This window comes from Amycolatopsis sp. NPDC059657 (assembly GCF_042734395.1).
In the GTDB taxonomy this organism is placed as follows: Bacteria; Actinomycetota; Actinomycetes; order Mycobacteriales; family Pseudonocardiaceae; genus Amycolatopsis.
On the sequence record NZ_JBHWEB010000022.1, the window covers coordinates 54933 to 110769 of the forward strand.

Here is a 55837-nt window from a genome sequence, read left to right on the forward strand (position 1 = left end):
TCGGCTCGGGCACGCAGGTCACGCACCGACACCTGTCCTCCGAGCCCGGCGTCGGCGAAGTCGACCGTCATCGACGCGGGCGCCTCGCCGCGGTTGAGCAGCGCGACCGCGCGCTTTCCCTTACCGGACAACACCTTGCTGTACACACCGTCCGCGACCCTGACACCCTGGATGGCCAGCGGGTCCTGGTTGACCGCGAGGATCTCGGGGTTCTTCAGCGTCTCGATCATCGACGCCGGGAGCGTGCGCGGGTCGGAGCCGATGATCAGCGGGGAGGCCATCTCCGACCACATCACGAACTGCGTGGTCGACTCCTCCTCGTTGAGTTCGTAGGTGCCCTTTTCGGTCTTGCGCATGGGAATCAGGTAGTCGGGGTCATTGTAGTGACCGGGACCGTTCGCCTCGGGATGCGCGGCGTTGTCGTCCATGTTGCGCAGCATGTCGCGCCAGATGCCCTCGTACGGTGTGCCGAACGCGACGTCGGTGTCCGTGCGCCAGGAGTCCGCGTTGGTCGGCCCGTAGGTGTACGCGATGCCCGCGACCTGGTCGGGACCGTGCGGGACACCCCACACGTCGGTGACCGGGTTGCACAGGTTCAGCAGCATCGGGCGGCCCGCCTTGCGCACGGCCTTGCTGAACTCGGCGAACGCCTGCGCGGGCTTGAGGTTCGCCGCGATACCGCACAGGAAGTCGATCTTGATGGCGTCGAACTTCCAGCGCGCGAACTGCTTCGCGTCCGTCTCGTAGTAGCCGCCGCCACTGCCCGCCGCGCAGTTCTTGCCGTCGGACGGTCCGGCGTCGGTGTAGATGCCCGCGCGCAGGCCACGGTCGTGCAGCCAGCCGACCAACGAGGACAGCCCGGACGGGAATTTCGCCGGGTCGGCGACCAGGTTCCCTTGCGCGTCACGGGGATTCGGCGCGTTCCAGCCGCCGTCGATCCAGATGTACTTGTAGCCCGCGTCCCTCAGGCCGGACGAAATGATGTGGTCCGCGATCGACTTGATCGACGCCTCACTGGGCGCCCCGATCGCGAAGTAGGTGTTCCAGCCCAGGTACGGGGTGGGCGCGAGGCCGCTGTCGTAGTACTCGGGCGCACCTTGGTCGTCACCGGCGCTCGCCGGAACGATCATGGTCGCTCCCAAGAGGACGGTCAGCAGCGCGACGAACATTCTTCGAGCCACGGCGTTGTAGCCTTTCGTCAAGAGACGGGATGCAGCACGGTGAAATCGGCGTCGAACTCAGGCGTCCAGCCGAACGGAAGCCCGACGTGAGCGAGATGGGAAGCGGAAAAACGACGGCCTGATTCATCCACATAGGACTGAGCTTCGAGACCGGTCAGCGGCACCCGTGACAAACGGCCTGGCACGAACGGCGCACCGGTCAGTTCGCCGGTGTTCCACGCCAGCACGACGACCTTGCCATCGGAGCCGATGTACTGCACGGCATCGCGCGACCGGTGGACCTCTCCACTGTGGATGATCTCGCGGATTTCCTTGTACTGGGCGATAAGCACCGAGGCTTCGGCGAGCTGCTCGTCGGTCCACCGCGACAGGTCGGCGCCGATCCCGAGCACTCCGGCCATGGCCAGCACGAACCGGAACCGCAGCGATCGCGGACGCGGGTCGAAGAAGCCGGGCGAGTCGGTCACCCATGAGCTCATCAGATGCGGCGCGTGCGCGAGCAGGAAGCCGTCCTGGATAGCGAGCCGGTCGAGCGGGCCGGTGTTGTCGCTGGGCCACACCACGTCCGCGCGGGCGATGGTCGCCAGATCGGTCCGGCCTCCGCCGCCTGCGCAGGCCTCGACCGTGACGTGCGGATACCGGTCCCGCACATGGTCGAGCAGCCGGTGATAGTTGGCCACGTGCGCGCCGTCGAGCACCGGCTCGCGTTCGGTCGCCGGCCGGTTCATGTCCCACTTCAGGTAGCTGATCGGGTAGGAACCCAGCAACCGGTCCAAAGTGGACCGCAGGAATTCGAACACGTCCTCGCGGCCGAGGTTGAGCAGCAGCTGGTTGCGGATCAGCGTCCGCTCGTGCCCGTCGCGGTGATAGACCCAGTCGGGATGCTCGGCGTACAGCCGGGATTTCGGGCTCACCGACTCCGGCTCGACCCACAGCCCGAAGTCGAGCCCGAGCGCGCGGACCTCCTCGGCGAACTCGCCGAACGACGGATCGGCCGGTTCCCAGTCACCCAGCCCCCCGGTGTCGTCGTCTCGCCCGACGAACCAGCCGTCGTCGACCACGAACAGCTCGACCCCGATCGCGGCCGCCCGTTTCGCGAGCGCCACCTGGCGGTCACGCTGAACGTCGAACCCTGTCGCTTCCCAAGAGTTGTAGAGCACCTTGCGCTGAACGGGCCTGCTCAGCGTCCGCTCGTACTCGTGCCAGACCCGCGCGAGTCCGTCCAGGCCGTCCACGCTGGACGCCAGCGCCAGCCGAGGGCTGGCGACCGTCTCACCGGGACCGACGACGACCGGCGCCAGCCTGCCCGCGCGGATCCTCGTGATCCCGGCGGGCTCGACACTCGCGTCGATCTCCCATGACCCCGACCAGGCGAGCGACACACCCCATGCCTGACCGCCCTCGGCGTCCTGCACGGCCAGCCAAGGCGCGTAGCCGTGGCCGGGCACGCCGAACCGGCTCTCCATCTGGAACCGGCCCGCGGGCAGAACCACCTGCCGCCGCTGGAATTCCTGCGCCCACTGCCCGGACAAAAAGGTCAGCAACGGCTTGCCGGTCGGCACGCAGACCCCGGCCGATCCGAACCGGTCGAGCACCACCTCCTCGTCACCGGTGTTCGTCACCTCGGCCCAGCGCAGCAGCACATCGGTGCCCGCCACCGGCTCGTACTTCAGCTCAACCCGCAAGCTGTCTGCCGAGGACACGAGATCGGCCCCGGAGAACGGGCGCTCCCAGCTCGTCGCGTATTCGATGGGTGCCGCGTCCGCTTCGGTGATGAAGTGGATCTCGCCCTGATTCACGAAGGGGGACGGTCCGTCTTCGACACCGTGCGGGCCCCAAGCGACCAGTTCGCGGGCCGCGACCGTGTAGGAGGTCGTCTTCAGACGGTACGTCGTCATTTCACCGCGCCAATCGCCAGTCCAGAGATGAAGTGTTTCTGGAATCGCAGGAATACTCCCACCGTCGGGATCGCGGCGATCACCGAACCGGCGGCGATGACGTTCCACGTCGACACGTACTGGCCCTGCAGTCCGAGCAATGCCGGGGTCACCGGCATGACGGTTTCGGTGCGCAGCACGGTGATCGCCCAGAGCAGGTCGTTGAACGTCCAGGTGAACGCCAGCGCGCCAAGCGCCGCCAGCGCGGGCCTGGTCAGCGGCAAGATCACCGAAAGGAAGATCCGCACCGGCCCGGCCCCGTCGATCACCGCCGCCTGCTGGATCTCACCGGGGATCGTGCGCATGAACCCCTGCAGCACGAAGGTGTAGAAGCCGAGCCCGAACCCGACCTGCACGATGACCAGCGCGGTCAGCGTGTCGTAGATCCCCAGCAACTCGGCCAGTTTCGACACCGGGACCAGCAGGATCTGCGGCGGCAGGAGGTTTCCGCCGAGCATCAGCAGCAGGATCGTCCGCCGGAACGGGATGTCGAACCGGCTCAGCGCGAACGCCGCGGCCGCGCTCAGCCCCAGCGCGAAGAACACCGTCGGCAGGGTGACCACGAGACTGTTCAGCATCGCGCGTGACTCGCCGCCCGCGTTCCACGCCTCGCCGAACGGCGCCAGCGTGAACGACCGCGGGAAGCTCCCGAGCCCGTTGGCCGCGACGTCTTCGAAGGACCGGATGCTCGTGAGCAGCACCAACGCGATCGGCAGCAGCCACAGCACCGAAAGCGTCCCGGCGCCCGCGTGGAACAGGAAGGTCCGCCGCTTGCTCATACGGTGTCCTCCTTGAAGGCGCGGATGAGGTACGTGACGATCACGCCGAACGCCAGCACGAAGATCACCACGGCCAGCGCGGAGGCGTAGCCGAGCCGCAAAGACTGGAACGCGGTCGCGTACATGTACGTGCTGAGCAGCTCCGACGAGTGGTACGGCCCACCCTTGGTCATCGCCCACACCACGTCGAACGAGCGCAGCGAGTCGATCACGATCACCGACAGGATCACCGAGTTGACGCCGCGCAGCTGCGGCCAGGTGACATACCGGAACTGCTGCCAGCGCGTCACGCCGTCGAGTTTCGCGGCTTCGTAAAGCGCGGGGTCGATGCCCTTGAGCCCGGCGAGATAGAGCACCATCACGTAACCGAGCTGCCGCCACAGCGCGGGCACGAGCACCGCGTACAGGGCGGTGTTCGAGTCGGCGAGCCACGCGTGTTGCCAAGATTCGAGTCCTAAGGCGCCCAGGAGCTTGTTGATCAATCCATCGGGTTGATAAAGCCCCTGCCAGATCAGCGACGTCGCGACCAGCGAGAACACCACCGGCGTGAACAGCGCGGCACGGTAGAACCCGACGCCGCGCCGTTCGCGCTGCAGGAACATCGCCAGCCCGAGGCCGCCGACCGCCGAGAGCCCGCCGAAGAGCACCAGCCAGATCAGCGTGTTCAGCGCCGCAGTCCGGAACGTCGGGTCGCCGAACATCTCGGCGTAGTTGCCGAATCCGGTCCACTCGGGCGCCGAGACGCCGTCCCAGCTGGTCAGCGAGAGGTAGAAACCCTGCAGAGCGGGCCAGAAGACCCAGAACCCCTCGACGACCAGCGGCACCAGCACGAAGGCGAGCAGCACGGGCGGCAAGCCGCGGCGGCGTTGCCGCTGGGACCGGGCGGCGGCTCGGACCGGCGTGGCCAGAGCCGTCACGCCGACCAGACCTTCTGCGCCGCCGCCTGCCATTCGGTGAGGATCGAGGGCAGTTCCTGCGGCTTCTGGATGAACCGGATCAACGCCGCGTCGGCCGTCGGCTGCAGCGCGTCGCTCGAGTCCCTGTTGAAGAACTGCGTGAGATCCTTGGCCTCCTGCAACATCTTCCGGCCCTTGGCGACCAGCGGCGTGCCCGCGTCCTTGGCGTCAGGATGCGTCGGCAGCGCGGTGCCCGAGGAGTTCTTGATGTAGAGCTCCTGCGCCTCGGCGGTGGCGACGTACTTCAGCCACTCCTTGGTCGCGTCGAGATGCGCCGTCTTCGAGCTGGCGAAGAACCCGTCGGCCGGGCCCTCTTCGACCACCGGCACGGCCGTGTCGAGCACCGGGAACTGGAAGAAGTCGAGGTCGTCGAGCACGTCCTTGGGCGCGGCGTCGGTGAAGAAGGTGCCGGTCAGCACCATGCCGGTGCGGCCCTGCAGCAACGACGTGGTCGCGTCCTGGAACGCGATCGCGGTGCCACGCGAGTCGAAGTACGGCAGCGCGGTCTTCCATTGCTCGAAGACCTTGACCACGCGCGGGTCGTCGAAGCGGCTTTTCCCTGCCAGCAGGTCGCGGTGGTACTGGGCGCCGTTGATCCGGATGTTGAGGTAGTCGAACCACGCCGACGCGGTCCAGGGCGTGTTGCCACCCGCGCCGATGCCGATCGGCTCGACGCCCTTGGCCTTGAGCGTTTCGCAAAGCGCGAGGAACTCGCTCCAGTTGGTCGGCGCCTGCACGCCCCACTTCGCGAAGTTCGACTTGCGGTAGAAGAAGCCCCACCAGTAGTAGGTGGTCGGCACGAAGACGAGCTTGCCGGTGCCGTCGCCGCTGAGGTTGCGGAACGTGTCGCTGTAGGAGCCCATGGTCTGCCAGACATCGCCGACGTCGAGCAGCAGGCCCTTGCGCGCGTAGCCGGCGAGGATCGAGCCGGGGTACCAGGTGTAGGTGTCGGGCGGGGTGGCCGAGGTGAGGTAGCTCGGCAGCTGCGTCCGGAAGGTCTCGGACGCGACGGTGTTGACCGTGGCCGACGCGCCGCCGCGGTCGCTGAAGGCCTTCGCGAGCGCCTCGATGGCCACCTTGGCCTGGGCGGAGGACAGGTTCGACTGGACGGTCACCGCGCCTGCCGCCTGCTTCACAGGCCCCGAGGTCGCCGAAGTCGCACAGCCGCTGAGCAGGGCGGTCGAGCCCACACCGAGCAGGAAACCCCGTCGAGTGAGGCCTGGACTACGCCGTTGGGTCAGGCCGGATTCGTTCATGCGGCCAGACTGCGACCCGGGTCACAGCCTGTCAAGATTAATTCGTAATTTATTAGCTAAACTCATGACCGGAGCCCGTACTATCGTGACGGTTCCCCTCACCCGAAAGGACGCGAGTGATCCCGAACCGGCCACGAGGCCTGCACGGCCAGACCGTCGAGCTGCTCGCCAGCCGGATCCTGTCCAACGAGTTCGCCGAGGGAACGGTCCTCGACCTCCCCGCGCTCCGCGCCGAACTGGACGTCAGCCTCACCGCGCTCCGCGAAGCACTGAAGGTCTTGACCGCCAAGGGAATGATCGACGCCCGCCAGAAACGCGGCACCTTCGTCCAGCCCCGCACCCGCTGGAACATGCTCGACGCCGACGTCATGCGCTGGCAGACCGCGGCAGCCGCGGCCACCGACCCCGACCTCTTCGACGAGCTCACCGAGGTCCGCGCGGTCGTCGAACCCGCGGCCGCCCGCATGGCCGCCGAGCGCGCCGACGCCGCGGACCTGCGCGCGCTGGCCGACGCGCTGCGCCGCATGGGCGAGGCCGGCTCGGACCTCGACGCGATGGTCGCCGCGGACCTCGAATTCCACCGGCTGCTGCTGGCCGCGACGCACAACAACTTCCTGCTGCAGATCGAGCGGGTGATCGCGATCGGGCTGGCCGAGCGGGACAAGCTCGTGCACGGCACCGCTCAGGCGGACGACCCGGTGCCCAGTCACCAGGCGGTCTACAACGCTATCGCGGCGCGCGACCCCGAGGGCGCCGAGACCGCCATGCGCGCGCTGGTCGACAAGTCGAGCGCGGACCTGAAGCAGGCCAAGCGCGGCCGGTGAACGAGACTCACGAGTCGAAGACCACGCGGCGCAGCTGCCAGAGCTGGAACCCGGCCAACGCGATCGCCGAAACCGCGCCCAGCACCATGGCCGCGACGAACTGCGCCGGCCCCGAAGTCGCCGTGCTCAGCACCGCGTACCCGGCGAGCACGAACAGCAGCGGCGCGACGGCCGCGACAATCGCGGGCGTCACCGCCACCCGTGCGAGATGCCGGCGTGAAAGCACCGCCGCGACCGCGAACCCGAAGGCCGCCACCAGCAGGCAGGCGCCGATCGTGTCGCTGAAGCGATGCCACCCGAGCGAAACCGTCGCTGCCGAAACCCAGGCGACCCCGAAACCACCCGCGATCAGCACGAACGACCGGAACCGGCGCGGCAGCACGATCGCCAGCGCGACCACCACCGCCATGGCCGCCGTCACATGGCCGCTGGGGAAACTGTTGTGCGAGGCCACGCGATGCTCACCCAGGTCAGGGCGTTCCAGCACGTAGAGCTTGAGGATCTGCGAAACCACCACCGGACCGGTCAGCGCGATCAGTCCGGCGACGCCGAGTGAGAAACGGCGGCGTACCAAGGAGATCAGCACGATCGACACGCCGGCCGCGCCGAGCAGCACGATCATGTCCACCTGGCGCAGCGGCTGCGACCAGTCCGATGTGGACTGTCCGAGCTGGGCGTTGCGGACCGCGCCGTTCTCCACCTGCTGGCCGCTCGCCGTGTGGACGAAGAGCAGATACGCCGCGACGAAGGCGAGTGCGAAACCGGCCGCGCCGCCGAGCAGCGCGAGTGAACGGGAGACCGAGGGGGCCGTGATGGCGTGTTTGGGTGCGGAAGCCGTGCTCCTGTTTTCCAAGGTGAGGACCATGACACCGACTCTGCAAGGCGGAGTTAGTGATCACGTCCGCGCATTGTCATGGTTTCGCTACAAGATCGGCCTGAGTCGCGAATTCGGCAAAACATCCGAATAATGGCCGCTGTGGCAGTGGTTTTGGTGATCGAAGACGACCCGGCGATCCGGGAAGGGCTGGAACTGGCCCTGCGCCGTCAGCAACACGTGGTCTATACCAGTGAATCCGGGGAACTCGGGCTGGAAACCCTCAAGAGCGCGCAGCCCGACATCGTCGTGCTCGACCTCATGCTGCCGGGCATCGACGGGTTCGAGACCTGCCGCCGGATCCGGGCCTCCGGCGAGGTGCCGATCATCATGCTCACCGCGCGCAGCGACGACTTCGACGTCGTCGCCGGGCTCGAAGCGGGCGCGGACGACTACGTGGTCAAGCCGATCGAGCCGCGGGTGCTCGACGCGCGCATCCGCGCGGTGCTCAGGCGCGCGGTCGCCGAACGGCCGCCCGCCGACCAGCCCGCCACGGAGAAGCACGGTGACCTGGAGATCGACCGGGCCGGGCTGCTGGTCACCAAGGCAGGCGAGCCGGTGCCGCTGACGCCGACCGAGCTGAAGCTGCTGCTGGAGCTGTCCCGCACGCCCGGCCAGGTCTACAGCCGCCAGCAGATACTGGCGGCCGTGTGGGATCACGACTACCTCGGCGACTCGCGGCTCGTCGACGCCTGCGTACAGCGGCTGCGCTCGAAGATCGAGGACGTGCCGTCGCACCCTGAGCACGTCCAGACCGTCCGGGGCTTCGGGTACCGGTTCGGCAAGTCGTGATCACGGTCAGGCAATGGGTCTCGGGACTGCGGCCCAGGCTGGTCGCCGCGTTCGCGATGATGACGATCGTCGGCGCGGTGGCGGCGTCCGGCGCGATGTACCTCTCCGCGCGCACCAGCATCCTCAAAGGGGCGCAGGACCCCGGGATGGAGCAGCTCAACGACCAGGTCAAGGCGTTCCTGCCCAGGCTGGAAGTGCCACCGTCGACCGAGACACTCCGGACCTTCGCCGGGACACTCAAGACCAACGCCGTGATCGTCTACAAGAACCAGCGCTACGGCTCCGGGCCCGCGATCCAGGAACTGCCGGGCGACCTGCGCACCCAGGTCGCGGCGAGCACCAGTACCCAGTTCCAGCGCGTGGTCGACTCGAGTGGCTCTGCCGTGGTCTTCCTCGGCATCCCCGTGCTGCAGCGGGCCGCGGACGGCACGGTCAAGCACACCGGGATCGAGGCCTACGCGCGCATGCCGCTCAGCACCCAGCAGGCCGCGATCGACGAGCTGGCCAGCCAGGCGTGGCAGACCGCCGCGCTGGCGCTCCCGCTGGCCGTCGCGCTCGCGCTGCTCGCCGCGCGCCAGGTGCTCCGGCCGGTGCGCGCGCTCAACACCGCCGCCCGCGAGCTCGGGCACGGCAACCTCGACGTCCGGCTGGAGCCGAAGGGGTCCGACGAGCTGGCCGAGCTGGTCAGCACGTTCAACACCACCGCGGCCGAGCTGGACAGGACGGTCGGCGAGCTGCGCGCGATGGAGGCCGACGCGCGGCGGTTCGTCGCCGATGTCTCGCACGAGCTGCGCACCCCGCTGGCCGCGATGAACGCGGTCACCGACGTGCTCGACGAGGACGCCGCGCAGCTGCCGCCGGACACCGCGGTCGCGGCCAGGCTCGTGTCCGAGGAGACCAAACGGCTCACCCGGCTGGTGCAGGACCTGGTCGAGATCTCCCGGTTCGACGCGGGCCGCGCCGAGCTCGTCGCCGACGAATGGGAACTGGCGACCGCGATCCGCGACACACTGGAGGCCCGCGGCTGGCGCTCCGGCACCGGCCTCGTGCTCGACCTGCCCGAGGGGATCACCGCCTGGGTCGACCGGCGGCGCCTCGACCTGATCGTGGCCAACCTGGTCGGCAACGCGCTGCGCCACGGCAGGCCGCCGGTCGAGATCGCGCTGCGCGGGGACGAGCGGGAGGTGCGGATCGAGGTGACCGACCACGGGCCCGGCATCGAGCCGTCGATCCTGCCGCATGTGTTCGACCGGTTCACCAAGGCCGACAGCGCACGCGCGCGGTCGGAGGGCAGCGGGCTCGGCCTGGCCATCGCGCAGGAGAATGCCCGGCTGCACGGCGGCGTGATCGAGCCGTCCAACACCGGGAGCGGCGCCAGGTTCGTGCTGCGGATTCCCAGGAGGCACCCATGAAACGGCTGGTCGTGGCGCTCGCCTTGCTGCTGTCCGGCTGCGGCGTCCAGGCGACCGGCGCGGTCCCGATGGGCCCGGCTCCGACCTTCGTCCCGCGCGGGGAGACCTCCGGGCTCGCCCCCGCCGACCTGGTGCTCTTCTTCGTGGTCGACGGCCACATCCAAGGGGTCGCGCGGCCCTCGAACGGCCGCAACTCGCTCTCGACCGCGCTCACGCTGCTGCTGAAGGGACCGGACGCCGAGGAGATGAAACGCGGGATGGTCACCTTCCTGCCCACCTCGAGTGGCTCCGTCGCCTACGAAGTCGCCGACATGCTGACCCTCAAGCTGCCGTTCGCGCTGAAAGGCCTGACCCCGCTGGCCACCAGCCAGCTCGCGTGCACGGCGCTGACCGCGCTCAACGTGAGTGGCATAGGGACCGCACGGCCCGATCTCGTCACGCTGAGCGGTGCGGACGGCGCGGTCACCCAACGCGGATGTGACGGATAAGCTCCGTCACCAGTACGTTTCCGCCAAGTACCGGTTGATCCTTCTCCTACGCCGTCGGGGGATCTCTGCCCGCGTAGTGACTTCTGAAGGAGAACCATGGCCGACACTGTGGACGCCGGCCTGCGGCGCACCATCACGCTGCCGCAGGCACTGAGCATCTCGTTCCACCAGATCGTCGGCGGTGGCGTGATCGCGCTGACCGGCGCGGCCATCGCGATCACCGGCACCGGCGCGCCGGTCGCGTACCTGATGGCGGCGCTGACGGTCATCCTCTGCTCGATCCCGTACGCGGCGGTCGGCAGCGCGCTCCCGGTGACCGGGGCACGCTACAGCTACGCGGCGCGGCTCATCGGCCCGTCGGCCGGGTACCTGACCATGCTGCTGGCGGTGATCGTCACGACCCAGCTGAGCCTGATGGCGCTCACCGCGGCCGAATACGTGCACGCGCTGTCGCCGTCGATCCCGGTCGCGCCGTTCGCGCTCGGCCTGCTGACCGTGTTCTTCGTGGCGAACCTGTTCCAGATCAGCTTTTCGAACCGGCTGGGCCTGGTGCTCGCCGGGATCATGCTGGTGGCGTTCGGCGCCTACGCGATCACCGGGATGAAGCAGGTCCGCTGGTCGGCGGTGACCGAGGTGGCGCCGAACGGCGTGGGCCAGCTGCTGGCCGCGGCGGCGCTGCTGACCTTCGCCACCAACGGCGGCACCTACGTCGCCGAGATGGGCCGTGAGATGAAACGGCCGGGCCGTGACATCCCGCTGGCGATCATCGGCGGCACGGCGGCGGCCGCGATCCTGTACTTCCTGATGGCGCTGCCGTCCGTGGCGATCCTGCCGGTTTCGGAGACCGCGGGGCAGCCGATGACGGTGGTGGCCAAGCACATCCTCTCGTCGGGCTGGTTCGCGTTCTTCGTGCTCGGCGGCGCGGTGGTCTCGGTGATCGGGCACATCAACGCGCTGATGATGGCCGCCACCAGGCCGGTGCTCGCGGCCATCGGCGACGGCTGGTTCCCGCGCCGGGCGGGCGCGCTGAACCGCTACGGGACCCCGCACTGGCTGCTGTTCGGGCTGTACCTGATCGGGATCGCGCCGGTCATCGGCGGGTTCAGCATCGAAGCGCTGGCCGGTGCGGCGTCGATCGCCGAGATCGTGGCACTCGCGGTGATCATCACGGCGTCCTTGCGGCTGCGCAAGCGTTTCCCCGCCGAGGAGGCCGCGGCCCCGTTCCGGCTCAAGCCGCTGGCGCACCGGGTGCTGGTCGGGATCGGGCTGTGCGTGCTGGCGGTGGAGGCCTGGGTGCTCGGCAAGCAGCTGACCACGTCGATCGCGGTCGCGCTGATCGCCTGGCTGGCCGGTGGCCTGGTGTGGTGGGCGGTGCGGCGCAAGCGGGTGTCCACGAGACATGCCCTAGGGTTCGAGGGTGAGACGCAAGCTCCAGCCGCCGTTACCGCAGCGGCACGGCCTGGACCCGGCCCGGCTGAAGATGCCGGCTGAGGGTCCCTGGCTGACCCTGCGCGAGCACCTGGTCGAGCGGCTGCCGCGGCTCGATCCGGCACGGCTCGACGAGATGCTGGAACTGGGCGGGATCGTCGGGCTCGACGGCCCGCTCGGCCCGGACGCGCCGTTCGTGCCGAACTCGTTCATCTGGTTCCACCGTGACCTGCCGGTCGAGGTGCCGGTGCCGTTCGACATCGGCATCGTGCACCGCGACGAGCACCTGCTGGTGGTCGACAAACCGCATTTCCTGGCGACCATCCCGCGCGGGCAGCACATTCTCGAAACCGCGCTCGTGCGCTTGCGTCGCTCGCTCGATCTGCCTGCGCTGAGCCCGGCGCATCGGCTGGACCGGGTCACCGCCGGTCTGGTGATGTTCGTGATCACGCCCGCGCATCGCGGCGCGTATCAAAACCTGTTCAAAGACCGCGTGGTGCGCAAGGAATACGAGGCGATCGCGGCATACGACCCCACGATCCCCTTGCCGACGACCGTGCGCAGCCGGATCGTCAAGGAGCGCGGCGTGATCACCGCGTACGAGGTGCCCGGCGAGCCCAACGCGGAAAGCCGCGTCGAACTCCTGGAGCACCGCGGTGACCTGGGGCGTTACCGGCTGACGCCGCACACCGGGCGCACCCATCAGCTGCGGCTGCACATGAGCGGGCTCGGGCTGCCGATCGTCAACGACGACTTCTATCCGGTGCTCCACGAGACGCCGCTCGACGATTTCTCCAGCCCGCTGCAATTGCTCGCGAAGACGCTGGAATTCACCGATCCGCTCACCGGGGAACCCCGCCGGTTCGAAAGCCGCTCGACACTTTCCGCGTGGCCCGTGTCAGCGCCACGTTGAGTGGGTACTTCGTTTCCATGGCACCGCACTGGAATGGACGAGTACAGGACCCGCGTCCGCCGGTCAGGCCGGGCAACGCCTTCGATGTGCGGCTGCCTGCCGAACCCCGGCAGCTGGCGCTGCTGAGGACGGTGACCGAAGGCGTGGCCGAGCGCGCGGGGTTCGCCCCCGACGGCATCGCCGACCTGAAGATGGCGGTGGACGAAGCCTGTTCGCTGCTCATCACGGTCGCCAGCCCGCTCGAGGCGCTGCGGTGTCGATTTCGGACACTCGGGGGCGAGGTGCGCGTGACCGTCACGGCGCCGACGCTGTGGGCGGCGGACACCACGTCGTTCGGCTGGCGCATGCTGAAGACGCTCGCGGGCTCGCTGTTCGCGAACCTGAGCCCGCCGCTCGCGCGGATCGAGTTCACGCAGCACGCGTCGTCGTGAGTGGGACACCACCTGAAACTGGGGGTTGGCCGTGCCCCACCCACGACTGATCGACGACCGGGCCGCGGGGTGCTCACGCAGGTCCTCGCCCGTCCGGGACTAATTTACTAACTATCACCACAGCCGGGCAAGAATTTTGATCTTTCCTGAAAAGACTTGTCATTTCACGCTGGGTGTGCGAGGCGGTCACAGGTCTACCATGTTCCAACTGTGGACTGGGCTGCCGTCGAAGCAGTGCGGGAGGCCCCGCTGGGCGACCCGGCCTTCGATGACGAAGCCGGCCACGGTGTCGTGCGGAAACTGCGCGGCGTGCGGTACTCGGTCGGCGACAACATCGACGTCGAAGGCCAGTGGACTCGCAGCGGCACACCGGGCCTCGGCCATCGCTTGCCGGTTGAAGACGCGAGCGTGGTGGCCAGGCTGCGCCGGGCGGGCGCCGTCCTCACGGGACGGACGCGTGTCGACGAACTCGCTTGGGGCGTCACGACTCCCGGCTGCGCCCATCCGCTCGACCCACGCCGGAACGCGGGCGGGGCCAGCGGCGGCGCGGCGGTCTCGGTCGCCGACGGCACGGCCGCACTGGCGCTGGGCACCGACACCGGCGGCTCGCTCCGCGTCCCGGCCGCACTCTGCGGGGTCGCAGGCCTGCGCCCGACGGCGGGCACGGTCTCGCGGCGCGGCGTCACCCCGCTCGCGCCCTCGCTGGACACCGTCGGCCCGCTCGCGCGCACGGCCGCCGAGTGCCTGGCCGCGTACCGCGTGCTCGGCGGGATCGTCACCCCGGCGCCCGAGAACGTCGACGGCCTGCGGGTCGGCTGGCCGGGTCACCTCTGGGAACACCACGTCAGCCCTGCCGTCGCGGCGGTGCTCGCGCACACCGCGGCCGGCTTGCGGGCGGCCGGGGTCGACCTCGTGACGATCGCGCTGCCGCTCGCCCGGTCACACGCGCAGGCGGCGGCCTCGGTGATCACGCTGGCCGAGGCCGCGGCACTGTGGTCCGGGCCGCTCGCCGGGCAGCCGGACGGCCTGACCGAGCCCATGTCCGCGCTGATCCGCGAGGGCGCCCTGGTGTCCACAACGGACTATCTGCGCGCGCTGCGAGTGACGGCCGCCGTCCGCCGTGAGCTTGAGGAAGTCCTTTCGCGGCAAGGGCTTTCGGCGTTGCTGGTGCCGACCGTCCCGGTCACCGCCACCTGGGAGGACGCGACGTCCGTCTCGGTGAACGGTCACGCCGAGCCACTCGAGTCGGCGTACACGCGGCTCACCGCGCTCGCCTCGGTCACCGGCCACCCGGCGCTCAGCGTGCCGGCGGGCACCGACGGCGACGGCCTCCCGATCGGCGCCCAGCTCATCGGCCCGCCACACGGCGAAGCGGCACTCTGCCTACTAGGCAGCGCCATCGAGCGCCCGTTGAGGTTCCCCCGATAGGTATCTCTTCTCAATACTTAAGAAGCACTCAGGTAGCTGCCCTAAGATCACGAATCGTGGCCAGGACAGGCGAAGACGAGCGGGTGACCGCACTGGCGATCGCGGCCGGCCGCGGCGACCGGAAAGCACTCGAAGCCTGGGTACGGGCCACGCAGGCGGACGTGTGGCGCTTCCTCGCCCATCTCACCGAACCCCGCTCGGCCGACGACCTCACCCAGGAGACGTACCTCCGCGCGTTCCAGAGCCTCCGCCGGTTCGCGGGCCGGTCCTCGTCGCGCACCTGGCTGCTGTCGATCGGCCGTCGCGTCGTCGTCGACCAATACCGCGCCGCGAGCGCCCGCCCGAAAATCTCCGGGCACACCGACTGGGAGACCGCCGCCGAGCGCCAGGCCCCGCGCGGCTCCGGCTTCGAGGACCTGGTCGAGCTCGGTCTCCTGCTCGACGCGCTCCCCCAGGACCGCCGCGAGGTGCTGGTGCTGACGCAGGTGCTCGGCCTCTCCTACGACGAAGCCGCCGAGGTCTGCGGCTGCCCGGTCGGCACCATCCGCTCTCGCGTGGCCAGGGCCCGCGAAGACCTGCTCTCCGCCACGACCGCACAGGCCAACGACGCGATGTGATATCTGAACATCTGATCATGTGTTGACCCTTGAAACGATGGCGGATGCGGCGTTCACTGAGTGACGTGCATATCCCCGACGGATACCTGAGCCCCGCGACCTGCGCCGTCGGCTACGCGGTGGCGGTGCCCGCGCTGGCGGTGGCCGTGCGCAAAGTGAAGACCGTCGTCAAGACGCGGCAGGTGCCGACGCTGGCGATGTTCTCCGCGGTCAGCTTCCTGGTGATGATGTTCAACATCCCGATCCCCGACGGGACCACCGCGCACGCGGTCGGCGCCGGGGTGATCGCGATCGTGCTCGGGCCGTGGGCGGCGATGATCGCGGTGGCGGTCGCGCTGCTCTTCCAGGCCTTGCTCTTCGGCGACGGCGGGGTGCTCGCGTACGGCGCCAACGTCGCGAACATGGCCGTGGCCATGCCTTTCGTGGCGTACGGCCTGTACAAGCTGATCTCCGGGAAGTCCGAGCTGACCAGCCCGCGCCGGGTGCTCGCCGCGGCGGTCGGCGGATACGTGGGCATCACCGTGGCCGCGCTGCTGACCGGCATCGAACTCGGCATCCAGCCGGACCTGTTCCACGACGCGGCGGGCGCGCCGCTGTACTCGCCGTATCACCTGTCGCAGACGATCCCCGCGATGCTGCTGGCGCATCTGCTGGTCGCCGGGTTCGCGGAGGCCGCCCTCAGCGGCGGGGTCGTCGCATACCTGCAGCGGGCGAACCTGCCGTTGCTGCGGACCAACGAATCCGAGCTGAAGCGGCCTTGGGTGGGATGGGCCGCGATCGGGACCCTGGTCGTGCTGACACCGCTGGGCTTGCTGGCCTCGGGCGAGGCGTTCGGGGAGGACGCGCCGGAAAGCGCCAGGGTCTGGACCACGATCCCGTTCGACGGCTACGACTTCGGCGGGCCGCCCTGGCTGGCGTACGTGGTGTGCGCGGTGATCGGGGTGGCCGTGGTCGGGGCGACGGTGTTCCTGATCGGCAAGGTCAGGACCAGGCGGTGACGACACCCGCCTGGCTGCTCGAACGCGAGCCCGCGCTGTGCCCATGCGGCTGTATCGGCAAGCGCGCCAAGGGTTCCTTCGTCGAGAAGACGTTGAAGGGTGGCGCGAACCTGTTACGGCAAATGCTGTTCTCGGAGGATTTGGCGCGGCACAACGGTTTCCTGCAACGCCTCGATCCCCGATCGAAGATCGCTGCCGTCTTCGGGCTGCTCATCGCGGTGGGCTTCACACACAAGCCGTGGCTGCTCGCCGCGTTCTACCTGGCGACGCTCGGGCTCGGCGCGCTGTCAGGGTTGCCGGTACTGTTCTTTCTGAAGCGGGTATGGCTGTTCGTGCCGATCTTCACCGGAATCATGGTCCTTCCGGCGACACTCAGTCTCGTCACGCCCGGCCGGATCGTGCTGACGCTGTGGCACTGGAACGGTCACCCGCAGGGTTTCACCGCGCAGGGCCTGAACTCGGCGCTGCTGATCGTGCTGCGGGTGGCGGTCTCGGTCTCACTGGTGATCTTGCTCAGTTCCACGACCTCGTGGCCGCGCCTGCTCGCCGGCTTGCGCGGCCTGGGCGTGCCGAGGATGTTCGTGCAGATCGTCGGGATGGCGTACCGGTATCTGTTCCACCTGCTCACGGCCGTCCTGGAAATGTACGAGGCACGCAAAGCACGCTCAGCGGGCAGGCAGCGGCACGATCGGGCGGCGCGCCGGTTCGTCGCGGCTTCGGCGGGGGCGATACTCGGGAAGGCGCACCACATGGCCGAAGAAGTCCACCAGGCCATGGTTTCGCGGGGTTACCGTGGCTGAACCGTTGCTGCGCTGCGAAAACCTGCGCTTCGCCTACCTCGACCGGTTCACCGCACTGGACGGCGTCTCCCTCGAAGTCCACGCGGGCGAGCGGCTGGCACTCCTCGGCGCGAACGGCTGCGGCAAGTCGACGCTGCTCAAGATCCTCGACGGACTGCTTTTCCCGGATTCGGGCCGCTACACGGCTTTCGGCCATGAGATCACCGAAGATCTGCTGGAGGACGAGCAGTTCTCGGCCGCGTTCCGCGGGCGGGTGGGCTTCGTGTTCCAGAACTCCGACGCCCAGGTCTTCTCCCCCACGGTCGCCGAGGAAGTCGCGTTCGGACCGTCACAACTCGGGCTGGCCTCGGTGGAGACCAGGGTCGCGGACGTGCTCGCGATGCTCGGGATCACCGACCTCGCCGACCGGACCCCCTTCCAGCTTTCGGGCGGCCAGAAGAAGAAGGTCGCCATCGCGAGCGTGCTCGCCATGAACCCCGAGATCCTCCTGTTCGACGAGCCGACGGCCGCACTCGACCCGCGCAGCCGCCGCTGGCTCATCGACCTCATCGAGCAACTCGCGGCCGCGGGCAAGACGATCGTGCACGCCACACACGACCTCGACATCCTCCCGCGCATCGCGGACCGCTGCGTGGTGTTCGGCGAGGACCACCGGATCGCGGGCTCGGGCTCCCCGCACGACCTGGACCCAGCGTTGCTGACCCAGGTGAACCTGGTCGGCTGAGGCTTGGGTCGTGAGTGGTATGGCCGGTTCTAACCGGCCTAAACACTCACGAGATGTTGTCGGCGAGCCAGTCGTGGATCCGGGCCGCGACGACCTGCCAGGCCGCGTGGTGCAGCAGCACGTCGTCATGCCCGGCCGACTCGAGCACGAAGTACTCCGACCCGAGCACCGTCGCGAGTTTCTCCTGCGAGGCGGGCGCGCACATCCGGTCCTTGCCGCCTGCGACCACCAGTGACGGCACGTCGAACGCGTCGAGGTCGACCTCGAGTGAGCTCGTCGCCGCCTGGCGGACCGCGACCGGTGACTCCGCGGTCAGCAGCCGGGTGTAGCGGCGTGCCGAGACCTCGTCGAGCGAGGTGAAGAAGAGCTCGCGCGCGCGGGCCAGCGGGAGCGGCGGGACCAGTTGCTTCATGTCGACGGGGAACTCGCCCGCTTCGGACGGCTCGCCTTCGCCGATGCCGGCGGGGAGGACGGGAGTCAGCAGTACGAGCCCGGCGACGGCGTTCGAGGTCGCGTAGGCCATGGACGCGGCCGCGCCCATGCTGTGGCCGACCAGCAGTGGCGGGCCGTCCGCCAGTGACGAGACGATGGCGATCTCGGTGGTGACGTCGCCGATGCCGCGCTTGAGAAAGGTTTCAGCGTCGGTCTTGCGGGAGCGGCCGTGGTTGAACCAGTCGAAGGCGAGGCACTCCCAGCCGCGGTCGGCGAAGAACGGCAGCAGATGGTCGAAGCTCCACGACGCGTGCTGGCCGCCGTGCACGAAGACGAGCGGCGGCCTGCCGGGGGTCTCCTCGTCCGGCCGCGCGTGGATCACCCACACGCCGTCCTGTTCGTATTCCTCGACCGCCATCTGCCATCCCCTCGGTACGCGCTTCGTGCGCTCCAAGCCTAGGGGTCGGATGCTACGTTCGGGTGGATTGTCGCGAGCGAGCTGCGGACCAAGCTCATGTCGGACGGCTCGATCGGCGTGTCGCAGTGCGCGCAGACGGTCTTGGGCTCGAGGATCTCGCCGCAGGCGTGCCGCCAGACCGTGGGCGGCGGCCCCTCGGTGACATGCCGGTCGCCCCAGTGCATCAGCTGCACCAGGACGAGGTTGAGCGAGCGGCCCGCCTCGGTGAGCACGTACTCGAAGCGCGGCGGGCGCAGCTCGTACTGCTTCTTCTCCAGCAGCCCGGCGTCGACGAGCTTGCGCAGGCGGGTGGCGAGGATGTCGCGGCTGGCGCCGGTGTTGTGCGCGATCTGGTCGAACCGGCGGACGCCGAAGAAGACCTCGCGCAGCGCGAGCAGGCTCCAGCGCTCACCGACGACCTCGAGCGCGTTCGCGATCGAGCATTCCCTGGCTTGTTTCGCCATCCCCCGACTCTAACCCGAGTCGGTCTTGATTTCCAACCGAGGTGGTGCGACCGTTAGTTGGACTTTCCAACTCACTTCTGGAGGCAGTCATGCGTGACGCGGTCATCGTGGACGCCGTCCGCACGCCGATGGGCAAGGGCAAACCGGGCGGCGCCCTGCACGGGGTGCACCCGGTGAACCTCTTCGCCCACGTGCTCGAGCGGCTCGTGCGCCGCACTGGTGTCGACCCGGCGCTGGTGGACGACGTCATCGGCGGCGCCGTCGACCAGGTCGGCGAGCAAGCGCAGAACACCACGCGCTGGGCGGTGCTCAGCGCGGGCTTCCCGGACACGGTGCCGGCCACCACCATCGACCGGCAGTGCGGCAGCAGCCAGCAGGCCGTCCACTTCGCCGCGCAGGGGGTCATGTCCGGGGCGTACGACGTGGTCATCGCGGGCGGCGTCGAGTCGATGAGCCGGGTGCCGATGTGGTCGAACGTGCCGCCCGGCAGCGACCCGTTCGGGCCAGGCATCGCCGAGCGCTACCCGGAAGGCCTTGTCCCGCAAGGGATCAGCGCCGAGCTAATCGCCGCCAAGTGGTCACTGCGCCGCGAGGCGATGGACGAGTTCGCCGCCCAGTCGCACCACAAGGCCGCGCTGGCACACGCCCATGGCCGGTTCGCGAGCCAGGTCGTGCCGATCAACGGTGTGACCATGGACGAGTCCGTGCGCCCGTTCACCACAGTGGACGTCCTCAGTGGACTCAAGCCCGCGTTCTACAGCCCTGAGATGGCGACCAGGTTCCCGCAGATCGACTGGTCGGTCACCGCGGGCAACAGCAGCCCGATCAACGACGGCGCGTCGGCCATGCTGATCACCTCCAGCGAGACCGCCGCGAGGCTCGGCCTGCGCCCGCGTGCGCGGCTGCACAGTTTCGCCGTCACCGGCTCGGACCCGCTGCTCATGCTGACCGGCGTCATCCCGGCGACCGAGCGCGTGCTGCGCAACGCGGGGCTCAAGCTGGCGGACATCGGCCTGTTCGAGGTCAACGAGGCGTTCGCGAGCGTCGTGCTGGCCTGGCTGCAGGAGACCGGCGCCGACCCGGCGAAGGTCAACGTCAACGGCGGCGCCATCGCGCTCGGCCACCCGCTCGGCGCGAGCGGAACGCGCCTGATGGGCACCCTGCTGGCCGCGATGCGGCAGCGCGGCGCGCGCTACGGCCTGCAGACCATGTGCGAAGGCGGCGGCCAGGCCAACGCGACCATCCTGGAACTGCTGTGACACTGCCCAAGAAGCTGGCCACCCACCCGTCGGTGCTCGCCGTCCAGGCCAAGCCTGCCGAGAAGCCGTCACCGGTGATCGACGCGGCCTGGCTGCGCGAGCTCTGCCTGGCGGCGGGCGCCGACGACGCGGCGGCCGTCTCACTCGACCACCCGGACCTGGCCGGCGAGCGGCCGCACGTGCTCGGCGCGCTGCCCGGCACGCGCTCGCTGATCTCGCTCGTGGTCAGGATGAACCGCGACAACGTCCGGACACCCGCGCGCAGCGTCGCGAACCAGGAGTTCCACCGCAGCGGCGAGATCATCAACGAGGCCGCGCACAAGATCGTGCGCGCGCTGCAGGACGCGGGTTACCGCGCGCTGAACCCGTCGGCGACCTTCCCGATGGAGATGGAACGCTTCCCAGGACGCATCTGGGTCGTCGCGCACAAGCCGGTCGCGGTGGCGGCGGGACTCGGCGCGATGGGCATCCACCGCAACGTGATCCACCCGAAGTTCGGCAACTTCATCCTGCTCGCGACCCTGCTGGTCGACGCGGAGGTCAGCTCGTACGGGGCCGAGCTGGACTACAACCCCTGCCTGGAATGCAAACTGTGCGTCGCCGCCTGCCCGATCGGCGCGATCTCGAAGGACGGCGCCTTCGACTTCAGTGCCTGCTCGACGCACAACTACCGCGAATTCATGGGCGGCTTCACCGACTGGGCCCAGACGATCGCCGACAGCTCCGACGCGGCCGAGTTCCGTGAACGTGTCACGGATTCGGAGAACGCCTCGATGTGGCAAAGCCTTTCGTTCAAGCCGAACTACAAGGCCGCGTACTGCATGGCCGTGTGCCCGGCGGGCGAGGACGTGCTGTCGCCGTATCTGGATGACCGCAAGGAATTCATGGCGACCGTGCTGAAACCCTTGCAGGACAAGGCGGAGACTCTCTACGTCACACCCGGATCGCCCGCGAAGGAGTACGCGGAACGCCGGTTCCCGCACAAGCCCGTGAAGGTGGTCGACTCCGGCATCCGGCGAAACCCGGGATGAAGCGAGCTGTCACTGACTCACAACGGGATCGTGTCGACGTAGCGCGAGCTGGATGAAGGGGAACCACGGCGTACCCGGATCCACCTGGAGATCGGCGAACACCCCGGCCTCTGATACACCGTGGATGCCCCAATGTGGCTTTCGTCAGCTCTGAGCTGACGAAAGCCACATTGGGATTTTTTCGACCGGGTCAGCTGTGCCAGTCGGCCGTGATCAGGCCGTGCTCGGACGCGACGTAGTGGAACCAGGGGCGGCCCAGGTCGTCGGTACCCACGAAACGGGTGCGCGAATGCCCGTCGGAGGCGGTCTGGGCGCCGTTGGTGCGCGCCGACATGCCCCACGAGTTCAGCCACTCGTCGGCGTGGCCGACCGTCCGCCATCCCCGTCCGTCGCCGACCTCGTCGGTCAGCCGCTGGGTCATGTCGACCGCGCCCGACAGCTCGAAGTTCTGGTCGTCGACGTAGTTCGCGGCCGAGGTGTCCACTGTGATCGGATACGACCACGAATGCCGCTCGGCCCGCGTTTTCCCGTGCGCGGTGACCGAAGTCGTCTGACGCCCGGAGTCGGTCTGGACGACGTGCTGGACGAGACCGTTGCCGGTGACGTCGTCACTGTTGCGATAGGACCGGGTCCGCTCGACCCGCGTCCACACCCGGCCGGCCGAGGTGTCGACGTACCCGGCGGTCACGTCGCGGCGGTCCGAGGTCACGGTCGCGTTGACGCCACCCGCGATGTCCTTCACGACCGTCTTCTGCGCGGCGACCGGCACGACGTCGGCCGAGGTCAGCTCGCCCTTGGTCTGCGCCGAACCCTTGTCGGTGTACAGGAACAGCGTCGGCACCACATGCCAGTTCCCGCCGATGTTGGCGACCGAGAACGACAGGTCGTGCGTCTCGCCGTCGACGAGCCGTCCCACGAACGGGGTCACATCGACGGTTTCCGGCTGCATGCTGAAGGTGTCGATGGCGACCAGCGGCCGCCACAGCGTCGGCACGATCCCGCCCGAATAGATGTGCGGGAACGTGTGCACCCCGGCGACCGGCGTCCCGTCCAGCGCCGCGGTCGCTTCACGGAATGGGCCGTGGCCGCACAAACCGGCCGACGGGTACTTCGCGGAGACCTCGTCGGGCACGTCGTCGAACCACTGCTCGTCGCACGCGCCGCCTTCGAGGGTGACCTCCAGCGAAGCGCGGACGATGTTGCGCGGCAGGTCCTTCAGCGCGAAGTGCACGGTGCCCTGCGCGGGCGTGGCCTCCTGGGAGACGAACCCGGCGACGTGGTCCGGCACCTCGGGCGCGGGGTGCTTCCGGTCGGCCTGGTAGTAGGTCAGCGTGACCGTCTGCAGGTAGTTGCCGGTGTAGACATCGGTCTGGTAGTTGATGATCCCGCCGCGGAACGGCTGTGGTGTGCGCAGCAGCGCGCTGTACCTGGTGAGGTCCTTGTCGAACTTGTAGGTGATCGCCCGCCTGCCCTCGCCGCTGGGCTCCTCGGTGGTGCCCCAGTAGACCTCGGTGTCACCGATCTTCAGGTCGCCGAACCGGTCGTACTGACGGCCTTTGACGGTGATCGTCTGGTCCAGCACGACCTTCGCCCACGGGCCGGGGCACGCGGGCGGCGGCGTGAGCGTCCCGGAGAACAGCTGGTTCGACCGGTCCGGCGCGTTGGACGGGAACCGGTCGGCGAGTGTGACCTTGCAGCTCGGCGTGTCCGGCCGGGAGACCGCGGGCGCCGGGGTCACCGGATCGTCGGTGTCGCCTTCGATGAACCCAGCGAAGGCGGGGGTGACCGCCACGAACAACGCCAGCAGAGCCGCGAAAAAGACCGACAAGACCCGCACGAAACGCCCCTTCGCCCTGGGTGATCACCGGTTTCGAGCCTAGTGCTCCCGGCATCCGACGAACGTAGGTCGTCGGAATTGTCGGACCGGTCTGGGAGTATTCGGACATGACCGGCGCACTGATCGGACGAGACCACCCCGCGGGCTTGCTACGCGGGGAGATCGGCCGCGCCACCGAAAGCCACGGCGGGCTCGTGCTGGTCACCGGCGAGGCGGGCATCGGCAAGACCACGCTGGTCACCGGCGCCGTCGAGGAGGCGCGCAGGCTGGGCGCGCTCGTGCTCGGCGGCACCTGCTGGGATTCCGGGAGCGCGCCGGGTTACTGGCCGTGGGTGCAGGTGATCCGCGCGCTGAAACGGGCCGCGACGCCGGAGGAATGGTCGGCGGCGGACACCGGCCCGCTGGCCGCGCTGCTCGGCGAGGGTGGCGAGGCGGTCGAGGGCTTCGAGCTCTACGACGCGGTGACCACGGCGCTGGTTGCGGTGTCGCAGAGCCGTCCGGTGGTGGTCGTGCTCGACGACCTGCACTGGGCCGACCAGGCCTCGCTCAAGCTGCTGGGGTTCGCCGCGCAGCACACCTGGTTCGAGCGGCTGCTGCTCATCGGGACGTACCGGGACGTCGAGGTCGAAGCGGCGGATCATCCATTGCGCGAGCTGATGCTGCCGCTGGTGGCCAAGGCGACCACGGTGACCTTGACCGGCCTCGGCCCCGAAGAGGTCGCCGCGCTGATGGAGCGCACGGCAGGCGCGCAGCCGGACGGCGAGCTGGCCGCCGAGGTGCACGCGCGCACCGGCGGAAACCCGTTCTTCGTCGAGCAGACGGCGCGGCTGTGGCACAGCGGCGGTTCGGTGAGCGCGATCGCGCCCGGCGTGCGCGACGCGTTGCGGCGACGGCTTTCCCTGCTGCCGGAGCCGGTCGTGCGACTGCTGGAGAGCGCGGCCGTGCTCGGGCGCGAGTTCCACCGGCAGGTGCTCGCGGCCACCGTCGCCGAGCCGGTGCCCCAGGTCGACAGGCTGCTCGACCAGGCGGTCACCGCGCGGCTGGTGACCGTGCGCGGCGCCGGGCTGTTCAGCTTCGCGCACGATCTGGTCCGCGAGTCGCTCTACGCCGAGCTCGCCGAAGACCGGCGAAGGCAACGGCACGCGGCGGTCGTCCGCGCACTCGACCGGTCCCCCGCGCTGGCCGAGCGGGTCTTTCCCGCCGACAGGGCGCGGCACGGCTTCCTCGCGGGCGCCGAAGTCGACAACACCCGTGCGGTCGACCTGCTGGTCGCCGCCGCCCGTGACGCGACAGCCAGGCTCGCCACCGAGGAGACGGCCGGTCATTTCCGCCGTGCGCTGGAGATCGTGGCCGACCCGGCGCGCCGCGCGAAACTCGCGCTGGACCTCGGCGGTGAGCTGCTGCGCTCGGGTGAGCGGGTCGAAAGCTGGCAGCGGTTCGACCAGGCGCTCGCGCTCGCCCGCGAGCTGGACGACGCCGACCTGCTGGCTCGTGTCGGCCTCACGCTGACGAAATGGGCAGGGCCGGGTGAACGCGAGCAGCTGAAGCTCGACGTGCTGGGCCACGCGCACCGGATGCTGTGCGGCGGCGAGGAAGGGCTGACCGTCGAGCAGATGACGCTGGAGCTCACCGCGCGCGTCGCGATGCTCGCGCGGAACGACGCGGACGACAACAAGCTGGCCTTCAGCCTCTGGGCCAGGCACGACGCGATCTGGGCGCCCGGCAACGCGCCCGAGCGCGAGAAGCTCACCGACGAGCTGGTGGTCATCGGCAACCGCACGGGCGATCTCGAGATGGAGCATTTCGCGGCGTCGCTGAAGTGGGTGGCGCTGCTGGAGCAGGGCGATCCCCGGTTCCTCGACCAGTTCCACGTCTTCGTCGGGCTGACCGAGCGCCAGGGTGTGCCCGCTTCGGAGTTCGCCGCCAAAGTCGACCAGAGCATCATCTCCACGCTCATGGGCCGCTTCGCCGAGGCCGAAACGCTGCTCGACCAGGTCATGAAGGGTTACGGCTACCACCATGCCTACTTCGGGCAGATGGTGGGTCACCTCACCTGGACCTCGTTGCTGGCGCAGGGCCGGTTCGACGAGCTGGCCGAGCTGCATCCCCAATTGCGCCAGGAGGGTTTTGTCGCGCCTTGGCTGCTGGAGACCATCACGGCCGCCCAACGTGGAGACGCCGCCGAGACGCGCGAGCTGTACAAGCAAGCCGCCGCCGGGGAGCCGTACCCGGTCGACCTCGGGCAGCTGTGGCTGCGCTGCCAGGCACAGGCGGCGGCGCTTTCCGGTGATCTCGAATGGTGCGCGCGGCTGCGGCCCCGGTTCGCCGAGTTCAGCGGGGCGTGGCTGGTTTCCCTGTACGGCTGCGACATCAGCGGCCCGATGGACCTGTGGGCCGGCGTGCTCGACCTCGCGCTCGGGCGCTGGGACGACGCCGTCGAGACACTCACGGCCGCTCATCGCTCCGCGGACCGGATGCGGATCCGCACCTGGTCCGTCGAAGCGCGGGCGTACCTGGCCGAGGCGTTGCGCGGCCGCGGTGACACCGAAGCGGCCACCGTGTTGTTCGACGAGGTCACCCGCGAGGCGGAGTCGCTCGGGATGCGGCACATCCCGGTGCGCGCCGGGCAGTCACGCACCGTCGTTCCCTTGTCCGCCAACGAGTTCCGGCGTGAAGAGGCGGTGTGGACACTGGGCTTCGAAGGTGTCACCGCGCGTCTGCCGGACGCGAAGGGCTTGCGGGACCTGCATTTCCTGCTCGGCAGCCCCGGTTCGGACGTTCCTGCCGTGCGGCTGCTCAACCCGGAGGGCGGTGAGGTCGTCGTCGCGGCCAGGCGGCTCGGCGGCGACGCCATGCTCGACGACGAGGCCAAGGCCCAGTACAAGCGGCGGCTCGACCAGCTCGACGCCGAGATCGACAGCGCCGCCGCGCGGGGCGACGACGCCCGAGCGTCCACATTGGACGCCGAGCGCGACGCGCTGCTGCACGAGCTGCGTGCCGCGGCCGGACTCGGCGGGCGCACGCGGCGCCTCGGCGACGAGGCCGAGCGCGCACGCAAGACGGTCACCGCCCGCATCCGGGACACCCTGCGCAAGATCGGCGAGGTCCACCCGCCACTGGCCGCGCACCTGCGCGAGTCGGTCACCACCGGCTCGACCTGCCGGTACGCCCCGGACACCCGGATCCCCTGGCGCCTATGACAGCACCAGGGGAACCGGATCGCGCTCACTTGCGGTTGTAGAGCCGCATCGTCAGCGTGCCGAAGACGGCGATCAGCACCGCGCCCGCGATGAGCACCCACAGGATCTCGCCGCCGTCGGTCTTGCCGTCCATCAGCGAGCGGACCGCGTCGACGATGTGCGTGACCGGGTTGACGTTCACGAAGGCCTGCAGCCAGCCGGGCATGGTGGCCGGGCTGACGTAGACGTTGCTGAGGAAGGTCAGCGGGAACAGCACCAGCATGCTGACGCCCATCACCGACTTCTCGGTGCGCAGCAGCAGCCCGAACATCGTCCAGATCCACGAGAACGCGAACGAGAACGCCAGCAGGAGCAGGACTCCGGCGCCGACACCGACGAAGCCGCCCGCCGGCCGGTAGCCGAGAACCAGCCCGACACCGAGGATCACCACGGACGCGATGAAGTAGCGCAGCAGGTCGCCGAGCAGGTAGCCGACCATCGCGGACGGGCGCCAGATCGGCAGTGTGCGGAACCGGTCGAACACGCCCTTGGCGATGTCGGTGTTCACCGCGACGCCGGTGTACATGGTGATCATCAGGATGCTGCTCGACATGATCCCCGGCAGCAGGTACTGCAGATACTCCGAGGTCGAGCCCGCCAGCGCGCCGCCGAAGAGATACGTGAACATCAGCGTCATCATCAGCGGGAACGCGGTGACGTCGAACAGCTGCTCCGGCACGTGCTTGATCTTCAGCACCGCGCGCCACCCGAAGGTGGCCGAGGTGGACAGCGCGCTCGGGCGCGGCGGCCGCTCCTTGGCGATCAGGACGGCGGCCAGGTCTTCCGGCTTGGGCGCGGAGAGTGCTTCGTTCTCCTGGACTGCGGTGGTCATGCTGCTGCCTCCACGTGACGGTCGGTGAGTGCCAGGAAGACCTCGTCGAGGCTCGGCTGGCCGAGTGAGAAGGTGTCGACGGTGATGCCGGCGTTCGCCAGTTCGGCGAGCGCGCGGGAGGACTGCTCGGCCGAGTTCAGCCCGCTCGAAAGCCGCGCGGTGAGCGCCAGCGGGTCGGCGTCGAGGATGATCTGAGCGTCGAGTGTCTTGGCCAGCAACACTTCCGCGTCGGCGCGATGCTCGGGATCGCGCAGTCGCAAGTGGACGGCGCCGACGCCGACCGAGGCCTTGAGCTCGCCCTTGGTGCCCTCCGCGATCACCTTGCCGCGGTCGATGACCGCGATCCGCGAGGCGAGCTGATCGGCCTCGTCGAGGTACTGCGTGGTGAGCAGGACGGTGGTGCCCTGCGCGACGACGGCGCGCACGATGTCCCACACCTGGTTGCGGCTGCGCGGGTCGAGGCCGGTGGTCGGCTCGTCGAGGAACAGCAGGTCCGGCGTGTTGAGGATGCTCGCCGCGATGTCGATGCGGCGCCGCATGCCACCCGAGTAGTTCTTGACCTGCCTGCCGGCGGCCTCGGTGAGCCCGAACGCGTCCAGCAGCTGCGCGGCCCGCTCCCGCGCGGCGGGCTTGCGGTGCCCGAGCAGCCTGGCGAGCAGCACCAGGTTCTCGGTGCCGGTCAGGTCCTCGTCGACCGAGGCGTACTGCCCGGTGAGGCTCACCCTGCCACGCACGGCGTCGGCTTCGCGGACGACGTCCTTGCCGAACACCAGCGCTTCACCGCCATCCGGCCGGAGCAAGGTGGCGAGCATCTTGACGGCGGTCGTCTTGCCCGCGCCGTTGGGCCCGAGCACCCCGTAGACGGTGCCCGCGGGCACCGCGAGATCGACGCCGTCGACCGCCCGGTTGTCGCCGAAGACCTTGACCAGGCCCGACGTTTCGATGGCCAGCATGTGTTTTCCTTTCAAGAGACGTAGGGTCGTGCGATGCGGGCGTCACGCAACGCGAGACCCCACCAGATGAGCTCGTCGAGCAGCGCGCGTGCCGCTTGGCCATGCCGCTCGCCGAACCCGGTTTCGGCAAGACTGAAGCCGACGCCGTCGCGCAGGGTGACGGTGTGCAGCTCGGTGAAGACGGACCTCAGCTGCTCCACCGCGTAGAGCCCCTCGGACCGGTAGCCGTACGACACGAACCCGACCGGCTTCGCCCGCCACTCGTCGTACGCGCAGTCGATCGCCTGCTTCAGCGACGCGGGGAAACTCCGGTTGTACTCGGGCGTCACGACCACGAACGCGTCAGCTTCGCCGATTCGCTCCGCGAACCGGCTCATCTCCGCGGTCGCTTCGTGCGGATACCGCTGCGGCAGCTCGAACCCCGCCAGATCGACCACGTCGACCTCGAGCTCACCCCGTTCCCCTGCCACGCCGGCGAACCACCGCCCGATCCGCTCGCCCGCCCGGCCTTCCCGCGTGCTCCCGATGATCACCGCCACCCGCAGTTCCACCCGGCCTCCTCTCGCTTCACCCCAGAGGCGCCAGATCACCCGCCAGACCCGATCTAGCACCCGCCGAACGCGACCTCGCGAGGGGCGGGCACAGAAAAAGCCCCGGTCCGCGGGGAGGCGCGGACCGGGGCCGGGGTGGAAGCCTCCGGGGGCGGGGTGTCAGGGTGCCCCGCCCCCAGGGCGTCTTCAGCCGCCCAAGGCGAGGGCGATCGCGCCGCGCAAGGCGGCGTCTTGGTCGAACTTCGCCGGGACCAGCTCGGGCGGGAACGGCACCGCGCAGGCGAGACGTTCGCGCAGCGCGGGCAGGATGATGTCCGCCGAGCGGACCAGGCCGCCGCCGACCGCGATGCGCTGGGGATCGATCGCGATCGCCAGGTTCGCCACATGCATCGACAGCTCGTCCAGTGCCGAGGTGACCAGTTCCTTGGCCTGCGCGTTGTCGCGCGCGAGGCGGAACAGCTCACCGGCGGTGACCGGACGGCCGAGCATCTCGCTCGCCCGGCCGCCCAGCCCACGCCCACCGACGGCTTCCTCCAGCGGCGCCGCTCCGCTGGTGAAACCCTCGGTGTCCTGCGGTGCGAGAAGGTTGTAGCCGATCTCGCCCGCAGCGCCATTGGCCCCCGGCAGCACATGGCCGCCCACCAGTACCGCCGCGGCGATCCCGGTTCCGAGGGACAGGAACATCGCCGGATCGGTGTCCGCCAACGCCCCCCATTTCCATTCCGCCAGCGCGGCCGCCTTGGCGTCCGTGCCGGTCTCGATCGGCACCCCGGGGAACTCCGCCGCGACCAGGTCGTGCAGGTGCAGCTTCTCCCAGCCGGGGACGTTCGGCGCCAGCAGGATGCGATCCGGCAGCACGATCCCCGGGCTGACCACGCCGACGGCCGCCAGGCTCGCGCCGGCGCCGTCTTCGGCCAGCAGTGCGTGTGCCGCGGCCAGCGCTCGGGTCACGACCTGGTCCGCACCACCCTCCGCGTCCGTGGCGAGCCGGCGGGTGGCCAGCACGTTCCCCTCGCGGTCGGACAGACCCAGCGCCACCTTGGTGCCGCCGAAGTCGATCCCGAGAATGAGCTCTTGAGTCACGCGCAGACCACCAGCCTGCCGGTGTTGAAGCCGGTCACGCTGACCACCGGAGTCGCCCCGTTCAGCTCGGACACGGGGTAGGTCGACGTCAGGGTCTGCGATTGCCCCGGCCACAACGTGGCGTTGTTGTCGTCCCACGATGCGCTGCGCACCTGGTTGTCGCCCGGCAGTTCCCTGCCGTCCGCGGTGCCCCTGCGGACATCGGCCCGCAGGAAGAACCCGACGGCGGGCTTGCCGGTGGTGTTGGTGATCGTCACGGTCGTCGTCGCCTGCCCGTGCGAGACCGTGGTGGACGCCTTCGCCGAGACCGAGGCCTTCGGCAGGTTCTGCAGATCCTGCAGGTCGGCGTACTGCGAAAGCGTCGCCTGCGGCTGGCCGAGCGTCTTGTCCCAGTCGACCACGTCCTGCTGCGTCGACAGCCAGTAGACGTTGCGGTCGACCAGCTTGCCGTTCTTCTTCACCTGCAGCTCGACGAAGAACACCTGCGCCTTGGCCGGCGGGACCGTCGCGGCGGGCACCTTCGGCTTGATGACGTCGTTGCGCACGACCTGGCTGCCCAGCGACAGATCCGAGGCGGTCTGGTCGTCGAGCACCTTGCCGTTCACGTCGTAGACCTTGGACTGCACCGAAATCCCGGACTCGGTCGCGCCGCCCAGGTTGTCGAGCGTGACGCTGTTGTTGTCGTAGCCGTACAGCGCGTGCAGCGGCCGGTTGGCCTTCTTGGCGCCGTAGAACGCGCCCGCCTGGTCACCGTCGTTGTTGTACAGCGACCACAGCAGCGTCGGCCAGCCCTTGTTCAGCTGCCAGTAGACGATGCCGGTCGACGGGTTGTTCTTGTCCGTCGAGTGGTGCAGGAACGCCTCGAACTGCGACCGCGTGTTCTCGTAGTTCGCGATCTGCGCCAGCTGCACGTAGGACTCGAGCGAGTTCCACTTGCCGTAGCGGTCGCTGATCGAGTTGTCCAATGTGTACAGCGTGCCGAACGCGTAGCCGCCGTGCCCGGTCTCGAAATTCGCGTGGTACTGGTTGTAATCCGGCTCTTTCCACAGCTTTTCCTGCTCCGCGGGGGAAAGGAAGCGCTTGATCGAGTCGAGCGTCGGCACCGTGTGCCCCGCGCTGGCCTCACTCGAGAAGCCCCACGAGCCACCCGCGTTGGTGCGGCTGCTGTCCTCGGGGTCGAAATGCGAGGTGTCGTACCAGTATGACGGCGGGACCCAGTCGTACGGCCCTTCCTTCTCACCGGCCTGGCCCAGCGTCGGGGTGCTCTTGTACTCCGCCGAGGCGACGAGCGAGACGTTGAAGTCCGACTCCTTGAACGCCTTCAGCGTCTCGCTCTCCTGACGCGGGATCGGCTCGTTGTCGCTCCAGCCGTAGTTGAACACGCTCGGGTGATTCCGCTCGCGCTGGCCGATGCTGTACGCCGAGTCGTGCATGATCCGGTAGTCGCGTTCGTTCAGCTTCGACGCGTCCTCCGGCTGCCACGCGTCACAGCACAGGAAGCCGCCGATGATCAGCAGACCGGCCCGGTCCGCCTGGTCGTAGAAGTCCTGCGGCATGTCGTGGCCTTCGAGGCGCAGCCCGTTGAGGCCGAGGCTCTTGATCAGCGACAGCTGGTGCGCGACGTCCGCCTTGTCGTACTTCAGGAACAGGTCCGGCGCGTAGCCGCCGCCGCGGAAGACGAACTCCTTGCCGTTGATGCCGAAGATCCGCGAGCCTTCCGGCGCCGGTGACGACTTGCCGACCAGCCGCGAGCTGATCGAGCGGATGCCGAAGGTGCTCTTCGACGAGGTCGACAGCACACCGCGCTGCGAGACGGCGGTGGTCAGCCCGTACAGCGGCTGGTCGCCCATCGAGTACGGCCACCACAGCTTCGGCCGCGAGATCTTCAGCGCGCCGAAGCGATCCGGCCCGAAGGTGACCGTCTGCTTCTTGCCCGCCGGCACGGTCACCTGCTGCCTGACGACGATCGGGAAACCACCCGGCTGAGTGATCACCGCGGTGACGTCACCGGTCTGCGCGGTGTCCGCGTTGTTGGTGACGTCGACCTTCGCCGTCAGCGCGGACCTGCTGCCGTCGGCGGCGGTGTCCTGGTTGACATGCGCGTTGTCCCCGGTGAGCGCGTTCGAGATCTGCAGCTCCGGCGGGTACTGGATGCCGGTGTTGTTGTCCGGCGGGATCTGGCCCCAGTCGACCTGGTCCAGCGTGTACATCTTCAGCGGGTCGTTCGGGTACACCTTGATCGCCAGTGTGTTGCGGCCGGGCCGCACCAGCTTGGTGATGTCGAAGGTGTGCCCGGCGAACGCGCCGGAGACGAGGTCCTTGGTCGCGATCTGCTTGCCGTTGACCCAGACGTCGGCCTCGCCGACGACGCCGGGGATGGTCAGCTTCGCGAACTGGCCCGGCTTGAAGTCGGGGGTGAAGTCCGTGCGGTACCACCACGGGTCCGAGAACGGCTTGGTGACGACCGGGCCCAGCTTGCCGACGTACCCGAAACACTTGCGCATGTTGTCGGAGTAGTAGACGTCCGGGCACTTGCCGTTCTGCACCAGCGCGGTCAGCTCGGTGCCTGGCGCGCCCGCGTCGTCGACCTTGACCGGCAGCCAGCCCTTCGTCGAGTACCCGGGTGCCGAGACCTTCTCGCCGCCGTCGGGCACGGACGCGGTGGTGAGCACCTGCCAGCCCTGGGTGCCGATCTTCGACGGGCCTTGGCTTCCCTGGGCGGCGGCGAGCTGGACGGCCTCGTCGTCGGTCTGCGCCGCGGCGGGCTGCACGACCGTGAAAAGCCCTGGCAACAGGATCAAGGCGGCGCCGACCGCCAAGCGCGCTATCCGCGATCTGGTCATGCGGAGGCCCCTTCGCTCTCGGTGGCCACGAACGACTCACGGACCTCCTTGGGGCCGAACGGCCAGACCTTTTCCTTGCCCGCGTAGACAAGGAAGGCCACGACGCCGATCAGGATCCAGCCGACCGAGAGCCCGATCGAAAGCGGGGTCGCGGAGTAGTAGATGAAGACCCAGCCCGCGAGCGCGATGATCGTCGGAATCGGGTACAGGAGCTGCTTGTAGGGGCGCTTCAGGTTCGGCTGGCGCCGTCGCAGCACGATGATGGCGGCGACCTGCGCGAGCGACTGGATGAGCACCAGCACGGCCAGCGCCGCGTTGATCACGTCGGTCAGCGTGAACAGCGAACCGATCGCGGTGATCAGGCCCATGGTGATGACACCGAGCGTGGGCAGGTTCAGTTTCGGGTGCAGCCTGGCGAAGACGGGCAGGAAGACCTTGTCGCGCGCGGCCTCGTAGGGCACCCGCGAGCCGCCGAGCAGACCGGCGAAGACCGAGCCGATGGCCGCGATCACGATGCCCACGGTGATCACCTTGGACACGGTGGAGCCCCACGCGTTCTCCATCACGGTCGACGCGACGGACGAGGCGGTCTTGAGCTCCTCCAGCGGGATCGAGCCGAGCACGCCGACCTGGAGCAGGAAGTACAGGCTCATGATGCCGAGGATCGACAGGATGATCGACTTCGGAAGCGTCTTGCCCGGCTCCTTGACCTCGCCGCCGAGATAGGCGGAGGTGTTGTAGCCGAGGTAGTCGTAGATGGCGATGATCAGGCCGGCGCCGAGACCGGTCCAGAACGCGCCGCCACCGGCGAAGGCGCCGGGGGTGAAGGCGAACGCCTGCGCCGCGTGGAAGTTCGAGAACGCCGCGACGATGACGGCCAGCGTGGCGAACAGCATGATCGAGAACAGGATCGTGGTCAGCTTGGTGATCTCGCCGATCTTGCGGAACAGCGCCAGCACGATCAGCAGGATGATGCCGATGCCGATGACCTTGCCCAGCGGCGTGGTCGCGCCGTTCTCGACCAGCCCCGGCACCAGGTAGCCCAGGTACTGGACGAGGCCGATGATGCCGGTCGACATGATCAGCGGGATGAAGAGCACCGCGCTCCACGCGAACAGGAACGGCATCAGCCGCCCGGTGCGGTACTGGAACGCCTCACGCAGGTAAAGGTATGTACCACCCGCTCCCGGCATGGCCGCGCCGAGCTCGGCCCAGATCAGGCCGTCGGCGAGCGCGATGACGGCACCGATGATCCACCCGAACATCGCCTGCGGCCCACCCAAGGTGGCGACCATGGCGGGGATGGTGACGAACGGGCCGATGCCGCACATCTGGGTCATGTTGATCGCGGTGGCCTGCAACGGACCGATCTTCCGCTCCAACCCCGAAGCCGTAGCTCCAGCGTCGCCCGATCGGGTGGGTGAACTCACGAGATGCCTCCATCCAATAGTTAGTAAAGTTTCTTAACATATTTCTAGCGGCTCTGGAAGAGTTACCGCGTAAAGTTGCGGCAACACCGGCAAGAAAAGGGACATTCGATGACAACGAGCAGGACACCGCAGGTGGGCACCCCCGCGAGCATGCGCGAGCTCAACCAGCGGGTCGTGCTCGAACGACTACGCGTCGGAGGCGAGGCCACCCGCCCGCAGATCTCGGTCGACACCGGGCTGTCCAAGCCGACGGTCGGCCAGGCGCTGCTCGACCTCGAGCAGCGCGGGCTGGTCCGCACCGCGGGCCGCACGTTCTCCGGCCCAGGCCGTTCGGCCGTGGTGTACGAGGTCAACCCGGCCGCCGGGCACGTGCTCGGCATCGACATCGGCCGCCAGGCGATCCGGTTCGCGGTCGCCGACCTCAACGGCACCATCGTCGCCAGGCTCGACGAGCCCAACCGGGCCCGCTCGGCGAACGCGTTGATCAAGAAGGTCCGCCAGAGCGCCGACAAGGCCATCGACCAGGCCGGGCTGCTCCACTCGGACATCGTCGCGACCGTGGTCGGCAGCCCCGGTGTGCCCGACCCGCGCTCGGCGACCCTGCACCGCACCCCCAACCTGCCGGGCTGGGAGCGCAAGGGCCTGCTCAACGAGCTCGAAGTCGCGCTCGGCCCCAACCTGGTGGTCGAGAACGACGCCAACCTCTCGGCCGTCGGCGAGCATTCGGCGGGCGCCGCGCGCGGGCGTGACGTGTTCGTCTGCATCACGGTCGGCACCGGTGTCGGCATGGGCATCCTGGTCGACGGCAAGCTCTTCCGCGGCGCGAAGGGCGCGGCAGGCGAGATCGCGTACCTCCCCTACGGCTGGCCGGACAACCGCACGGTCTCCGAGCACGACGGCGTCCGACAGGGCCTGCTCGAGTCCGCGGCGGCCGCACGCCCGTTCGTCGAGGACGCGATCGCCAAGGGCCTCCCGGTCACCACGGCCAAGGAGGTCTTCGAACTCGCCCGCGACGGCGACGCCAACGCCATCGCCGCCGTCCGCGACGAGGCGCACCGCCTCGCCTTCGTCGTCTGCTCGGTCGCCGCGGTCCTCGACCCCGAGGTCGTGGTCCTCACCGGCGGCATGGGCGGCAACGCCGACCTGCTCGCCGAGCCCATGCGCGAGGCGCTGACCCACATCACCCCGCTCAACCCGGAGATCATCGCGGGCGAACTCGGCCCCGACGCGGTGCTGACCGGCGCGATCACCATCGCGCTCGACACCGCCCGCGACGTGGTCTTCGACCGGCGCGGCCAAGCGGGGTAACGTTTCGGATCCGCCGAGCGGCCGGTCACAAAAGCCCCCTTTCTGTTGCATGATGGGGTGTTCGCACAAGTGCGCCCTGTCACTTGTGCCCAAGGTTGTTTTCGAGGGAGGAGCGCTCATGCGGCACGCCGAGCTGAAAACGGACGTGGTGGATCTGAGCGAACTTTCACTGAAGGAGCTGCGGACCAGCGCGGATCCGGTGCTGCTCGCCTCGGTCGCGCTGCTGGCCGGCCGGACGGAACGCAGTCGCCCGGTGGTACTGCAGAACCAGGCCACCAAGGAGAACTGACCGCGGCGCCCGATGCTGCGCAACCATCGTGTGTCGCTCGCCAGTTTCGACGCGCTGGCCGCCGGCGAGGGCAACGCGGCGATCGCCGGGCGGTTGAAGCAAACGCATCGCAGCCGTCAGCTCGCGCTGGTGCGCGCGGTGCTCGACCGTGCGTCGGCACGTGCGCCGGGGCTCGGCCCGCTGCCCGCGCTGGAGGCCGCGTGGCGGCTGCTTTCCGACGCCCAGCAAGCCGATCCCGGCGCCGCCGAGGCCGTCATCACCAACCCGCAGCTCGGCCTGTGGGCGGCGAAAGCGTTGCGGCGATTGGGAAACACCGCCACCAGCGACACCCCGCTGTGGGCCGACCTCGGCTACCTGCACCTGACCGCCACGGCGGCCGCCATCCGCGCCGGGCTCGATTTCCGCGCCAGGGTCCCGGTTTCACGCGGCGTGGTCGTGCTGCCGACACTCGGCATGGCCGAGCTTCCCGCGGCACGGCGCTGGGACATCGCGGAGGTGCACAGCGCGCGCGGGCGGGTGCTCGTGCGCGGCGCGGCGGGCAGTGTCCGCCTGCCGCCCGACCCGGCAGGCGACGGCACCGGCTGGCACGCGCTGCGGCTGCTGCGGGTCGGCGACGACACCGACCCGCTCGAAGTCTGGCTCGACGACCTCGATCCCTACCGCGGTTTCGACGAACCGCTGGAACCACAACGGGTTTCCGCCGAGGAGAGCGCCGAGTGGCTGACCGGCCTCGCGGCGGCGTGGCGGCTGCTCACCGAGCACCATCCCACGCTGGCAGGCGAGATCTCGGCCGGCCTCACCACGCTCGTCCCCCGCCCGGCGACCGGCCGCCTCGACTCGTTCAGCGCGTCGCACGGCGACACCTTCGGCTGCATCGTGCTCTCGCTGCCCCCGGACGCGACCGGCTTCGCGGCGACACTGATCCACGAGTTCCAGCACAGCAAACTGGGGATATTGCTGGAATTACTCGATCTTGTCGACGCCGACACCGGCGGCGACCGGTTCTACGCGCCCTGGCGCGACGACCCGAGGCCCCTGATCGGCCTGCTGCACGGGGTCTTCTCCTACCTCGGCGTCACCGCGTTCTACCGCACCCACCGGACGGTGGCCACCGGCGCGGACGCGCGGCTCAGCCATTTCGAGTTCGCCTACCGCAGGGAGCAGGCGAGCGAGGCGACCGCCGCGTTGACCGATGTCGCCGAGCTGACCCCGCTCGGCCGCCGGTTCGTCGCCATCGCGGCGGGCAGGCTCGCGCGGTGGCAAGGCGAACCGGTGCCGGAGGATCTGCTGGCCGCCGCCAGGCGCGCCAACCTCGACCATCGGCTCACCTGGCGGCTGCGGCATCTGCTGGCGGACCCGGCGGCCGTCACCGAGCTGGCGCGGGCGTGGCTGGGCAACCGCCGCAAGCCGCACCTGCGCATCCCGGCGCCTGCCTTGCACACCAGTACCGAATCGGGGCCAGGCCCCGCGATCCGCGCCGAGCTGACCCGCGTACGCCTCGGCGACCCCGAGCTGTTCGCGGTCTACCGCGACTCCCCCGAGCTCGCGAACTCCGAGCTGCCCGGCGCCACCCCGGCCGACCTCGCGCTCGTCGACGACGCGCGCACCACGGCCGCCGCCGAATTCCGCGCGCGGGTCGTCGCGGAGCCCGGCGACCCCGGGCAGTGGGCCGGTTTGGCGCTCGCCACCGCGAACGCCGCGCTGCTGTCGGCCCCGGAGCTGGTCCGCGCGGTGCATCGCGCGATCACGGAACTGAGCGGCGAGGCGCCCGATCCGGTACGCCTCGCCACGTGGCTGGCTTAGATCTGCATCGGGTCGATGTCGCAGTTGGCGCGGACGTTGACCGTCGCGTCGTTGGTGGCCGGGTGTTCCGCGCCCAGCACCACGCGCAGCTTGTTCACCGCCTCGGCCTGCAGCTCGTCGGCTTCGGCACGGCGGCCGAGGCCGCGCATGTCCAGCGCCAGGTTGACCAGCAGCGCGAGCGTCGACGGGTGGTTGGGCCCGAGTGTCCGCTCCGAGCGCTCCCTGGTGTCGACGTCCAGCTCGTACGCGGCCTCCAGCTCACCGGCCGCCGCCTTGTCGCTGGCCAGGTTGGTGGCGCAGACCAGGGTGAACGGGTGGTCGTCGCCGAGCACCTTCCGCATGTCGGTGAGCGCGGACTCGTTGAGCGCGCGTGCCGCGTCGACTTCGCCGAGCAGGCGCAGCGTGACCGCGAGGTTCGTCGCGCCGGCGAGGCTGAACGGGTGCTTCGGGCCCCAGCTGTCCAGGTACAGCTTGTTGACCTCCATGCCGAGTTTGCGCGCGCCCTGCTTGTCACCGGCCTGGCGGAGGTCGATCGAGTAGTTCATCGCGGCGGACATGGCGTCGGGGTGGGTCACGCCGTATTTGGCGCGGAAACCGTCATAGGCCTCCTTCGACAGCCGCATCCCCTCCGCGTGGTCACCGGCCTTGCGCCGGGCCACCGCGAGGTTCTTGATCGCGCCCAGTGTCATGACATGCCGGTGACCGACCCGGTCCCGCAGCCGGTGAACGGTCTCCTCCTGCCGGTTGCGCGCGTCGACGTACTGGCCGTTCTCCCGGAGGTCGACCGACAGGTTGTCCAGTGTCAGCAGGGTGTTCCGGTGGTCCTCGCCGAGCACGTCGCGCTTGCGCAGCCAGGTCTGCTCGTCGAGCGCCTGCGCCTCGCCGAACCGGCCGACCAGGCGCAGGCTCAGCGCGTAGTTGTTGGCAGCGGCCAAGGTGTCGGGATCGTCGTCACCGAACCGGTTGCGCGCGCTCTCGTACGCGATCTTGTTCAGGTCGCGGGCCGCGAAGAAGTCACCCTTCGCGCGCAGGTCCGAGGCGACGGAGTGCGCGGTGAGCAAGGTTTCCTCGTGGGCGGGGCCGAGTGTTTCCCGCATCAGATCCAAGGTCCGCTCGGCGACCTTGCGTGCTTCGTCGAAGCGGCCGACCGCGCGCAGCGAGCGGGCGTACCACCGCGACACCACCAGGGTGTCCTGGTGGGATTCGCCCAGCTTCTCCGTCCAGAACTCGACCATCTCCTCCGACATGGCGAGCGCGCCCTTCGGGTCACCCGCGGCGAAGAGGTAGACGACGACGTTGATCGCCATCCGGCGGACCCATTCGTCGCTGCAGTCCATCGCCGTGCACGCGCGCACATGCGGGCGGAGTTCGCCGTAGCGCTGCCAGTTCTCGATGTCGTTCGGGTCGTTCGGGTCGCCGTTGCTCAGCAGCAGGTGCGCCGCGTGCCTGGTGCGGATCTGCTCGTCGGGGCTGAGCTTGTTGCGCAGCACCGTCTGCACCAGCCGGTGCAGCTGGATGGTGTTGGTGCGGTGGTCGATCCTGGCCAGGCTGTACCGGTTGATCTCGCGGATCGCCCTGCTCACCAGGATCGGGTCGCTCAAGATCTTTTCCAGCGCCTCGGAAAGCGGGATGTTGCGCACGCCGTTGAACAGGGTGCGCGAAATCGGCTCGGGCGCGAAGAAGGCGCACACCTGGAGAAGCTCCAGCGCACCACGGTTTTCCTGGGTCAGTCTGTCAAGTGACACGTTCCAGGCCGCTTCGACCGCGAGCGGGTAGTCGACCGGCGGACGCGACTGCAGCAGTTCGGTGCGCTTGTCTTCGAACAGGCGCAAGTACTCTTCGGTGGACATGCCCGTTTCGGCGCGCCAGGACGCGGCCTGCTCGATGGCCAGCGGGAGATCGCCCAGCACGTCGGCGAGCCGGTCGGCGTCCTCGTTCCCGAGATCGGGGTTGCGGCGCTGCAGCAGTTCCCGGCTTTCCTCGCGCCGGAACACCTCGACCTCGACCGCGCTCGCCACCCCCGACCATTGCGCGTTGCGCGAGGTCACCAGGATGTGCCCGAGCCCGGACGGGAAGAAGCCCCGCACGTCCTCCGGCCGGTCGGCGTTGTCGAACACGAGCAGCCAGCGGCCGTGCGGTTCACCGAGCCGCAGCGCTTCGAGCACCGCGGGCACCGCGGTGTCGGCGGATTGCTCCACCTGCAGTTTCAGCTTCTTGGCCAATTGGACGAGCGAGTTGCGGATGTCCGGCGGATTCTCGGCCGGAATCCACCAGACCAGGTCGTAGTCGGCGGCGTAGCGGTAGACATACTCGACCGCGATCTGCGATTTCCCGATTCCGCCCAAACCGTGCAGCGCGCCGGGCAGCACCGCGGTCGGGGTCGACTGGGAAAGCTGATCACGCAAGTCGCGCAGCAGTTCGGTGCGGCCGATGAAATTGACGTTGCGAAGCGGCACGCCACCCCACACGTTCGGCTGGTCACTCGCCCGGAAATGTGAAACCTGCTCGGAGCTCGTCGCCGTCAAAGCCGCTTCCCCTGCCGTTCTGAATCGGTTAAGACCTTCGGTTGGACCGGGCGAAGGTACCGCATTACCTTCGTGCTTTTCAGTCGTATCCGCGTCTTCGGCGTTACTGGATTCCCGGTATGCGTCCAAGGCTTCACCCAATCGACTGGCCCTGCGCCCGTATGGCCCGGACAGCGCTGTCAGAACGTCACGTTGAACAGTCAAGAAGGGCTCGCTTTCGGAAGACACCACCGGCTGGGTGGCCTTCTCGGGGTCTTCCACAACGTGCCGCTGATTGCGGACCGATTCGATCTTCGGCCCCAGAACATCCCCCACAACCCGCAATACCCGCGCGGTATCGGAACGCGACGCGGTGGCCAGCAATTCCGGCCGCAGTCCCGCGTGGAAGTCGTATTCCACGGTCGTCCCGCCCGATTTTCGCTTGCTGACGCGAAACAACAACCTGCTGAGCAGGATCTCCGCGAGCTGGGCCTGCCCCGATTCCGGCGCCAGGGTGTCCTGCACCGCTTTCATCACGCCGATCGTCAGCGGCGCCGCGGCCAGCAGCCCGGCGAGCCGGAAAGCCCCTGGGGTGGCGGTCGTCCGGAAGCGCAGCAACCGCCGCGACGGCGAAAGCTCTTCCGCGCCAAGCTGTTCCTCGGGCTCGGCCGGCGGCGGTGCCAGCACCGGCAGCCGCAGGCGCGCGGAAGCCTCGCCGGTCATCAAATCCGCCCAGCGGGTGAACCAGCGCGGATCGAGCGCCAGCACCGGCACTTGCACGGGACCCTTGACAGGGCCACGGGACGGCGGCCGCACCAGGCGTGGTGTCACCCGCATCCCCGTCCACGACCACAGTTCCGGCGGCAGCACGTTCACCACCGCGACCGGCGACGACCGGCGCCACCGCACGAGCAGATCGCGCACGGCGCCGGTGCGCCAGCCCGCGCCGACGCCGTCGGTGAGCAGCACGATGATCCGCCGCCCGGTCGGATCGACCAGCTGGCCGGGATGATGCCGGTGCGCGCCGCCACTGCCGTGCACGGCGAGCCGCCCCGCGTCGGTGTCCATCAGCACCTGGCGCACATCACGGAAGGCGCCCTGGCGTTCGAGCAGCGTCCGGAACTCGAACGCGGTCCGCCGCCAGATCCGCATCGACGCGCTGTCGTCGACGACGAGCACCACGTCGTACGGATGCTCCTGCGCCGGCACGCGCGCGGGCAGCCACAACCCGGTCTCCGCCGCACGGACGGCGGTCGCCTCCTCGTTGACGGTCGTCCGGCCAGGTGACGGCTCGGTCCGCATCATCGGCCGCAACGCGCGCGCGATCTTCAGCTCCTGCGGCAAACCCGACCGCCGCGGCCAGCGCGTGGCTTCCCGCACCACGGCGCCACGGGAATAGCCGGGCGTTTCGATGGCGACAGCGCCGTTCGTGTTTTCGCCTGGCTCCTCGGAATCCCACGGCTCCATCCGGTGCACCGGATCCGGCGACGGGGCAGGCGGCGTGAACTCCGCGGGCGCGGCGGGTTCCGGCCGCGCGCGCACCTCGGCGGCGTGGCGCGCACGCTCCGCCTCGCCGATCCTGCCCGCCAGCCAGAGCGCGTCGGCGATTTCCGACGGTTCGAGGCGATCGGCGGTCAGGCGCTCATGCCGGTCCGTCATCCGCTAGTCCGTTTCCGCGGCCCCCAGCCGCTGCCACAGCGCGTCGCGCAGCAGATCCCACTTTTCATCTTGCTGGAAGGCACCCGAAGTGGCGAGGAATACCGCGTTCAGTAACTGATCCGCCGCCAAGCCGCCTTCCCGCGTGCTGCGGTCGACGAAGGCGCGGACGAGCTCCGTGCCGTGCTGCACCTCGGTACCGGGGAAATGCGCGGAGACCATGGTGACGAGCTGCTCGATGCCGGGCGCGCGCATGTCGAGCCGCAGGCACCGGCGCAGGAACGCGGGCGGGAACTCGCGTTCCCCGTTGCTGGTCACGACAATGATCGGAAAGGCGCGGCAGCGGACCCGGCCTTCGCGCACGGTCGCCCGTTCACCCCGGTCCGCCGTGAAGACGCTGACCTCCGGCTCGGTCGCCGCCACCCGCACGAGCGGCGGGACATCGTATTCGCCGTCCTCGAAAATGTTGAGCAGATCGTTCGGCAAATCGATGTCGGACTTGTCAAGTTCATCGATCAGCAGGACCCGCGGCTGGTCGTAGGGGAGCAACGCCGTGCCGAGCGGGCCCAATTGCACGAAGTCGCCGATGCCCGCCTCGCCGGAGCCGCCCGCCGTCGCCTGGACGCGGCCGATCGCGTCGTACTCCCAGAGCCCGTCCCGCGCGGCGCTGCGGCTGGTGATCGGCCAGCGCAGCACCTGACCGAGCCGCAGTTCCCGCGCGATCTTGTACGCCAGGCTGGATTTCCCGGTGCCGGGCCGCCCGGTGACGAGCAGCGGACGCCGCAGATAGATCGCGGCGTTGACCATGTTCAGCTCGTCCTGCGTCGCCTTGATGCCGCTGACCGGCGACGCGGCGCCGAGCCTGCGATGGAACTCGCCGTCGTGCTCGGCGGGCGGGGGCAGCGCCGGGCCGCCGTCGAAACTGCGCCAGCCGGGTGGCGCGGGCAGCACGGCCGGCAGGTCGCGTTCGGCACGCGGCAGGCCGGTTCCCTGATAGATCCACCACGCCGGCTTCTGGTCGCCGCTCACGACGCCGTCCCCTCCTCTTGCGGAGCCTCCGGCGGATCCAGTGGCTCGACGGTGCGCTCCGGGTCGTCCCACAGCACGGTGACCCGGTTCCCGACATGACTGCGCGGGCGGGCGGACTGGCTCGCCCTGCTGCGCAACCGGCGCGCCTGTTCGGGCAGCGCGCCCAGATCCGCCTGCATCTCGCGGACGGCGGCCTCGAACGCGGACCTCGGCCCGTCCGCGCGCGACCACACCATCACCGGGATGCCCGTGCGCAGCCCGACGAGCACCTCGCTCAGCTCGGAGTCGGCAGGCCGCGTCCGCAGCACCAGCGAGAGCACGTCACGCTCGATCGCGAGCCTCGCCTCGAGTCCGGTCAGCTGCCGTGGTTTCGCCGCCTCGCTCCACAGCCAATGGTCGGTCATCTCCGCGCCGGGGCGCATCTCCTTGAGCAGCGTCCACCGCCGCCGCCATTCGCGATGCCAGCGCGGGGCGCGTGCCCGGTCGAGACTGCGGACGACCACCTGGTACGAAAGGCCCATCGGACGCGGCAGGCCGCTGCCGGACTCGAGATCCCATTGGTCCACCGGCAGATTGAGCAGTTCGAACGGGAGCAGGAACTCGACGCGCACATTGGCCGCGTCCTGCGCCCAGCCCGTTTCGGCGTCCGCGATCAACTCGGCCACATGCCTGCGGATCTCGTCCATGTCACCCGCGAAGCTGTCGCCGCGCAACGGATGCCAGCCGCCGAGATCGACCTGGCGCCAGTGGGTGAGCGTGTACCGGTCGGCGTCGAGCAGGTCGCGTTCCATCCTGATCACCAGGTAGGCCATCAGGTCACCGCCGCGCGGCACCGGCTCGGCGTGCTCCAGCCGCAGCGCGCGCATCTTCTCGGCGATCCCGATCCGGTTCGCCTGCCGGTCGTTCCATTCGCGCAGCTGCTCGCACCGCTGATCGCCGAGATGCCGCGCGAGGTATTCGACGAACACCAGCAGCGGCGGCACCCCGTCCGGGCGCGCGTTCACCTGTTCCAGGAAGGCCAGCGCCTCCTCCGGCCGCTGATGGTCGATCGCCAGCTCCGCCGCGACCGGGCCGACCGCCGCGTGCACGAAGTCGACCAGCCGGTCCTCGGCCATCCCCGAGATCAGCCCGAGCAGCTCGTCGCGCGCGCGTTCGGGCACGAGGTCGAGCGCGGACATGTCGTCGAGCGCCTGGCACGCCCGGCGCACCGCGGGCGAGCCGGGTTCGACGTCGTTGAGCACCTTGGCGAGCATCCCGAGCGCGCGGGGATGCTGGCGCTTGCACGCCACGAGGATGTGGAACAGGTGCAGCCGGGTCGCGTTGGATTCGGGCACCTGCAAGGCGAAGCCGAGATGATCGTCGAGCAGGTCGAGGCAGAGCCGCCGTCCGCCGGGATCGCGCAGCACCGGCACCTGTTCGAGGGTGTCGACCAGCGCACGCCAGCCGTGCCGGTCCGGCCCGACGCCAACTGCCACGGCCCCTCCAGCTGTTTCAGCGGACTACTGGGATATCTCAGTGGTTCCCGTTGGACAACCGTCTCCGCGCGACATCCACCAGACGGCGTACCGCGGGCGTGTCCCCTTCGAGACCTCGGACCGCCGTCACGAGTTCGGTGAGGCCGTCGTCGTGGCCCTCACAGGTCCGGACCATCGCGATGACGTGCAGCCTGGCGCGCGAGTGGTAGGGCACGGTGGCGCGGATGTCCGGGCGCAAAACGTCGAGCAGCTCGCGGCGGCCCGTTTCGTCCGCGATGAACGGGACGGCGAGAAGCGCTTCCACCACTTCGAAAAGTCCGTTGACCGGAAGGGGTTCCGGCTCGTCCTCGTCGGGGACGGTCGTGCCGGGAAGACGAAGCCAGGCGCGCGCCTGGGTCTGCTTCACCGAAACGTCGATCTCGCGATAGGCCTCGGGGTCCGCGCCGGGTTCGTGCCGGATCACATCTTCGTAAAAGAGTTCCGAAGCGACGATGGCGAGCATTGCGCCGGTGACGCGCAAAGCCGACTTCGCGCGGGGTGCGTCGACGAGACGGCAAGCGAGATTGAGTGCCGGGCTGACGAGCCCGTTCTCGTTTTCGTGAATCTCACCCGCGTGCAAGGCGACCCTCAGCTGGAAACGGGCTTCCTCGGCGTGTTTCGCATTGTGCCTGCGCAGTCCCGCGTGCAGCCGCTCCGGCAGCCGCTCGGCCAGCAGCAGCTTGGGGAATTCCGGTCTGACCAGGATGATCGCGCCGTCGCCGCGATCTTCGGCGCGAGCTTCCTTCCAATGGACGGCCGCTTCGTCAAAGGCCGTGCGGAGAATGTCGTAAAGGCCTTCGTGGATCGCGCGCTGATGGAAACCGGTGCGCGCCGGGTCGGTGAACTTCGCGATGTCGACGACGACAATCGTGCGATACTGGTTATCACTTTCGAAAAGCAACTTCCCTCCCCGCCTCCGGAGCTAACTCTAGGCCGTGTCTGGTGGATCTGTTCGATGGGCTTCGTGATCCAGGTGGTTCCTGGCGGTGCGGGCGATTCGCCCTCGTACCGGGTTGTACTCGGGTGAATCGCCCGCGGGCGTCAGGGGCCGCCTGGGCGCGAAGACCGCGAACTTGAGCCGCCAGACACGGCCTAGGTCTCGCAGGTGGGTGATCACAGTTGTGCGAACCGCACCGGTTCCGCAGTCTTAGTACCCATGGAGGGTGCGGACCGGTTCTGGGCGAGGCTCGGGCCCGCGGAACGAGGCGCGATCGAGCGGATAGCCACCCGCCGCACCTTCGCGACCGGTGAATTCCTGTGCAGGCAGGGTGAGTCGGCGAGCAATGTGGTGATCGTGCTGTCCGGGCACGTCAAAGTGGTCACCTCGGGCACCGGCGAGACCGACGGCCGCGAGGTGGTCGTGGCCGTGCGCAGCACGGGTGACGTCATCGGCGAGATGGCCGCGATGGAGAACGGGGTGCGTTCGGCGACCGTCGAGGCGCTCGACACGGTCGAGGTGCTGACCATGTCGGGGCCGAGGTTCGTCACCCTGTGCCAGAAGGAGCCGAAGCTCAGCTGGACGTTGTCGGTGGTGCTGGCGGGACGCCTGCGCGACGTGGGCAGCAAGTGGGTGGACTACGGCGGGGGCGGCACCACCATGAGCCGGGTGGTCGCGCTGCTGCTGGAGATGGCCGTCCAGCACGGCAGGCACACCGTGCACGGCATCGAGATAGACACGCCCGCCACCCAGCAGGAGCTGGCGTCGACGGCCGCGACCTCACGCGAATCGTGGGGACGGGTTTTGCGTGAGCTCCGGTCAAAGGGCCTGATCAGCACAGGCAGGCGCAAGGTCACCATCCACCGTTTGGCGGAACTTCAGCGCCTCGCGCGCTGAGTGTGTCAGGTGACGCAGACCCGGTCACCTCCCTGCGGTTTCCTGGAAGCCGACATCCAAGGAGGGGACCTATGGAACCGTTTCTCCCCGCACCACAGCCGGTCCGCTGGCGCCGGGGCGTCTACGCAGCCGGCCTGGTCATCCCGTTCACCTGCGTGCAGATCTGGGCCGTGCTGGTGCTGCTGACCATGGCGAACCTCGACGGCGCGGTCGCCTTCGCGATGCTGCTGACCATCTTCGGCTCGGCCGTCGGCGTCTACTCGGGCTGGCGATGGGCGGTGCGTCTCGGCAGCGAGCGGGAAGAAAGGTGAGCGAACGACGAAACGGGCCCGTGTACCCGAGGGGGGTACACGGACCCGTTCTCTTATGTCCTTTGTGGACTAACGAATGCCGCGTTCCTTGCTCACGCGGGCCGAGCGGGTGCAGACCTCGCCGACATCGACCGTCTGGCCGCGGTCGACGTAGACGTCGGCGATACCCACGAGCTTGCCGCTGCGCGACGTGCAGGTGAGCTGGTACGCCTCCTTCGGCCCGTAGGTCGGCGGGATCGGCGAGGCGAACGAGACGTCGCCGGTCCAGTCGTCCGTCTTGGCCGGGTCGGCCTGCGCGTAGTTCACCATCACGGCCTTGTAGTCACCCGCGGGCGGGTCGAACATGGTCGCGTGCTCCGAGGTGGTGCCGCCGTTGGCCGACGACGTCACCAGGTTGCCCGCCGCGTCGTAGACGTACAGGTCCCAGTCGGTGTCCGGGCTGGCCCAGTTCACGTTGACCGAGAACTTGCCGTTGTCCACCTTGGGCATGCCGTCGACGTGGAAGGTGAAGCTCTCCACGTTCGGGTCATTCGGGTAGTCGGTGTTGATCGGCGGGACACCCGGCGGGTTGGTCACCGCGAAGCCGGTCTGCGCCGGGCCCTGCGGGTCGCGGCCGTAGCGACCGGCCACGTACGGGCGGGTCGACGGGTTGACGGCCCACGCGAAACGGCCACCGGTCGAGGTGAACTTCGAGTCGAGCGTGTCCTTGACGTAGATCGGCGGCTTCGTCGAACCGTCCGGCTGGACGACCGGCGAGGTCGGCGTCTGGAACGTCTTGTGCAGCTTGAGCTCGTAGCCCTTCGGCGCCGAACCGATCAGCGTCGAGTGCGCCGACGGGTCGGCCGCGTTCGTGAGCATGTCGACGAAGGCCTGGCGGTTACCGCCCTTGCCAGCGCCCGCCGCCGGAGCGACACCGGTGTACTCGGCGACGACACCCTGCTGGAACGGCGGGTGGAACTCGACGTTGCCGATCTCGAACGTGAAGCCGAAACCGCCGGTGGCGAAGTAGGACCAGTCCTCGGTGCTGCCGGTCGTGTCGTACAGCTGCCAGGACGGCTGGCTCTTGTAACCGTTACGCGAAGCCATCTTGTCGCCGAGCGCCTTGTACGCGGGCTCGTCGAGCGGCGGGCGGACGTCGGCGACGCCCGGCACGCGCAGCACCAGGTTCGAGAAGGTGTGCAGCGTGATCAGGTTGGTCACCTGACGGCTGGACACGATCGCGCGCACGTTCTGCGTCTCCGGCTCCGAGAACGGGCCCGCGCCGCGGAAGGTGTCACTGCGCCACAGCGTCGACGCGCCAGCGCCGCCCCAGAAGCCCGCGTAGTTGCGGTTCGGGTCGGTGCCGCGCTCACGGCCTGCCGGGTTCGCCTTGCAGACCCCGGTCGTGAACTCCTTCGGCGAGTCGTTCACGTTGCAGTTCTTGCGCTTCATCTCGTAGTCGAAACGGGTGAAGTCACCCTTCGGCTCGGCCTCACGCGAGATCTCGAAGCCGTCGGGGTTGACGATCGGGACGACGATGTTGCGCGTCTTGCCGACCAAGCCCTTGATCTCCGCGTTGTTGGCGCGGTAGCCGTTGATCAGCTCGTAAGCCCACTCCATCGCGTGCTCACCGGCGGGCCACTCACGGGCGTGGTGCACACCCATCAGGAACTCGACCGGCTTGCCGTCGGCGATGTTCGCGACGTCGGTCGCGATCTCCAGCCCGACGACGTCACGACCTTCCCACGTCGGGTTCGGCATGGTGAAAGCGTTGACCAAGCCAGGGTTCCTGCGGGCCAGTTCCTTCATCTCGTACTGGTAGTCGTAGAGGTGCCGGTAGCTCGTGCGCCCCGACGGCAACGTCGACCCCGCGGACCGCGCGGCGGCCTCACGGTCGGCCTGCGCGTTGGCGATGGACTTCGCCGACAGGTCCGGCTCGATCACCGTGGACTTGAAACCGTTGTCCGCCAGCGTCTTCCGGTCGGCGTCGTTGGCGAGGATGACGTCGACACTCGTCGCGTCGGCCTTCTCGGTGACATCCAAGCCGGTGCGGATCAGCCGGTCCTTGTCCTTCTTCGCCGGCGTCTCGACCCGGACCATCTCGGCGCGCTGGGCCGCGGGCGGCGAGCCGGTCGGTGTGCCCTGCGGGGTGAGCGCGAGGAAATCGACGCCCACCACGGCGGTACGCGCGTCGCCGGAATAGCGGCAGGCCTGCACGACGAGCTGCTGGCCCTTCTTCACAAAACTTTCGGCGAGCTCATGCGTGCGCAGCGCGGCCGAAGCCGCGACCACCGCGCCGGTCGCCTTGTCGAACACGGCGATGTCCCAGTCCCCCTCGGGACCGTTGGACGGCTTGAGCCTGGCCTGGACCAGACCGTCCACGGTGGACGTCACTTCACGCTTGTCGGCCCCACTGGCGTTCCTGCCCAGCACAGAGCCGAAACACGACCGCGCCACCGAACGGTCCGCGCGCACCACGTTGTCCGCGGCGTTCGCCGTCGACGACGGCAGCGCGACGACGAGACCCGCCAAGGACACGGCCACCGCCGTGAACCCCAGCTGTCTGCGCCTTGGTGATTTCCCCACAGCCTGACCTCCTTGAACCTGGCCGACGTGACCTCGCGCACGCCAGCCTGGCGACATTAGCCGCCGGAAGGAAACGAAGCCACCGCCACAAGTCGCAGTCGCTTCACATCACCGGCGCTACCCTGGAAAACCTATGATTCGTCAAGTCGCGAAACCCGCTTCGGTGTTACCGCTGCTCGGCCTTTTCGGTGGTGCGGTAATCGTTCTGCTACTGCAAGTGCTGCCACCTTCCAACGCGATAAGCCCGATCCGGCGCACCATCAGCGAGTACGCGCTCGGGCCGAACAAGTGGCTTTTCGACACCGCCGTGCTGGTGATCGCGCTCGCCTCGGCCGCCGGTTTCGCCGGTTTGATCCGGGGACGCAGACTGCCGTTGCGCTCCGCGGCCACGGTCTTCAGTGCACTGTGGACCGGCGCGTTGCTGCTGATCATCATCTTCCCGAAGCACAACTGGGCGGTCGGCCCGAGCGCGGGTGGCACCGTCCACCGCGTCGCGAGCGTGGTCGCGTTCGTGTGCCTGCCGATCGCGGTGCTGCTGGCCGCGCGGACGGTCTTCCCGCGCTCACCCGGCAGGCGGCGGCTCTCGCAGGCGCTCGCCGTCGGCGCGTTGCTCTGGTTCGCCGTCATCCTCGGCGCCATCGCCTACTCGGCCACCGGCGCCGGGCCGTGGTGGACGCTCATCCCGCTCGGCCTGGTCGAACGCCTGATGGCGCTGACCGGCCTGCTCGCGATCGGGACGCTGATAGCGCCCATTCGGCTGGATATGACCCACGCCACAGCCGGGGCGGGCGAGCTGGCGGTACCTTCCTAAGCGACCGCTCAGCATGTCTACTGGGCAGACGTATTTCTCAACGATGAGGAGGTCCGCTGTGACCGAGTCCCCCTCCCGCGTCGCGATCGTCACGGGCGCAGGCCGTGGCATCGGCTCGGCGGTGGCGAAGAAGCTCGCCGCCGACGGATTCGCCGTCGGGCTGCTCGACCTCGACGAGGCCGGGGTCAAGCAGGGCGCCGAGGACATCAAGGCCGCAGGCGGCAAGGCCGTGGGCGCCACACTGGACGTCAGCGACGCCGACCAGGTCGAAGCGGCGGTCACCAAGGTCGCCGAGGAGCTCGGCGCGCCGACCGTGCTGATCAACAACGCGGGCATCACCCGCGACGCGATGCTGTTCAAGATGACCGAGCTCGAATGGGATTCGGTCATCAACGTGCACCTGCGCGGCTCGTTCCTGATGACCCGCGCGGTCCAGAAGTACATGACCCAGGAGAAGTGGGGCCGGATCGTCAACCTGTCCAGCACCTCCGCGCTGGGCAACCGCGGCCAGGTCAACTACTCCGCCGCCAAGGCCGGTCTGCAGGGCTTCACCAAGACCCTCGCGATCGAGCTGGGCAAGTTCGGTGTCACCGCCAACGCGATCGCGCCGGGGTTCATCGCCACCGACATGACCGCGGCGACCGCCGAGCGTGTCGGCATGAGCTTCGAGGACTTCAAGGCCGCCGCCGCGTCGCAGATCCCCGTGCAGCGGGTCGGCACCCCGGACGACATCGCGAACCTGGCGTCGTTCCTGGTCAGCGAGGGCGCCGGGTTCATCTCCGGCCAGGTCATCTATGTCGCCGGCGGACCGAAGGACTGAGCCCATGCGCGTGTTCTCTGACATCGAAGAGTTCTCGTCGATGGTCGGCGAGTCGCTCGGCCACAGCGAATGGCACACGATCACCCAGGAGCGGGTGCAGCTGTTCGCCGACGCCACCGACGACCACCAGTGGATCCACCTTGACCAGGAGAAGGCCGCGGCGGGCCCGTTCGGCGGGACCATCGCGCACGGCTACCTGACCCTGTCGCTCATCCCGATGTTCGCCAAGGACCTCTACTCGGTCGACGGGCTGAAGATGGGCATCAACTACGGGCTCAACAAGGTCCGGTTCCCGCAGCCGGTCCGGGTCGGGTCGAAGGTGCGCGCGGGCGCCGAGCTGGTCGAGCTGACCGACGTGCCCGGCGGCAAGCAGGCCGTCGTGCGCTGGACGATCGAGATCGACGGCGAGTCCAAGCCCGCTTGCGTGGCCGAGACAGTCGCCCGCCTGATTGTCTGACCTGCGAAAAGAAGACTGAACTACCGCCGCCCTGTACGACATACCGACCAGTCGGTACCCTTTGGTCCGTCAGCAGCTAGGAGGGGCAGATGAGCGAAACCGACCCGCCGGGTCTGGAACTGGGCAAGCTACGCGCGTACCTCGACGCGCATCGCCCTGGACTCGCCCACGGCGAGCTCGGCGCGGAGGTCGTGCAGGGCGGCAAGTCCAACCTCACCTACGTCGTGACCGACGGGTCGTCGCGCTGGGTGGTGCGCCGCCCGCCGCTCGGGCACGTGCTGCCCACCGCGCACGACATGACGCGCGAGTTCAAGGTGATCTCGGGCCTGCACCCGACGAACGTGCCGGTGCCGGAGGCGTTGCTGCTCTGCGAAGACAAGGACGTGCTCGGCGCGCCGTTCTACGTCATGGAGTTCGTCGAGGGCACGCCGTACCGGACCGCGGCGGAACTCGAGGCGCTCGGCGCCGTCCGGACGCGGGCGATCGCGGACGCGCTGGTCGACACGCTCGTCGACCTGCACGCCGTCGACCCGGCCTCGGTCGGGCTCGGCGAGTTCGGGCGCCCGGAGGGCTTCCTGGAGCGGCAGCTGCGGCGCTGGAAGAAGCAGCTCGACGGCTCGCGCAGCCGTGAGCTGCCGGGGATCGAGGTGCTGCACGACCGGCTCGCGGCGTCGATCCCGGTCTCGGGCAGGCCGTCGATCATCCACGGCGACTACCGGCTCGACAACGCGCTGGTCTCCGGCGACCGGGTCACCGCGGTACTGGACTGGGAGATGTCCACCCTCGGCGACCCGCTGACCGATCTCGCGCTGATGGTGGCCTACGCCGAGCGCAGCGCGATCAACCTGGACTTCGTGTCCGACGCGACGTCCGCGCCCGGCTATCCGAGCACCGACGAGGTGGTCGCCAGGTACGCGGCACGGTCGGGACGCGACGTCTCGGCGCTCAACTGGTACGTGGGCTTCGCGTTCTTCAAGCTCGCGGTGATCTTGGAAGGCATCTACTTCCGCTTCAGCAAGGGCCAGACCGTCGGAGCCGGGTTCGAAGGCGTCGGCGCCGGCGTCGTTCCGCTGGTGACGCATGGCAACGACATTCTCAAAGAGGAGAAGTAAATGGATTTCGCCTACGACGCCAAGACCGAGGAGCTGCGCGGCAAGCTCCTCGAGTTCATGGATTCCCATGTGTACCCGGCGGAAGCCGTTTTCGAGCAGCAGCTCGCCGAGCGCTCGGACGAGTGGTCCACCGTCCAGATCACCGAGGACCTCAAGGCCGAGGCCCGCAAGCGCGGGCTGTGGAACTTCTTCCTGCCCGGTGACGCCGGGGGGCATGGCTCGGGCCTGACGAACCTGCAGTACGCGGCGCTCGCGGAGATCACCGGCATGAGCCCCCGGCTCGCGCCGACCGCGCTGAACTGCGCCGCGCCGGACACCGGCAACATGGAAGTGCTGTCCATGTTCGGCAACGAGCAGCAACGCAAGCAGTGGCTGCAGCCGTTGCTGGAAGGCGAGATCCGGTCCGCCTTCGCGATGACCGAGCCCGATGTGGCCTCTTCGGACGCGCGCAACATCGCGACCAGCATTCGCAAGGACGGCGACGAATACGTCATCAACGGGCGCAAGTGGTTCATCTCCGGTGCGATGAACCCGAACTGCCAGATCTTCATCGTGATGGGCAAGACCGACCCGGAAGCCGCGCCGCACAAGCAGCAGAGCATGATCCTGGTCCCCCGCGGCACGCCGGGCATGACCGTCAAGCGCGGCATGCACGTGTTCGGCTACACCGACGGCGACCACGGCGGGCACGCCGAGATCGTCTTCGAGGACTGCCGCGTCCCCGCGGAGAACCTCATCGCGGGCGAGGGCGACGGGTTCGCCATCGCGCAGGCGCGGCTCGGCCCCGGCCGGATCCACCACTGCATGCGCCTGATCGGCATGGCCGAGCGCGCGCTGGAGCTCATGTGCAAGCGGACGCTGTCGCGCGAGACGTTCGGCAAGCCGATCGCCGAGCAGGGCGTGGTGCAGGACTGGATCGCCGAGGCGCGGGTCAAGATCGAGCTGCAGCGGCTGCTGGTGCTCAAGACCGCGTGGCTGATGGACACCAAGGGCAACCAGGGCGCGCACACCGAGATCCAGGCCATCAAGATCTCGACCCCGATCACCGTCGAGTGGATCCTGGACAAGGCGATCCAGGCGCACGGCGCCGGCGGCGTCAGCCAGGACTTCCCGCTGGCCGAGCTGTGGTCCGGCGCGCGCATGCTGCGTATCGCCGACGGCCCCGACGAGGTGCACAAGCGCTCGCTGGCGCACCGCGAACTGAAGAAGTACCGCACGGAAGGCAAGCGATGACCGCGACAGCAGTTGACGCCGAGACGGTGCGCGGACTCGTCCGCGACCTGCTTTCGGCACACGACCCCAAGACCACCGAGCGTTCGGAGTTCCTGCACGCCCGGTTCTCCGCGGGCCTGGCCTGGGTCCACTTCCCCGTCGGCCTCGGCGGGCTCGACGCGCCGCGCGCGTTGCAGTCCATTGTGGACGCCGAACTCAAGGCCGCCGGCGCGCCGGACAACAACCCGCGCCGCATCGGCATCGGGCTGGGCATGGCCGCGCCGACCGTGTTGCGCTTCGGCACGCCGGAACAGCGCGAGCGTTTCCTGCGTCCACTGTGGACCGGCGAAGAGGTGTGGTGCCAGCTGTTCTCCGAGCCGGGCGCGGGTTCGGACCTGGCGGCACTGGGCACCCGCGCGGTCCGCGACGGTGACGACTGGGTCGTCACCGGCCAGAAGGTGTGGACCTCGGGCGCGCACGCGGCCAGGTTCGCGATCCTGGTGACCCGCACCGACCCGGATGTGCCCAAGCACCAGGGCATGACGTACTTCATCTGCGACATGCACGCGCCGGGTGTCGAAGTGCGGCCGCTGCGCCAGATCACCGGCGAGGCCGAGTTCAACGAGGTCTTCCTGACCGAGGTGCGCATCCCCGACGCGCACCGGCTCGGTGAGGTCGGCGAGGGCTGGAAGGTCGCGCAGACCACACTCATGAACGAGCGTGTCGCCATCGGCGGCATGGAGATCCCGCGTGAAGGCCACCTGCTCGCCCCGGTCGCGCGTACGTGGCGTGAGCGTCCCGAGCTGCGCACTCCCGAGCTGCACGACCGGCTGCTGAAGCTGTGGGTCGAGGGCGAAACACTGCGCCTCGTGGGCACGCGCCTGCGCCAGCAGCTCGCCGCCGGAGCGCCAGGGCCAGAGGGTTCGGTCGCGAAGCTCGCGTTCTCGGAGCTGAACCAGGCCGTATCCGGCCTGGAGATCGAGCTGATGGGCGAAGAAGGCCTCACCTACGACGACTGGACGATGCGCCGTCCGGAGAACGTCGACTTCGCCGCGCGCGGCCCTGGCTACCGGTATCTCCGCGCGAAGGGCAACTCCATCGAGGGCGGCACTTCCGAGGTGCTGCGCAACATCATCGCCGAACGCGTGCTGGGCCTGCCCTCGGAACCGCGCGTCGACAAGGACGTGGCCTGGAAGGACCTCCCCCGATGACCGACCTGCTGTATTCAGAAGTTGAAGAGGACCTCCGCGCGTCCGTCCGCGACCTGCTCAAGGCCCAGGCCGAGCCCGCCGCGGTGATCGCCAGGACCGAGACGGCCGAGCCGTACGACCTGAAGCTGTGGCGCACCCTCGCCGCCGACCTCGGCGTCGCGGGCCTCGCGATCCCCGAGGAGCTCGGCGGCCACGGCGCGTCGGCCCGCGAGGTCGCCGTGGTGCTCGAGGAACTCGGGCGCAGCGTCGCGCCCGTCCCGTTCCTCGGCAGCGCGGTGCTCGCGACCTCGGCACTGCTCGGCGCGGACACGTCGTCCGAGGTCGTCACGGAACTGCTGGGGCGCCTGGCTTCCGGCGACCTGATCGGCACGCTCGCCGTCCCGCTGACGACGGCGCCCGGCGGCGACTTCCCGTCGACGGTGTCCGTGGCGGCGGACGGCACGCTCACCGGCCGTGTCGGCACGGTCGCCGACGCCTCGGTGGCCGAGGTGATCCTCGTCCCCGCCGTCGGCGCCGGCGGCCCCGCGCTCTACGCCGTCGAGGCTTCGGCCGTCACGCTCACCCAGCTGACCTCGCTGGACCTGACGCGCCGTCTGTCCACTGTGGAACTTTCGGGCGCGGCGGGCCGTCTCGTGGCCGGTCCCTCGCACGCCGCGGCGGCTTTGCAGCACGCGCTGACCACGGCCGCCGGGCTGCTGGCGTCCGAGCAGCTCGGCGTGGCCGAGTGGTGCCTGAACGAAACGGTGGCGTACCTCAAGACCCGCTACCAGTTCGGCCGCCCGGTCGGCTCCTTCCAGGCACTGAAGCACCGCCTGGCGGACCTGTACCTGGCCGTGGTCAACGCCCGCGCCGCCGCCCGCTACGCGGCCGACTCGCTCGCCACGGCGAGCGAGGACGTCCCCGTCGCGGTCGCGGTCGCACAGGCACGCTGCGCCCCCATCGCGGTGAAGGCGGCCGAAGAGGCCATCCAGCTGCACGCGGGCATCGGCATGACGTGGGAGCACCCGGCCCACCTCTACCTCAAGCGCGCCAAGAGCGACGAACTCGCACTTGGCACGGCGGGCCGCCACCGCGCGACCCTCGCCGGCCTGATCAACCTCCCCGCATAAGTGGACTCGTGAGTGGTATGGCCGGTTCTAACCGGCCATACCC

The 55837-nt window shown here is 69.1% G+C and carries 47 protein-coding genes (1 of these 47 running past the window's edge); 27 read left to right on the forward strand and 20 right to left on the reverse strand.

Annotation, left to right across the window (positions count from 1 at the left end; translation table 11 throughout):
• The 5 genes in view from ACFV15_RS14940 to ACFV15_RS14960 are tightly spaced (at most 17 nt apart) and all read right to left on the reverse strand, a layout consistent with a single transcriptional unit that may run on beyond the window.
• Positions 1–1181, reverse strand: the 5' portion of a protein-coding gene (locus ACFV15_RS14940) for a hypothetical protein (RefSeq protein ID WP_378350970.1). Its footprint begins 859 nt before the window's first position; only the first 1181 of its 2040 coding nucleotides appear in the window; the start codon lies at positions 1179–1181; its stop codon lies off the left edge, out of view.
• A gap of 17 nt (positions 1182–1198) precedes the next feature.
• On the reverse strand, positions 1199–3079 hold the full coding sequence (locus ACFV15_RS14945; protein ID WP_378350971.1) for an alpha-galactosidase: 1881 nt from the start codon (positions 3077–3079) through the stop codon (positions 1199–1201).
• Positions 3076–3897 (reverse strand): carbohydrate ABC transporter permease, encoded by an 822-nt coding sequence (locus ACFV15_RS14950; protein ID WP_378350973.1) that lies wholly within the window; start codon positions 3895–3897, stop codon positions 3076–3078. The genes ACFV15_RS14945 and ACFV15_RS14950 overlap by 4 nt, the downstream gene beginning before the upstream one ends.
• Positions 3894–4814 carry a carbohydrate ABC transporter permease gene (locus tag ACFV15_RS14955; RefSeq protein ID WP_378350975.1) on the reverse strand — a complete coding sequence of 307 codons (921 nt, stop codon included), beginning with the start codon at positions 4812–4814 and terminating at the stop codon, positions 3894–3896. The genes ACFV15_RS14950 and ACFV15_RS14955 overlap by 4 nt, the downstream gene beginning before the upstream one ends.
• The gene (locus ACFV15_RS14960; protein WP_378350977.1) at positions 4811–6109 is read right to left on the reverse strand and encodes an ABC transporter substrate-binding protein; all 1299 of its coding nucleotides are present in this window, start codon (positions 6107–6109) and stop codon (positions 4811–4813) included. The genes ACFV15_RS14955 and ACFV15_RS14960 overlap by 4 nt, the downstream gene beginning before the upstream one ends.
• A 116-nt stretch (positions 6110–6225) precedes the next feature.
• On the opposite strand from ACFV15_RS14960, the gene ACFV15_RS14965 reads away from it, so the two are divergent.
• On the forward strand, positions 6226–6933 hold the full coding sequence (locus ACFV15_RS14965; protein WP_378350979.1) for a FadR/GntR family transcriptional regulator: 708 nt from the start codon (positions 6226–6228) through the stop codon (positions 6931–6933).
• Positions 6934–6940: 7 nt separating this feature from the next.
• Here ACFV15_RS14965 and ACFV15_RS14970 read toward each other — a convergent pair whose 3' ends face one another.
• Complete coding sequence (locus ACFV15_RS14970; RefSeq protein WP_378350981.1) at positions 6941–7798, reverse strand: phosphatase PAP2 family protein; 858 nt, start codon at positions 7796–7798, stop codon at positions 6941–6943.
• 111 nt (positions 7799–7909) lie between these two features.
• Here ACFV15_RS14970 and ACFV15_RS14975 point away from each other — a divergent pair, with 111 nt between their 5' ends.
• The 11 genes from ACFV15_RS14975 (at position 7910) to ACFV15_RS15025 (ending at position 17838) form a co-directional block, all read left to right on the forward strand.
• Positions 7910–8599, forward strand: a complete 690-nt coding sequence (locus tag ACFV15_RS14975; protein ID WP_378350983.1) for a response regulator — start codon at positions 7910–7912, stop codon at positions 8597–8599.
• A gap of 56 nt (positions 8600–8655) precedes the next feature.
• Positions 8656–10011: an ATP-binding protein gene (locus ACFV15_RS14980; protein ID WP_378351038.1), complete on the forward strand. Its 1356-nt coding sequence runs from the start codon at positions 8656–8658 to the stop codon at positions 10009–10011.
• Positions 10008–10499: a hypothetical protein gene (locus ACFV15_RS14985; protein WP_378350984.1), complete on the forward strand. Its 492-nt coding sequence runs from the start codon at positions 10008–10010 to the stop codon at positions 10497–10499. Before ACFV15_RS14980 ends, ACFV15_RS14985 begins: the two co-directional genes overlap by 4 nt.
• A gap of 96 nt (positions 10500–10595) precedes the next feature.
• A complete protein-coding gene (locus ACFV15_RS14990) occupies positions 10596–11990 on the forward strand; it encodes an APC family permease (RefSeq protein ID WP_378350986.1) in 1395 nt (464 codons plus the stop codon).
• On the forward strand, positions 11917–12840 hold the full coding sequence (locus ACFV15_RS14995; protein ID WP_378350988.1) for an RluA family pseudouridine synthase: 924 nt from the start codon (positions 11917–11919) through the stop codon (positions 12838–12840). The genes ACFV15_RS14990 and ACFV15_RS14995 overlap by 74 nt, the downstream gene beginning before the upstream one ends.
• A gap of 17 nt (positions 12841–12857) precedes the next feature.
• Positions 12858–13271 (forward strand): ATP-binding protein, encoded by a 414-nt coding sequence (locus ACFV15_RS15000; protein ID WP_378350990.1) that lies wholly within the window; start codon positions 12858–12860, stop codon positions 13269–13271.
• A 210-nt stretch (positions 13272–13481) separates the two neighbouring features.
• Entirely contained in the window at positions 13482–14699 is a 1218-nt protein-coding gene (locus tag ACFV15_RS15005) for an amidase (protein ID WP_378350992.1), read from the forward strand.
• Positions 14700–14752: 53 nt separating this feature from the next.
• Entirely contained in the window at positions 14753–15316 is a 564-nt protein-coding gene (locus ACFV15_RS15010; protein ID WP_378351039.1) for a sigma-70 family RNA polymerase sigma factor, read from the forward strand.
• A 44-nt stretch (positions 15317–15360) separates the two neighbouring features.
• Complete coding sequence (cbiM, locus tag ACFV15_RS15015) at positions 15361–16314, forward strand: cobalt transporter CbiM (protein WP_378350994.1); 954 nt, start codon at positions 15361–15363, stop codon at positions 16312–16314.
• Positions 16311–17114 carry a cobalt ECF transporter T component CbiQ gene (gene cbiQ / locus ACFV15_RS15020; RefSeq protein WP_378350996.1) on the forward strand — a complete coding sequence of 268 codons (804 nt, stop codon included), beginning with the start codon at positions 16311–16313 and terminating at the stop codon, positions 17112–17114. Before cbiM ends, cbiQ begins: the two co-directional genes overlap by 4 nt.
• On the forward strand, positions 17107–17838 hold the full coding sequence (locus tag ACFV15_RS15025; protein ID WP_378350998.1) for an energy-coupling factor ABC transporter ATP-binding protein: 732 nt from the start codon (positions 17107–17109) through the stop codon (positions 17836–17838). The genes cbiQ and ACFV15_RS15025 overlap by 8 nt, the downstream gene beginning before the upstream one ends.
• A 46-nt stretch (positions 17839–17884) precedes the next feature.
• On the opposite strand, the gene ACFV15_RS15030 is transcribed toward ACFV15_RS15025, so the two are convergent.
• Together ACFV15_RS15030 and ACFV15_RS15035 are read right to left on the reverse strand one after the other, a co-directional pair.
• Positions 17885–18688 carry an alpha/beta fold hydrolase gene (locus tag ACFV15_RS15030; RefSeq protein ID WP_378351000.1) on the reverse strand — a complete coding sequence of 268 codons (804 nt, stop codon included), beginning with the start codon at positions 18686–18688 and terminating at the stop codon, positions 17885–17887.
• A 38-nt stretch (positions 18689–18726) separates the two neighbouring features.
• A complete protein-coding gene (locus tag ACFV15_RS15035) occupies positions 18727–19191 on the reverse strand; it encodes a winged helix-turn-helix transcriptional regulator (protein ID WP_378351001.1) in 465 nt (154 codons plus the stop codon).
• An 89-nt stretch (positions 19192–19280) separates the two neighbouring features.
• On the opposite strand from ACFV15_RS15035, the gene ACFV15_RS15040 reads away from it, so the two are divergent.
• Together ACFV15_RS15040 and ACFV15_RS15045 are read left to right on the forward strand one after the other, a co-directional pair.
• Entirely contained in the window at positions 19281–20450 is a 1170-nt protein-coding gene (locus tag ACFV15_RS15040; protein WP_378351003.1) for a thiolase family protein, read from the forward strand.
• Positions 20447–21481 (forward strand): 4Fe-4S binding protein, encoded by a 1035-nt coding sequence (locus tag ACFV15_RS15045; RefSeq protein WP_378351005.1) that lies wholly within the window; start codon positions 20447–20449, stop codon positions 21479–21481. The genes ACFV15_RS15040 and ACFV15_RS15045 overlap by 4 nt, the downstream gene beginning before the upstream one ends.
• A gap of 190 nt (positions 21482–21671) precedes the next feature.
• On the opposite strand, the gene ACFV15_RS15050 is transcribed toward ACFV15_RS15045, so the two are convergent.
• Positions 21672–23318: a peptide-N4-asparagine amidase gene (locus ACFV15_RS15050; RefSeq protein WP_378351007.1), complete on the reverse strand. Its 1647-nt coding sequence runs from the start codon at positions 23316–23318 to the stop codon at positions 21672–21674.
• Positions 23319–23425: 107 nt separating this feature from the next.
• Here ACFV15_RS15050 and ACFV15_RS15055 point away from each other — a divergent pair, with 107 nt between their 5' ends.
• Complete coding sequence (locus ACFV15_RS15055; RefSeq protein ID WP_378351008.1) at positions 23426–26518, forward strand: ATP-binding protein; 3093 nt, start codon at positions 23426–23428, stop codon at positions 26516–26518.
• A gap of 25 nt (positions 26519–26543) precedes the next feature.
• Here ACFV15_RS15055 and ACFV15_RS15060 read toward each other — a convergent pair whose 3' ends face one another.
• From ACFV15_RS15060 to ACFV15_RS15085, 6 genes are all read right to left on the reverse strand, one after another.
• The gene (locus tag ACFV15_RS15060; RefSeq protein WP_378351010.1) at positions 26544–27389 is read right to left on the reverse strand and encodes an ABC transporter permease; all 846 of its coding nucleotides are present in this window, start codon (positions 27387–27389) and stop codon (positions 26544–26546) included.
• Complete coding sequence (locus ACFV15_RS15065) at positions 27386–28342, reverse strand: ATP-binding cassette domain-containing protein (RefSeq protein ID WP_378351012.1); 957 nt, start codon at positions 28340–28342, stop codon at positions 27386–27388. Before ACFV15_RS15065 ends, ACFV15_RS15060 begins: the two co-directional genes overlap by 4 nt.
• Positions 28343–28353: 11 nt before the next feature.
• On the reverse strand, positions 28354–28887 hold the full coding sequence (locus tag ACFV15_RS15070; RefSeq protein WP_378351040.1) for an NADPH-dependent FMN reductase: 534 nt from the start codon (positions 28885–28887) through the stop codon (positions 28354–28356).
• 192 nt (positions 28888–29079) lie between these two features.
• Positions 29080–29976, reverse strand: coding sequence for an ROK family protein (locus ACFV15_RS15075; RefSeq protein WP_378351013.1), 897 nt, complete (start codon positions 29974–29976; stop codon positions 29080–29082).
• On the reverse strand, positions 29973–32819 hold the full coding sequence (locus tag ACFV15_RS15080; RefSeq protein WP_378351015.1) for a beta-mannosidase: 2847 nt from the start codon (positions 32817–32819) through the stop codon (positions 29973–29975). Before ACFV15_RS15080 ends, ACFV15_RS15075 begins: the two co-directional genes overlap by 4 nt.
• On the reverse strand, positions 32816–34249 hold the full coding sequence (locus ACFV15_RS15085; protein WP_378351017.1) for an APC family permease: 1434 nt from the start codon (positions 34247–34249) through the stop codon (positions 32816–32818). The genes ACFV15_RS15080 and ACFV15_RS15085 overlap by 4 nt, the downstream gene beginning before the upstream one ends.
• A gap of 108 nt (positions 34250–34357) precedes the next feature.
• On the opposite strand from ACFV15_RS15085, the gene ACFV15_RS15090 reads away from it, so the two are divergent.
• The 3 genes from ACFV15_RS15090 to ACFV15_RS15100 all read left to right on the forward strand — a co-directional run bounded on the left by ACFV15_RS15090 (position 34358) and on the right by ACFV15_RS15100 (position 37649).
• On the forward strand, positions 34358–35557 hold the full coding sequence (locus tag ACFV15_RS15090; protein ID WP_378351018.1) for an ROK family protein: 1200 nt from the start codon (positions 34358–34360) through the stop codon (positions 35555–35557).
• Positions 35558–35675: 118 nt separating this feature from the next.
• The gene (locus ACFV15_RS15095; RefSeq protein ID WP_378351020.1) at positions 35676–35846 is read left to right on the forward strand and encodes a hypothetical protein; all 171 of its coding nucleotides are present in this window, start codon (positions 35676–35678) and stop codon (positions 35844–35846) included.
• Between the two features lie 12 nt (positions 35847–35858).
• Positions 35859–37649, forward strand: coding sequence for an HEXXH motif domain-containing protein (locus ACFV15_RS15100; protein WP_378351021.1), 1791 nt, complete (start codon positions 35859–35861; stop codon positions 37647–37649).
• Here the strand turns inward: ACFV15_RS15100 and fxsT are convergent.
• The 4 genes from fxsT to ACFV15_RS15120 are packed head-to-tail and all read right to left on the reverse strand — an operon-like array spanning position 37646 to position 45253.
• Positions 37646–41812 carry an FxSxx-COOH system tetratricopeptide repeat protein gene (fxsT, locus tag ACFV15_RS15105; protein ID WP_378351022.1) on the reverse strand — a complete coding sequence of 1389 codons (4167 nt, stop codon included), beginning with the start codon at positions 41810–41812 and terminating at the stop codon, positions 37646–37648. The genes ACFV15_RS15100 and fxsT overlap by 4 nt on opposite strands.
• A 3-nt stretch (positions 41813–41815) precedes the next feature.
• Complete coding sequence (locus ACFV15_RS15110) at positions 41816–42838, reverse strand: AAA family ATPase (protein WP_378351023.1); 1023 nt, start codon at positions 42836–42838, stop codon at positions 41816–41818.
• The gene (locus ACFV15_RS15115) at positions 42835–44313 is read right to left on the reverse strand and encodes a hypothetical protein (RefSeq protein WP_378351024.1); all 1479 of its coding nucleotides are present in this window, start codon (positions 44311–44313) and stop codon (positions 42835–42837) included. The genes ACFV15_RS15110 and ACFV15_RS15115 overlap by 4 nt, the downstream gene beginning before the upstream one ends.
• A gap of 37 nt (positions 44314–44350) precedes the next feature.
• On the reverse strand, positions 44351–45253 hold the full coding sequence (locus ACFV15_RS15120) for a hypothetical protein (protein WP_378351025.1): 903 nt from the start codon (positions 45251–45253) through the stop codon (positions 44351–44353).
• Between the two features lie 255 nt (positions 45254–45508).
• Here ACFV15_RS15120 and ACFV15_RS15125 point away from each other — a divergent pair, with 255 nt between their 5' ends.
• Entirely contained in the window at positions 45509–46186 is a 678-nt protein-coding gene (locus tag ACFV15_RS15125; protein WP_378351026.1) for a Crp/Fnr family transcriptional regulator, read from the forward strand.
• Between the two features lie 71 nt (positions 46187–46257).
• The gene (locus ACFV15_RS15130) at positions 46258–46497 is read left to right on the forward strand and encodes a hypothetical protein (RefSeq protein ID WP_378351027.1); all 240 of its coding nucleotides are present in this window, start codon (positions 46258–46260) and stop codon (positions 46495–46497) included.
• Between the two features lie 69 nt (positions 46498–46566).
• On the opposite strand, the gene ACFV15_RS15135 is transcribed toward ACFV15_RS15130, so the two are convergent.
• Positions 46567–49062: a M14 family zinc carboxypeptidase gene (locus ACFV15_RS15135; protein ID WP_378351028.1), complete on the reverse strand. Its 2496-nt coding sequence runs from the start codon at positions 49060–49062 to the stop codon at positions 46567–46569.
• Positions 49063–49279: 217 nt separating this feature from the next.
• On the opposite strand from ACFV15_RS15135, the gene ACFV15_RS15140 reads away from it, so the two are divergent.
• From ACFV15_RS15140 to ACFV15_RS15170, 7 genes are all read left to right on the forward strand, one after another.
• The gene (locus ACFV15_RS15140) at positions 49280–49873 is read left to right on the forward strand and encodes a DUF998 domain-containing protein (RefSeq protein ID WP_378351029.1); all 594 of its coding nucleotides are present in this window, start codon (positions 49280–49282) and stop codon (positions 49871–49873) included.
• 58 nt (positions 49874–49931) lie between these two features.
• On the forward strand, positions 49932–50693 hold the full coding sequence (gene fabG, locus ACFV15_RS15145; protein WP_378351030.1) for a 3-oxoacyl-ACP reductase FabG: 762 nt from the start codon (positions 49932–49934) through the stop codon (positions 50691–50693).
• 4 nt (positions 50694–50697) lie between these two features.
• Positions 50698–51150 (forward strand): MaoC family dehydratase, encoded by a 453-nt coding sequence (locus ACFV15_RS15150; RefSeq protein ID WP_378351031.1) that lies wholly within the window; start codon positions 50698–50700, stop codon positions 51148–51150.
• Between the two features lie 89 nt (positions 51151–51239).
• Positions 51240–52262 carry a phosphotransferase family protein gene (locus ACFV15_RS15155; protein WP_378351032.1) on the forward strand — a complete coding sequence of 341 codons (1023 nt, stop codon included), beginning with the start codon at positions 51240–51242 and terminating at the stop codon, positions 52260–52262.
• Complete coding sequence (locus ACFV15_RS15160) at positions 52263–53495, forward strand: acyl-CoA dehydrogenase family protein (RefSeq protein ID WP_378351033.1); 1233 nt, start codon at positions 52263–52265, stop codon at positions 53493–53495. It abuts the gene before it with no gap.
• Positions 53492–54685, forward strand: coding sequence for an acyl-CoA dehydrogenase family protein (locus tag ACFV15_RS15165; RefSeq protein WP_378351034.1), 1194 nt, complete (start codon positions 53492–53494; stop codon positions 54683–54685). Before ACFV15_RS15160 ends, ACFV15_RS15165 begins: the two co-directional genes overlap by 4 nt.
• Positions 54682–55794: an acyl-CoA dehydrogenase family protein gene (locus tag ACFV15_RS15170; protein ID WP_378351035.1), complete on the forward strand. Its 1113-nt coding sequence runs from the start codon at positions 54682–54684 to the stop codon at positions 55792–55794. The genes ACFV15_RS15165 and ACFV15_RS15170 overlap by 4 nt, the downstream gene beginning before the upstream one ends.
• Positions 55795–55837: the final 43 nt, after the last annotated feature.

What these genes read in the sequence shown, in the direction of transcription:
- ACFV15_RS14945 (WP_378350971.1), bottom strand. Translation starts at nt 3,079, where the DNA reads ATGACGACGTACCGTCTGAAGACGACCTCCTACACGGTCGCGGCCCGC.
- ACFV15_RS15165 (WP_378351034.1), top strand. Translation starts at nt 53,492, where the DNA reads ATGACCGCGACAGCAGTTGACGCCGAGACGGTGCGCGGACTCGTCCGC.
- ACFV15_RS15080 (WP_378351015.1), bottom strand. Translation starts at nt 32,819, where the DNA reads ATGACCAGATCGCGGATAGCGCGCTTGGCGGTCGGCGCCGCCTTGATC.
- ACFV15_RS15035 (WP_378351001.1), bottom strand. Translation starts at nt 19,191, where the DNA reads ATGGCGAAACAAGCCAGGGAATGCTCGATCGCGAACGCGCTCGAGGTC.
- fxsT (WP_378351022.1), bottom strand. Translation starts at nt 41,812, where the DNA reads ATGACGGACCGGCATGAGCGCCTGACCGCCGATCGCCTCGAACCGTCG.
- ACFV15_RS15155 (WP_378351032.1), top strand. Translation starts at nt 51,240, where the DNA reads ATGAGCGAAACCGACCCGCCGGGTCTGGAACTGGGCAAGCTACGCGCG.
- ACFV15_RS15065 (WP_378351012.1), bottom strand. Translation starts at nt 28,342, where the DNA reads ATGCTGGCCATCGAAACGTCGGGCCTGGTCAAGGTCTTCGGCGACAAC.
- ACFV15_RS15150 (WP_378351031.1), top strand. Translation starts at nt 50,698, where the DNA reads ATGCGCGTGTTCTCTGACATCGAAGAGTTCTCGTCGATGGTCGGCGAG.
- ACFV15_RS15060 (WP_378351010.1), bottom strand. Translation starts at nt 27,389, where the DNA reads ATGACCACCGCAGTCCAGGAGAACGAAGCACTCTCCGCGCCCAAGCCG.
- ACFV15_RS15030 (WP_378351000.1), bottom strand. Translation starts at nt 18,688, where the DNA reads ATGGCGGTCGAGGAATACGAACAGGACGGCGTGTGGGTGATCCACGCG.
- ACFV15_RS15055 (WP_378351008.1), top strand. Translation starts at nt 23,426, where the DNA reads ATGACCGGCGCACTGATCGGACGAGACCACCCCGCGGGCTTGCTACGC.
- ACFV15_RS15160 (WP_378351033.1), top strand. Translation starts at nt 52,263, where the DNA reads ATGGATTTCGCCTACGACGCCAAGACCGAGGAGCTGCGCGGCAAGCTC.
- ACFV15_RS15125 (WP_378351026.1), top strand. Translation starts at nt 45,509, where the DNA reads ATGGAGGGTGCGGACCGGTTCTGGGCGAGGCTCGGGCCCGCGGAACGA.
- ACFV15_RS15095 (WP_378351020.1), top strand. Translation starts at nt 35,676, where the DNA reads ATGCGGCACGCCGAGCTGAAAACGGACGTGGTGGATCTGAGCGAACTT.
- ACFV15_RS14960 (WP_378350977.1), bottom strand. Translation starts at nt 6,109, where the DNA reads ATGAACGAATCCGGCCTGACCCAACGGCGTAGTCCAGGCCTCACTCGA.
- ACFV15_RS15040 (WP_378351003.1), top strand. Translation starts at nt 19,281, where the DNA reads ATGCGTGACGCGGTCATCGTGGACGCCGTCCGCACGCCGATGGGCAAG.
- ACFV15_RS14950 (WP_378350973.1), bottom strand. Translation starts at nt 3,897, where the DNA reads ATGAGCAAGCGGCGGACCTTCCTGTTCCACGCGGGCGCCGGGACGCTT.
- ACFV15_RS14970 (WP_378350981.1), bottom strand. Translation starts at nt 7,798, where the DNA reads ATGGTCCTCACCTTGGAAAACAGGAGCACGGCTTCCGCACCCAAACAC.
- ACFV15_RS15090 (WP_378351018.1), top strand. Translation starts at nt 34,358, where the DNA reads ATGACAACGAGCAGGACACCGCAGGTGGGCACCCCCGCGAGCATGCGC.
- ACFV15_RS15000 (WP_378350990.1), top strand. Translation starts at nt 12,858, where the DNA reads ATGGCACCGCACTGGAATGGACGAGTACAGGACCCGCGTCCGCCGGTC.
- ACFV15_RS14985 (WP_378350984.1), top strand. Translation starts at nt 10,008, where the DNA reads ATGAAACGGCTGGTCGTGGCGCTCGCCTTGCTGCTGTCCGGCTGCGGC.
- ACFV15_RS15130 (WP_378351027.1), top strand. Translation starts at nt 46,258, where the DNA reads ATGGAACCGTTTCTCCCCGCACCACAGCCGGTCCGCTGGCGCCGGGGC.
- ACFV15_RS15100 (WP_378351021.1), top strand. Translation starts at nt 35,859, where the DNA reads ATGCTGCGCAACCATCGTGTGTCGCTCGCCAGTTTCGACGCGCTGGCC.
- ACFV15_RS14990 (WP_378350986.1), top strand. Translation starts at nt 10,596, where the DNA reads ATGGCCGACACTGTGGACGCCGGCCTGCGGCGCACCATCACGCTGCCG.
- cbiM (WP_378350994.1), top strand. Translation starts at nt 15,361, where the DNA reads ATGCGGCGTTCACTGAGTGACGTGCATATCCCCGACGGATACCTGAGC.
- ACFV15_RS14980 (WP_378351038.1), top strand. Translation starts at nt 8,656, where the DNA reads ATGATGACGATCGTCGGCGCGGTGGCGGCGTCCGGCGCGATGTACCTC.
- ACFV15_RS15170 (WP_378351035.1), top strand. Translation starts at nt 54,682, where the DNA reads ATGACCGACCTGCTGTATTCAGAAGTTGAAGAGGACCTCCGCGCGTCC.